General features: G+C 28.5%; 50 protein-coding genes (2 of these 50 cut by a window edge). 29 read left to right on the top strand and 21 right to left on the bottom strand.

Going from position 1 to position 57,671, the window contains the following annotated elements:
* Nucleotides 1-8, bottom strand: partial view of a dephospho-CoA kinase gene (coaE, locus tag ACH5BH_RS06485; protein ID WP_423297810.1) — the 5' portion only. 586 nt of this gene lie to the left of the window's left edge; 8 of the gene's 594 nt are visible here — the first part of the coding sequence; its start codon is at nt 6-8; the stop codon falls past the left edge of the window.
* 50 nt (nt 9-58) lie between these two features.
* Entirely contained in the window at nt 59-604 is a 546-nt protein-coding gene (locus tag ACH5BH_RS06480; RefSeq protein WP_404304876.1) for a spermine/spermidine synthase domain-containing protein, read from the bottom strand.
* A 99-nt stretch (nt 605-703) separates the two neighbouring features.
* Here ACH5BH_RS06480 and purM point away from each other — a divergent pair, with 99 nt between their 5' ends.
* Nucleotides 704-1,699 (top strand): phosphoribosylformylglycinamidine cyclo-ligase, encoded by a 996-nt coding sequence (gene purM / locus ACH5BH_RS06475; RefSeq protein WP_404304874.1) that lies wholly within the window; start codon nt 704-706, stop codon nt 1,697-1,699.
* A gap of 39 nt (nt 1,700-1,738) precedes the next feature.
* Here purM and ACH5BH_RS06470 read toward each other — a convergent pair whose 3' ends face one another.
* Nucleotides 1,739-2,773, bottom strand: coding sequence for a glyceraldehyde 3-phosphate dehydrogenase NAD-binding domain-containing protein (locus tag ACH5BH_RS06470; RefSeq protein ID WP_423297809.1), 1,035 nt, complete (start codon nt 2,771-2,773; stop codon nt 1,739-1,741).
* Between the two features lie 203 nt (nt 2,774-2,976).
* Between ACH5BH_RS06470 and ACH5BH_RS06465 the strand changes: the two genes are divergently transcribed.
* Nucleotides 2,977-3,687, top strand: a complete 711-nt coding sequence (locus tag ACH5BH_RS06465) for a peroxiredoxin (protein WP_423297944.1) — start codon at nt 2,977-2,979, stop codon at nt 3,685-3,687.
* Nucleotides 3,688-3,725: 38 nt separating this feature from the next.
* On the opposite strand, the gene ACH5BH_RS06460 is transcribed toward ACH5BH_RS06465, so the two are convergent.
* From ACH5BH_RS06460 to ACH5BH_RS06445, 4 genes are all read right to left on the bottom strand, one after another.
* Complete coding sequence (locus ACH5BH_RS06460; RefSeq protein WP_423297808.1) at nt 3,726-4,430, bottom strand: pirin family protein; 705 nt, start codon at nt 4,428-4,430, stop codon at nt 3,726-3,728.
* 2 nt (nt 4,431-4,432) lie between these two features.
* A complete protein-coding gene (locus ACH5BH_RS06455) occupies nt 4,433-5,203 on the bottom strand; it encodes a DODA-type extradiol aromatic ring-opening family dioxygenase (RefSeq protein ID WP_423297807.1) in 771 nt (256 codons plus the stop codon).
* 66 nt (nt 5,204-5,269) lie between these two features.
* On the bottom strand, nt 5,270-5,713 hold the full coding sequence (locus ACH5BH_RS06450) for a MarR family winged helix-turn-helix transcriptional regulator (RefSeq protein ID WP_404304866.1): 444 nt from the start codon (nt 5,711-5,713) through the stop codon (nt 5,270-5,272).
* A gap of 200 nt (nt 5,714-5,913) precedes the next feature.
* The gene (locus ACH5BH_RS06445) at nt 5,914-6,102 is read right to left on the bottom strand and encodes a hypothetical protein (RefSeq protein WP_423297806.1); all 189 of its coding nucleotides are present in this window, start codon (nt 6,100-6,102) and stop codon (nt 5,914-5,916) included.
* A 214-nt stretch (nt 6,103-6,316) separates the two neighbouring features.
* Here ACH5BH_RS06445 and ACH5BH_RS06440 point away from each other — a divergent pair, with 214 nt between their 5' ends.
* Genes ACH5BH_RS06440 through carA form a run of 5 tightly spaced genes read left to right on the top strand, consistent with a single transcriptional unit; the run spans nt 6,317 to nt 11,219 of the window.
* Entirely contained in the window at nt 6,317-7,426 is a 1,110-nt protein-coding gene (locus tag ACH5BH_RS06440) for a pyridoxal-phosphate-dependent aminotransferase family protein (protein WP_423297805.1), read from the top strand.
* Nucleotides 7,427-7,431: 5 nt separating this feature from the next.
* Nucleotides 7,432-8,277 (top strand): ATP phosphoribosyltransferase regulatory subunit, encoded by an 846-nt coding sequence (locus tag ACH5BH_RS06435; protein ID WP_404304860.1) that lies wholly within the window; start codon nt 7,432-7,434, stop codon nt 8,275-8,277.
* Between the two features lie 9 nt (nt 8,278-8,286).
* Nucleotides 8,287-9,537, top strand: coding sequence for an adenylosuccinate synthase (locus ACH5BH_RS06430; protein WP_404304858.1), 1,251 nt, complete (start codon nt 8,287-8,289; stop codon nt 9,535-9,537).
* A gap of 4 nt (nt 9,538-9,541) precedes the next feature.
* Nucleotides 9,542-10,093: a DUF507 family protein gene (locus ACH5BH_RS06425; RefSeq protein ID WP_404304856.1), complete on the top strand. Its 552-nt coding sequence runs from the start codon at nt 9,542-9,544 to the stop codon at nt 10,091-10,093.
* A 1-nt stretch (nt 10,094) separates the two neighbouring features.
* Nucleotides 10,095-11,219 carry a glutamine-hydrolyzing carbamoyl-phosphate synthase small subunit gene (gene carA / locus ACH5BH_RS06420; RefSeq protein WP_404304854.1) on the top strand — a complete coding sequence of 375 codons (1,125 nt, stop codon included), beginning with the start codon at nt 10,095-10,097 and terminating at the stop codon, nt 11,217-11,219.
* 113 nt (nt 11,220-11,332) lie between these two features.
* On the opposite strand, the gene ACH5BH_RS06415 is transcribed toward carA, so the two are convergent.
* The 4 genes from ACH5BH_RS06415 to ACH5BH_RS06400 are packed head-to-tail and all read right to left on the bottom strand — an operon-like array spanning nt 11,333 to nt 14,706.
* Nucleotides 11,333-11,806, bottom strand: a complete 474-nt coding sequence (locus tag ACH5BH_RS06415) for a phosphatidylglycerophosphatase A family protein (RefSeq protein WP_423297804.1) — start codon at nt 11,804-11,806, stop codon at nt 11,333-11,335.
* 7 nt (nt 11,807-11,813) lie between these two features.
* Complete coding sequence (locus ACH5BH_RS06410; protein WP_423297803.1) at nt 11,814-12,704, bottom strand: DNA-binding transcriptional response regulator; 891 nt, start codon at nt 12,702-12,704, stop codon at nt 11,814-11,816.
* A gap of 3 nt (nt 12,705-12,707) precedes the next feature.
* Complete coding sequence (locus ACH5BH_RS06405) at nt 12,708-13,826, bottom strand: bifunctional 2-C-methyl-D-erythritol 4-phosphate cytidylyltransferase/2-C-methyl-D-erythritol 2,4-cyclodiphosphate synthase (protein WP_423297802.1); 1,119 nt, start codon at nt 13,824-13,826, stop codon at nt 12,708-12,710.
* Nucleotides 13,827-13,884: 58 nt separating this feature from the next.
* Nucleotides 13,885-14,706 (bottom strand): HDOD domain-containing protein, encoded by an 822-nt coding sequence (locus ACH5BH_RS06400; protein WP_404304846.1) that lies wholly within the window; start codon nt 14,704-14,706, stop codon nt 13,885-13,887.
* A gap of 149 nt (nt 14,707-14,855) precedes the next feature.
* Here ACH5BH_RS06400 and thiC point away from each other — a divergent pair, with 149 nt between their 5' ends.
* Complete coding sequence (gene thiC / locus ACH5BH_RS06395) at nt 14,856-16,205, top strand: phosphomethylpyrimidine synthase ThiC (RefSeq protein WP_404304844.1); 1,350 nt, start codon at nt 14,856-14,858, stop codon at nt 16,203-16,205.
* Nucleotides 16,206-16,346: 141 nt separating this feature from the next.
* Here the strand turns inward: thiC and ACH5BH_RS06390 are convergent, their stop codons facing one another.
* Nucleotides 16,347-18,368 carry a TonB-dependent receptor gene (locus ACH5BH_RS06390; RefSeq protein ID WP_423297801.1) on the bottom strand — a complete coding sequence of 674 codons (2,022 nt, stop codon included), beginning with the start codon at nt 18,366-18,368 and terminating at the stop codon, nt 16,347-16,349.
* Between the two features lie 288 nt (nt 18,369-18,656).
* On the opposite strand from ACH5BH_RS06390, the gene ACH5BH_RS06385 reads away from it, so the two are divergent.
* The 3 genes from ACH5BH_RS06385 to ACH5BH_RS06375 all read left to right on the top strand — a co-directional run bounded on the left by ACH5BH_RS06385 (nt 18,657) and on the right by ACH5BH_RS06375 (nt 21,350).
* Entirely contained in the window at nt 18,657-19,841 is a 1,185-nt protein-coding gene (locus tag ACH5BH_RS06385; RefSeq protein ID WP_423297800.1) for an Mrp/NBP35 family ATP-binding protein, read from the top strand.
* A gap of 114 nt (nt 19,842-19,955) precedes the next feature.
* Entirely contained in the window at nt 19,956-20,495 is a 540-nt protein-coding gene (locus tag ACH5BH_RS06380) for an NAD(P)H-dependent oxidoreductase (RefSeq protein ID WP_423297799.1), read from the top strand.
* Nucleotides 20,496-20,498: 3 nt separating this feature from the next.
* A complete protein-coding gene (locus tag ACH5BH_RS06375) occupies nt 20,499-21,350 on the top strand; it encodes a DUF6597 domain-containing transcriptional factor (RefSeq protein ID WP_423297798.1) in 852 nt (283 codons plus the stop codon).
* A gap of 1 nt (nt 21,351) precedes the next feature.
* Here ACH5BH_RS06375 and hisIE read toward each other — a convergent pair whose 3' ends face one another.
* From hisIE to ACH5BH_RS06355, 4 genes are read right to left on the bottom strand one after another with little or no spacing between them, the layout of a single operon-like run.
* Nucleotides 21,352-22,035: a bifunctional phosphoribosyl-AMP cyclohydrolase/phosphoribosyl-ATP diphosphatase HisIE gene (gene hisIE / locus ACH5BH_RS06370; RefSeq protein ID WP_423297797.1), complete on the bottom strand. Its 684-nt coding sequence runs from the start codon at nt 22,033-22,035 to the stop codon at nt 21,352-21,354.
* Between the two features lie 8 nt (nt 22,036-22,043).
* The gene (locus tag ACH5BH_RS06365; RefSeq protein WP_404304832.1) at nt 22,044-22,325 is read right to left on the bottom strand and encodes a hypothetical protein; all 282 of its coding nucleotides are present in this window, start codon (nt 22,323-22,325) and stop codon (nt 22,044-22,046) included.
* Between the two features lie 36 nt (nt 22,326-22,361).
* A complete protein-coding gene (locus tag ACH5BH_RS06360) occupies nt 22,362-23,444 on the bottom strand; it encodes an SPFH domain-containing protein (protein ID WP_423297796.1) in 1,083 nt (360 codons plus the stop codon).
* A gap of 42 nt (nt 23,445-23,486) precedes the next feature.
* On the bottom strand, nt 23,487-24,407 hold the full coding sequence (locus ACH5BH_RS06355; protein WP_404304828.1) for a branched-chain amino acid transaminase: 921 nt from the start codon (nt 24,405-24,407) through the stop codon (nt 23,487-23,489).
* 153 nt (nt 24,408-24,560) lie between these two features.
* Here ACH5BH_RS06355 and ACH5BH_RS06350 point away from each other — a divergent pair, with 153 nt between their 5' ends.
* The 8 genes from ACH5BH_RS06350 (at nt 24,561) to ACH5BH_RS06315 (ending at nt 40,121) form a co-directional block, all read left to right on the top strand.
* Nucleotides 24,561-25,277: a hypothetical protein gene (locus ACH5BH_RS06350; RefSeq protein WP_404304826.1), complete on the top strand. Its 717-nt coding sequence runs from the start codon at nt 24,561-24,563 to the stop codon at nt 25,275-25,277.
* Nucleotides 25,252-25,848 (top strand): SAM-dependent methyltransferase, encoded by a 597-nt coding sequence (locus ACH5BH_RS06345; RefSeq protein ID WP_404304824.1) that lies wholly within the window; start codon nt 25,252-25,254, stop codon nt 25,846-25,848. The genes ACH5BH_RS06350 and ACH5BH_RS06345 overlap by 26 nt, the downstream gene beginning before the upstream one ends.
* Before the next feature lie 90 nt (nt 25,849-25,938).
* The gene (gene metH / locus ACH5BH_RS06340; protein WP_423297795.1) at nt 25,939-29,418 is read left to right on the top strand and encodes a methionine synthase; all 3,480 of its coding nucleotides are present in this window, start codon (nt 25,939-25,941) and stop codon (nt 29,416-29,418) included.
* Nucleotides 29,419-29,530: 112 nt separating this feature from the next.
* Nucleotides 29,531-31,498: a TolC family protein gene (locus ACH5BH_RS06335; RefSeq protein WP_423297794.1), complete on the top strand. Its 1,968-nt coding sequence runs from the start codon at nt 29,531-29,533 to the stop codon at nt 31,496-31,498.
* Nucleotides 31,499-32,221, top strand: coding sequence for an efflux RND transporter periplasmic adaptor subunit (locus tag ACH5BH_RS06330; protein ID WP_423297793.1), 723 nt, complete (start codon nt 31,499-31,501; stop codon nt 32,219-32,221).
* A 9-nt stretch (nt 32,222-32,230) separates the two neighbouring features.
* Nucleotides 32,231-36,655, top strand: coding sequence for a DUF4347 domain-containing protein (locus tag ACH5BH_RS06325; protein ID WP_423297792.1), 4,425 nt, complete (start codon nt 32,231-32,233; stop codon nt 36,653-36,655).
* A gap of 12 nt (nt 36,656-36,667) precedes the next feature.
* Nucleotides 36,668-38,005: an efflux RND transporter periplasmic adaptor subunit gene (locus tag ACH5BH_RS06320; protein ID WP_423297791.1), complete on the top strand. Its 1,338-nt coding sequence runs from the start codon at nt 36,668-36,670 to the stop codon at nt 38,003-38,005.
* Between the two features lies 1 nt (nt 38,006).
* Nucleotides 38,007-40,121: a site-2 protease family protein gene (locus tag ACH5BH_RS06315; protein WP_423297790.1), complete on the top strand. Its 2,115-nt coding sequence runs from the start codon at nt 38,007-38,009 to the stop codon at nt 40,119-40,121.
* A gap of 129 nt (nt 40,122-40,250) precedes the next feature.
* On the opposite strand, the gene ACH5BH_RS06310 is transcribed toward ACH5BH_RS06315, so the two are convergent.
* Nucleotides 40,251-41,420: an Opr family porin gene (locus ACH5BH_RS06310; RefSeq protein ID WP_404304810.1), complete on the bottom strand. Its 1,170-nt coding sequence runs from the start codon at nt 41,418-41,420 to the stop codon at nt 40,251-40,253.
* A 195-nt stretch (nt 41,421-41,615) separates the two neighbouring features.
* Here ACH5BH_RS06310 and ACH5BH_RS06305 point away from each other — a divergent pair, with 195 nt between their 5' ends.
* The 6 genes from ACH5BH_RS06305 to ACH5BH_RS06280 all read left to right on the top strand — a co-directional run bounded on the left by ACH5BH_RS06305 (nt 41,616) and on the right by ACH5BH_RS06280 (nt 49,847).
* Nucleotides 41,616-44,024, top strand: coding sequence for a molybdopterin-dependent oxidoreductase (locus ACH5BH_RS06305; protein ID WP_404304809.1), 2,409 nt, complete (start codon nt 41,616-41,618; stop codon nt 44,022-44,024).
* A 2-nt stretch (nt 44,025-44,026) separates the two neighbouring features.
* Complete coding sequence (locus ACH5BH_RS06300) at nt 44,027-44,581, top strand: hypothetical protein (protein WP_404304807.1); 555 nt, start codon at nt 44,027-44,029, stop codon at nt 44,579-44,581.
* A 33-nt stretch (nt 44,582-44,614) separates the two neighbouring features.
* A complete protein-coding gene (locus ACH5BH_RS06295; RefSeq protein ID WP_404304805.1) occupies nt 44,615-45,301 on the top strand; it encodes a response regulator transcription factor in 687 nt (228 codons plus the stop codon).
* A gap of 19 nt (nt 45,302-45,320) precedes the next feature.
* The gene (locus ACH5BH_RS06290) at nt 45,321-46,958 is read left to right on the top strand and encodes an ABC transporter substrate-binding protein (protein WP_423297789.1); all 1,638 of its coding nucleotides are present in this window, start codon (nt 45,321-45,323) and stop codon (nt 46,956-46,958) included.
* Nucleotides 46,942-48,615 carry a sensor histidine kinase gene (locus ACH5BH_RS06285; protein WP_423297788.1) on the top strand — a complete coding sequence of 558 codons (1,674 nt, stop codon included), beginning with the start codon at nt 46,942-46,944 and terminating at the stop codon, nt 48,613-48,615. Before ACH5BH_RS06290 ends, ACH5BH_RS06285 begins: the two co-directional genes overlap by 17 nt.
* A 95-nt stretch (nt 48,616-48,710) precedes the next feature.
* Nucleotides 48,711-49,847 carry an iron-containing alcohol dehydrogenase gene (locus ACH5BH_RS06280; protein ID WP_404304799.1) on the top strand — a complete coding sequence of 379 codons (1,137 nt, stop codon included), beginning with the start codon at nt 48,711-48,713 and terminating at the stop codon, nt 49,845-49,847.
* A gap of 9 nt (nt 49,848-49,856) precedes the next feature.
* Here the strand turns inward: ACH5BH_RS06280 and ACH5BH_RS06275 are convergent, their stop codons facing one another.
* The gene (locus ACH5BH_RS06275) at nt 49,857-50,723 is read right to left on the bottom strand and encodes an AraC family transcriptional regulator (RefSeq protein WP_404304797.1); all 867 of its coding nucleotides are present in this window, start codon (nt 50,721-50,723) and stop codon (nt 49,857-49,859) included.
* 167 nt (nt 50,724-50,890) lie between these two features.
* On the opposite strand from ACH5BH_RS06275, the gene ACH5BH_RS06270 reads away from it, so the two are divergent.
* The 3 genes from ACH5BH_RS06270 (at nt 50,891) to ggt (ending at nt 54,086) form a co-directional block, all read left to right on the top strand.
* Nucleotides 50,891-51,385: a hypothetical protein gene (locus tag ACH5BH_RS06270; protein ID WP_404304796.1), complete on the top strand. Its 495-nt coding sequence runs from the start codon at nt 50,891-50,893 to the stop codon at nt 51,383-51,385.
* 107 nt (nt 51,386-51,492) lie between these two features.
* Entirely contained in the window at nt 51,493-52,569 is a 1,077-nt protein-coding gene (locus ACH5BH_RS06265) for a carboxylate-amine ligase (RefSeq protein ID WP_423297787.1), read from the top strand.
* Nucleotides 52,566-54,086: a gamma-glutamyltransferase gene (gene ggt, locus ACH5BH_RS06260; RefSeq protein ID WP_423297786.1), complete on the top strand. Its 1,521-nt coding sequence runs from the start codon at nt 52,566-52,568 to the stop codon at nt 54,084-54,086. Before ACH5BH_RS06265 ends, ggt begins: the two co-directional genes overlap by 4 nt.
* A gap of 15 nt (nt 54,087-54,101) precedes the next feature.
* On the opposite strand, the gene ACH5BH_RS06255 is transcribed toward ggt, so the two are convergent.
* The 3 genes from ACH5BH_RS06255 to luxS are packed head-to-tail and all read right to left on the bottom strand — an operon-like array spanning nt 54,102 to nt 55,804.
* On the bottom strand, nt 54,102-54,839 hold the full coding sequence (locus ACH5BH_RS06255; RefSeq protein ID WP_423297785.1) for a tRNA (5-methylaminomethyl-2-thiouridine)(34)-methyltransferase MnmD: 738 nt from the start codon (nt 54,837-54,839) through the stop codon (nt 54,102-54,104).
* A 2-nt stretch (nt 54,840-54,841) separates the two neighbouring features.
* Nucleotides 54,842-55,285 (bottom strand): hypothetical protein, encoded by a 444-nt coding sequence (locus tag ACH5BH_RS06250; RefSeq protein WP_423297784.1) that lies wholly within the window; start codon nt 55,283-55,285, stop codon nt 54,842-54,844.
* Nucleotides 55,286-55,288: 3 nt separating this feature from the next.
* A complete protein-coding gene (luxS, locus tag ACH5BH_RS06245) occupies nt 55,289-55,804 on the bottom strand; it encodes an S-ribosylhomocysteine lyase (RefSeq protein ID WP_423297783.1) in 516 nt (171 codons plus the stop codon).
* A gap of 192 nt (nt 55,805-55,996) precedes the next feature.
* Between luxS and ACH5BH_RS06240 the strand changes: the two genes are divergently transcribed.
* Nucleotides 55,997-57,671 carry the 5' portion of an HD domain-containing phosphohydrolase gene (locus ACH5BH_RS06240; RefSeq protein ID WP_423297782.1) on the top strand. 323 nt of this gene lie beyond the right edge of the window, so the window shows 1,675 of its 1,998 coding nt (coding positions 1-1,675); the start codon lies at nt 55,997-55,999; its stop codon lies beyond the right edge, outside the window.

The following is a 57,671-nucleotide window of genomic DNA, read 5'->3' as shown; positions in this document are numbered from 1 at the left end:
CTATTCATGTAAATGATTCTACTATAATAATGATTTATTTAAAATTTAATGTGAGATTTTATCTTTTAGCGATACCTGTAAGTGCTACATGTTCAGCTTTTGGGAATACAAAAACAGCATTATGAATTTCACTTGAGTAGTATTGTAAATCATCTAATAAATCAGATCTTTGTAATACAATATCTGCTGTAGGATGGTATCTTTTTGAAGCTAAAATAGATGTTTGATGACCAAATCTAAATGGCATAGCAATCCAGAATTTCTCACCTACAAGTTTTAAATCAGCTTTTAATTTTTCTTCATTTTTAGAGAAAGATTCAGTGGCAAAAGTGATTAATCCATCATCTTTTAAAACTCTTTCAATATTTGCTAATAATAATTCATCTACTTCAACATCTGTTAAAATAACTACATCAATATCTTTTTCATTTTTTGATGTTAAAAGTGATTTATCTCCAAACTCAATGTTTGAAACTTTATTATGTTTAGCAGCCTGTTCTTTTAATTCTTCATCTGCACTACCGATAATTAATACATTTGAAGCTTCTTTATGTGTACATAATGGTAGGTGTACCATCATTTCATTAAATGCGTTATTATTCATTATATATAATCCTTAATATTTATAAACATTTTGTTATAATACCAAAAAAATTTTAAACTAAGTTAGATATTAGAAAACTCGTAAGAAAAAAGGTGAAAAATGGCAACAGTTAGTTACAAAGATGCTGGTGTAGATATTGATGCTGGGAATCAGTTTGTAGAAAACATTAAACCACATGTTAAATCAACTATGATACCAGGTGTATTAGGTGGAATTGGTTCATTTGCAGGTGCATTTGAATTACCAGAAGGTTATAAAAAACCAGTAATCTTATCAGGAACTGATGGAGTTGGTACAAAATTAAAGTTAGCAATAGATGCTAAAAAATTTGATACAGTTGGTATTGACTTAGTAGCAATGTGTACAAATGATTTATTATGTAACTTTGGAGAGCCATTATTCTTCTTAGATTATTATGCAACTGCAAAATTAGAAGTTGAAGAAGCTACTGATGTTGTAAAAGGAATTGCAGAGGGTTGTATTAGATCTGAGTGTGCCTTAGTTGGTGGTGAAACTGCTGAGATGCCAGGAATGTATAAAGAAGGTGATTTCGATTTAGCTGGTTTTTGTGTTGGAATTGCTGAAAAAGAAGAATTAAACAGAATTGAAAGAATTGCTGCTGGTGATACTTTAATCGCATTACCATCTTCAGGAGTTCACTCAAATGGATTCTCACTTGTAAGAAAGCTATTATTAGAAAAACTTGGAATGACATTAGATGATGACTTCCAAGGTCAACCTTTAAAAGATGTATTATTAGAACCAACAAGAATTTATGTAAAAGAGTTCAAAGCAAATAAAGAAAATATCAACGCATTAGCTCACATCACTGGTGGTGGTATTACTGAGAACTTACCAAGAGTTTTACCTGATAACCTAAAAGCTGTTGTAAAAAGAGATTCAATCAAAGTTTTACCAATCTTTGAATTTATGTCACAACACGTTGAACTAGAAGAAATGTACAGAACATTCAATATGGGTGTTGGTATGGTTCTAGTTGTAAACCCTGCAAATGTAGATGCTGTTTTAGCAAACACTGATGGTTATGTAATTGGTGAAATTGCTGAGGGTGAAAAGGGTGTAGAGTTTATTTAGCATAAACACCTTTGTTAAGATACAAAAAAGGGTAAGTTTTTAACTTACCCTTTTTTTATTTATATAATATTTTAAAATCTCTATTGTTTTTGAAGCATATCCCCATTCATTGTCATACCAAACTAAAAGTTTTATCATTTTTTTATTTTTAACATCTGTATATCTGTGATCAATTATAGTTGTAAATTTTTCTTTTTTAAAATCACTTGATACAAGAGGTTCGTAGTTGTTTAAAACTATAGGATGTTTTTGATTTTCTTCAAACTCCTCAAATATGTTGATGATTTCTTCTTTTGATGTGTTTTCTTTTGTAAATAAACATACATTTATAGCACCTACTGTATCTGTTGGAACCCGAAGAGAGCTTGAAGAGATTAAATCATGGTTTATTTCTGTCATCACATAAGAACAGGCTTTTATCGTCGTAGTATTATTTGGAATAATATTTTGAGTAGCTGATCTACCAAACTCAAAATTATAGTCTACATCTCTTGTGGCACTTCCTACAAAATTACCATCTAAAACTCTTTGATGATTTAATAAAGGATGAATCGTAGCAATATCTCCACAAACAATCTCTTTTTTATCATGTATTATTTTAAGTGCAGGAAGTAAAGCTGTGGCATTACAAGAGCTAGTAGAGATTACTTTATGTATTTTTATATCAAGTTCTTGCTCATTTACTCCTAAGATAATATTTTTATGGGCATTTTGATTTGCATGTGTTAAAAAGATAGCTTTTACATCAAGTTTTTCTAGCTTAGCATTATCATGTTTTACTCCACTTGCATCTATTATAAAGTCTATATCTTTTAAATCTATTTCAAATAAGCTTTTATAATTTAAGATTTTAATTTTTGTAGAGCTATTTTTTATAAAGTTATTATCTATAACTTTAAACTTATCATCTAAGTTTCCATAAGTAGAATCATAGTTTATTGAATAAACTATATTTTTTATATATGGATTTATTTCATTAATCGCAACTATCTCAAAGTTAGAATTATCAAGTAATTGTTTTAAAATAGCTTTTCCAATTCTACCTACACCATTTAATAGTATTTTATGTTTCATTTTTTATGACCTGTATTTTATATGCTTTTATTTTATCATATCTTACATTAGTTGATTTTCAAAGAGTTTTATTATAAGTAAAAATTATATATTTAAAATAAATTATAATTATAATTTTAAGCAAGATTTAAAATGTTTTAGTATAGAATTCTTTTATCAAAGGAAAAATATTATCCTTTGTGAATCAAGTTAAAGGAAGTAAAATGGCTTGTGATACAGGTTCAAAACCAATTGAAGAGAATAAAACAGTTATTAACAATGAAAATAAAATACAAGAAAATAATAAAAAGGAAAATCAAATGAGTTCAAGTTTAGTTTTAAGAAAAGCCCCAGAGTTTAAGATGGAAGCGTATGATTCAAAATCAGGACATTATGTAGAAGTAAAAAGTGAAGATTATAAAGGTAAATGGCACGTAGTTTGTTTTTATCCTGCTGATTTTACTTTTGTTTGTCCAACTGAAATTGCAGCAATGAATGCAAAATATGATGAGTTTCAAGAATTAGGTGTTGAAATTTTAGCTGTTTCTACTGATACAAAATTTTCACATAAAAGATTTGTTGAAACAGAACCTTTATTAGAAGGATTAAAATTAACAATAGGAGCTGATAGTACTGGTGCAGTAAGTAGAGCTTTTGGTGTTATGATTGAAGAAGAAGGAGTTGCTTTAAGAGGAAGATTTTTAATCAATCCAGAAGGAACAGTAGTAGCTCAAGAAGTTCAAGCTCCAATGGTTGGAAGAAATGTAAATGAATTTTTAAGACAAGTAAAAGCATGGCAACATGCAGAAAAAACTGGTGAAGTTTGCCCTGCTGGGTGGGTTCCTGGTAAAAAAACACTTCCTGTAAATACAGATGTTGAACAAATGACAGGTAGAGTTGGAGATTATATTACAATAGATGAAATTTTATCTTAATTTTAAATGTTTTGGTAAGTAGAAGTCTTTACTTCTACTTATTGTTCTTCCATTTCAATAAAAAGAAAATGTGCATTTTCTATAGCTTTAATTTCAAGTTTTCTCTCTTTTGTAATTTCCATTGCATCCCCATCGTTTAATTCAATACCATTTATAAAAGCAGTTCCTTCAATCAATGTAAAGTAGACTTGTTTACCTTCTCCTATTTTATAATCAATTATTTTGTCTTTTTCAAGTTCACTTACATAAATTTCGACATCTTGGTAGATTTTTATTGGTGCATTTCCTTTTTGAGATGAAACAATATTTAAAAGCTTATTTTCTCTTTGTTCTTTAGTGAATTTTTGTGAACCATAAAGTCTAGGCAAAGCTTTTTGGGGTGGATAAATCCAAATTTGTAAAAGTCTTAAGTCTTTTGTCTCATGAATATTATGCTCACTATGAAAGATACCATTTCCGGCACTTAGATACTGAACTTCGCCTCTTTTTAAAGTCTCTTGATTTCCCATTGAGTCTTTATGTGTAATCTCTCCATCAACTATATATGAAATAATTTCCATATTTTCATGGGGATGGGTATCAAAGCCACTTTTGGGATGAACAATATCATCATTTAAAACTCTTAAAACTCCAAAATTTACATTTTCAGGATTTCTATACTCTGCAAATGAGAAATGAAATCTACTCTCTAACCAACCTAAATTTGAAGTTCCCATATTTTCTTTTGGTAATTTTTTTAACATTTTTAATCCTTTGTATCAAAAGCAAAACATTCCATTGAGATATTTGAGTAAACCATCTCTTTATTAAATGAAGTTCCTTTTTTATTTAAAGCACTACCAAATGCAATAAATAACGGTAGAAAGTGTTCATCACTTGGATGATTCATATAAAAAGTAGGTTCTTCTCTACTTTTTAATAACTCTTGTTTTTTACCATTAGTTATTACATCATATATATAATCATTAAAATCTTTTGCATACTGTTTTACTGTAGGGTTTGCACTCATATCACTTAGATTATGTGTTACTCCACCACTTGTAATTATCATTGCTTCATCTTTTAGTTCTGTTAGAATTTCTCCTAAGTCTATTAGTTGTTCATCACTAAAACTTCTAGGTAGACTTATTTGAACAACAGGAATATCTAAATTTTCATACATCATAGATAAAGTTGTCCAAACTCCATGATCAAAACTATTTTTGCCTTTGTGTATTGAAGCATTTAAATTATGGGAATTTAGATGCTTCAAAACTTTAAGAGAACAAAGTTTATCACTATTTATTTCGTATTCATATTCATATAGCTCTTTTTCAAAACCATAAAAATCATACATTAGTTCAGGCTTTTCATAATCTAAAATTTTTAAGTCATTAGTTATATAATGAGCAGAAAAGATAATAATATATTTTGGTTTTTCAAGAGTTTTTGCAAACTTTTTTATATTTTTCTTTGAAAAGGAGTTACCTAATATTATATTTGGTGCTCCATGCGAAATAAATAGTGAGGGGTACATGATATATCCTTATTTTTTTAAGATACTTTCTAGTTTCTACTAGTTAGTACTATTTATTTAAAATTTTTAATTGGCTTTATAAACTTTGTCTAATAAGTTGTATAAAGTGTCTAATTCTTCATCACTTAATACCTCAAGTGACTTATGTAAATTTTGCGCGTGGTTTGGAAAAACTGATTTAATTACTTCAACACCTTTAGGAGTAAGTGTCAAAATTGAAGCTCTTTTATCTTCGGGGTCACAAATAGATGTAATCCATTTATCTCTTTTTAGATTTCTTACTACAACAGTTATATTTCCAGGAGTACTCATGGTAAGTTTTGTAATTGAGCTAATATTTAAATTTCCTCTATGATAAAGTACTTCAAGTACTTTAAATTGATTAAATGTAAGGTTGAACTCATTTAAGTAATTAACAGTTTTATTATGTATTTTTAATCTAAGTCTTTCAAGTCTAACGACTGCTTTCATAGATTTGTCAGTTCTTTTTCCATAACTTATTTTATTCATAATTACTCCTTGTTGAAATTATAGTACTAATTAGTATTAAATGTCAAGTTTTAAGAAATTAAAATTTCTATTAATTTTATAGAAAAGTTTATATATTTGTATTTGGACTGTGAGTAAATTTATAATTTAAAGTGAAAGATAAGGGTTTTATGTATTAAAAAAGAGCTAAACTTTAAAATCTAGCTCTTTTTATTTATTAATTATGCAGCTTTTTTAGCAGCTTTTTTAGCAGCAACTTTTGCTTCTTTTACTTTAGTTGGTTTTAATTTTAAAACTTTTTTAGTAACTTTTTTAGCAACTTTTTTTACATCTTTCTTTTTTGATACAACTTTTTTAGTAGCTTTTTTAGCGATTTTTGCAACTTTTTTTTCTTTTAATTCTTTAGCCATTTGTTACTTCCTTTGTTATTTTTATGGTTTTAAACTATTACTTCTAGTTAAAAGTAATAAATTATGGAGATTCTACACTAAAAAAATTATTTTGTCAAGAGGAAATAACAAAAATTCTATAATTTCTGTTATTTTATTTGCTTAACCGTTTAATAATAAACTATTAGCTAAAATATCATGTTTTGCTATAAAGAAAGAAAATTAAGGATATGAAATGCTATTAACTCCAGGTCCTACTCCAGTACCAGAATTTGTAAGAAAGGCAATGGCTGATGTAACTATTCACCATAGAACGCCAGAGTTTGAAGCAATATTTGAACAAACTAGAGAATTACTATTTGAATTATATGGAATGGATGAGGTTGTAATGCTTGCATCAAGTGGTTCAGGAGCTATGGAAGCTTGTGTTACAAACCTAACTCATAAAAAAGCACTTACTATTAACTCAGGAAAGTTTGGTGAGAGATTCGGAAAAATCTGTAAAGCTTTTGATATTGAATATACTGAAATTAAAAATGAATGGAATGTACCTGTAAGTGTTGAAGCAGTAGTAGAAGCCGTTAAAAATGACAGTGATATTGACTCAATATTTATTCAACTTTGTGAGAGTGCAGGGGGATTAAGACATCCTGTTGAAGAAATTGCTCAAGAAGTTAAAAAGATAAATAAAGACATAACTATTGTAGCTGATGGAATTACAGCAATTGGTGTTGAAAAAATTGATACTTCAAATTTAGACGCAGTTATTACAGGAAGTCAAAAAGCATTAATGCTTCCTCCAGGTCTTGCTGTAATTGGCTTATCAAATGAAGCAGTAAGTAAAATTGAAACAAAAGCTAGAGGTTTTTACTTTAACTTAGCAACTGAAATTAAAAAACAAAAAACAAATACTACAGCATGGACAGCAGCTACGACTTTAATTATTGGGTTAAAAGAGATTTTATCACATATTAAAGAAAATGGTGGATATGAAGCACTATATGAAAAAACAGCTTTAAGAGCAAAAGCAACAAGAGAAGCTTTAAAAGCAATAGGTTGTGAAGTATTCCCACAAAGTCCTGCAAATGCTATGACAACAATTTATACAGAGCATGCACCAGCAATTAGAAATGTTTTAAAAACAAAATACAATGTAAATATTGCAGGTGGACAAGATCATATTAAAAAATTAATATTTAGAATTAATCACATGGGATTAGTTGAAGATTTTGAAGCATCTTGGGTTGTAAATGCTATTGAACTTGCTATGGATGAATTAGATTTAAGAACATTTGATGGAACTGCAAATAAAGTGTTCTTAGAACAAATGTTTAAAGGAAACTAATAATTATGGTTTTTGAACACGAAATTCCAAAAGGAAGTAGATTATATTTCGCAAAGGCAGCAAAAGCAAAAAGAACTTTAGAAAACAAAGTTTGTGAAATATTAGATGAGAATGGTTTTGAAGAAATTTTAACACCTAATTTTTCTTATTCTCAACATCAATCAATTGCAGATGAAAAGAAACTTATTAAGTTTTCGGATGAAGATAATGAGCAAGTATCTTTAAGAGCTGATTCTACTTTAGATGTAGTAAGAATTATCTCAAAAAGGTTAGGAAGAACAACTGATCATAAAAAATGGTTTTATGTTCAACCTATTTTTACATACCCTTCAAATGAAGAGTATCAAATTGGTTGTGAGTGGATAGGTCATGATGATATTTCTGATGTGATGAATTTAACAGCAGACATTCTAAAAGCACTTGATTTACAACCAGTTTTTCAAATATCAAATATCAATATTCCAAAACTTGTGGCAAGTGAATTAAATATTGATATTGATTTATTTAAAAATGGTGAAATAGCATCACTATTTAAATTAGATTGTAATTGGTTAAACCAACTAATTAAAGTAAAAAATATACAAGACTTAAAAAATGTAATTTCAATAGTTCCAGTTTCTATTAAAACAGAATTAGAAAAACTACTTGAAAAAGCAAGTGAAGTTAAGTATGAAAACACAGTAATTGCACCACTTTATTATGGTTCATTAAAATATTATAATGGTGTTTATTACAGAGTTATAAGTGACAATTTAACAGTATGTAAGGGTGGTATGTACTCAAGTGAAGGTACGTGTTCGTTAGGGTTTGCCCTTTATACAGATAGTTTATTAAAAATTTTAGAGGATTAGGATTAATATATGAGAGCAGATTTAATAGTTGGTATCCAGTGGGGTGATGAAGGAAAAGGTAAGATAGTAGATATGCTAGCACAAAATTATGATATGGTTTGTAGAAGCCAAGGTGGTCATAATGCAGGTCATACTATTTGGGTTGATGGAGTAAAGTATGCACTTCATTTAATTCCTTCTGGGGTTTTAAACCCAAAAGCTATAAACGTAATTGGAAATGGAGTTGTTTTATCTCCTGAGTCTATTATTAAAGAAATGAGCCAATTTGAAAATTTAGAAGGAAGACTTTATATTTCAGATAAAGCACATTTAAACTTACCATACCATGCACAAATCGATCAAGCAAAAGAAAGATTAAAAGGTGACAAAGCTATTGGTACTACAGGTAAGGGAATAGGTCCTGCATATTCTGATAAAATTAATAGAATAGGACATAGAGTTGGTGAGTTATTAAACCCTGAAAAGTTAGCTGTAAATATAATTGAATATTTCGAAACAAATAGAGCAATTTTTGATGTTTTAGATATTAATACACCAAATAAAGATGAATTATTAGCTTTATTAAATGAATACAAAACTGCATTAGAACCATTTATTACAAATACTACAAATATGGTTTGGAATGCTTTAGATAATGAAAAGAAAGTATTATTAGAAGGCGCACAAGGAACTATGCTTGATATTGATCATGGAACATATCCTTATGTAACATCTTCAAGTACTGTAAGTGCTGGAGCTTGTACTGGTCTTGGTATAAATCCAAAAGATATAGGTATTGTAACAGGTATTACAAAAGCATATTGTACAAGAGTAGGAAACGGTCCATTCCCAACAGAAGATTTTGGAAAAGATGGTGATACTATGGCAGATGTAGGAAAAGAGTTTGGTACTACAACTGGAAGAAAAAGAAGATGTGGTTGGTTTGATGCAGTTGCTGTTAAGCACGCAGGAAGATTAAATGGATGTGACCAACTAGCATTAATGAAACTTGACGTATTAGATGGTTTTGAAAAAATTAAAATTTGTACAGCTTATGAAGTAAATGGTGAAATAATTGATTATGTTCCATCAGATTTAGAAGATGTTAAGCCTGTATATGTTGAAATTGATGGATGGGATAGTGTTGTAGGTTGTAGAGAATATGACAAACTTCCAGAAAATGCAAAAAAATATATTGAAAAAATTGAAGAGGTAACAGCTGTAAAAGTAGGAATTGTTTCGACATCTCCTGAAAGAGCAGACACTATTATAAGAGGGTAAAGCGATGAGAATCAAGTTACATCATACACCATATATTTCAAGAAGAATTACAAGAGATTTAATCTCTTGTGACTTTGTAGAAGTTAGAAAAGATAAGAATTCAATTGAAGCTCAAATTGAAAGAATTATGGATGCAGATATTGAAAAAGAGTTTGCATTAGATGAAAAAGTTGATGATATTCTTGATGGGCAAGATGAAGAAATCGAGATCTTAAATGCAGATAGAAGACAACTTTTTTGGATGACTAAAAAAAGATTGGCTAACGATTTTGGTGTTATTTTAAATAATGAAGATAGATTTTCTGACATTGCCCATCAAATTTTAGATTTTTTATGGGAAGAGGATTATATTCATTATACTTGTTCAGATAATCAAGTAAAAAATATCATTTTCTCATCAATTGATGAATTTATGAAAGGGTTTGAAGAAGCAGACTCAATGGTATTAGCTAAACTTAAAAACTATAAAAGAAAGTTAATACCTGGGACTGAGGATTATGATTTAGTTTATCATAGACTATATGAAGAAGAATTAATTAAAAGAGGGTTAATATAAAATGCAAAAAGTTTGGATTTACTTAGAAAACGGAACATTTTTAGAAGCAAAATCTTTTGGTGCAACTGGTACATCTGTTGGAGAAATTGTATTTAATACGTCATTAACAGGATACCAAGAAATTATTACTGATCCATCTTATGCTGGACAGTTTGTAACTTTTACAATGCCTGAAATTGGTAATGTTGGAGTAAATGAAGATGATATGGAAAGTAAAACTGCATACTGTAAAGGTGTTTTAGTTAGAAATTATCATCATGAGTATTCAAATTATAGAGCACAAGGTGATTTAGATTCTCTTTTAAAAGAACATAATGTATTAGGTATTACATCAATTGATACTAGATATTTAACAAAAATGATTAGAGATGAAGGTGCAATGATGATGATTGCATCAACTGAAATTGCTGATAAAGATGAATTAGCTAAAAAACTAAGTGAAAGTCCAAGAATTGAAGATATTAACTATATAAAAGAAGTTTCTACAAAAGAGACTTATATCCATAAATCAGGTTCTTGGAATCACCAAATTAAAGCTTATAATAAAGCTGTAATGAGTGATAAAAAAGTTGTGGTAGTTGATTTTGGAGTAAAAAGAAATATCCTAAATGAATTAGTTCAATCAGGGCTAGAAGTTGAAGTTGTTCCATCAACATTTAAAGCAGATGACTTAATAGCTAGATTTGAAGCTAAAGAAATTGGTGGAATTTTCTTATCAAATGGACCAGGTGATCCACTTACTTTAACAGAAGAAAAAGAAGAAGTTCAAAAACTAATTAGTGCAAATATTCCAATGTTTGCTATTTGTTTAGGACATCAAATGTTATCAATAGCTCATGGGCATGATACATATAAGTTACCATTTGGACAACATGGTGGTAATCACCCTGTTGCTAATCCTCAAACAAATGTAGTAGAAATAACTGCACAAAATCATAACTATAATGTACCTGATTCAATTGAGCAAATTGCAGAAATTACTCATAAAAATTTATTTGATAATACAATTGAAGGTGTTAAATATAAAAATAAAGATATCTTCTCTGTACAACATCACCCAGAAGCAAGTCCTGGACCACATGAGTCAAAGTATATCTTTGATGAGTTTGCTAAGATAGTTAAATAATTTAATTTATTTAGCCATTAAAAAAGGGAAACTCACATAGAGTTTCCCTTTTTTGTTTAGATATGATTGATTCTTAAGTTAAGTAGTATGCCTCTTTTTACTACTTGACTTTTTTATAAGAAGTTTACAATTAGTTGATAAATACCAGCAGCTGAAATACCAGCAGCTACCCCAGCTAATAAGTCGTCACCCATTACTCCCCAACCACCTTCTATTTCTCTATCAATTTTTCCAATAATTGAAGGCTTCCAAATATCAAAAATTCTAAAAAATACAAAAGCTAATATAGCCATAATTATCATATTTGATTCATTTGGATTACATATAGCAAGAGCTATCCACATACCTGCTAGTTCATCTATCACAATTTCTTTACTATCATGTACTCCAACTTCTTTTTCATAGATGTTGATTTGTTTTACAGCAATAACTGTAACAAGAAGAGCTAATAAAAATAGTGTTGACACAGGAGCAATTTGTAAAATAGCAATTCCTAAAAATAAAGATACAAAAGATCCAACTGTTCCAGGAGCTTTTGGGAAAAGTCCTGAAAATCCTACTGTTAAAAAGAATTTTCTTAAATTCATATTTTACCTACTTCTTTTTTTCTATTCCAAGTTTTTTTCTCTTTTCCCAAAGAGATTTTCTTGAAATACCAAGTTTTTTAGATAGCTCAGTATCTGGATATTTTGTTTGATATGATAAAACCATTAGTTTTACATAATCATTTATTGTCATGATATTTGTTGTACTCATTAATAAATTTTCATTATTGAACTCTATTTTTCTATAAGGGAAATCTTCTTCTGCTTCAAGTGATGAAATTACGCAGTTTTTATGCTCTATAAGTTTTATTAGATTGTCTTTTGCTGTTTTCTTTAAACTGTGATATTCTGTAAGATAGATAATACATTTATTATCTAAAGCATTTAGTTTTTTTTGCCAATTAGAACAGTTTAATGAAATAAAAGAAATAGGCATATCTAGTCTTCTTGATAATTCAAATAGAAGTTTATCTGCAGATTTTTGAGAATTTGATTCAATTAAAGTTGGAAATGATGGAGGTAAAAAAGTATCTGATGTATCAACATCATCCATAATAAAATCAACATATTCTCTTAGTGTTTGAAGTTCTCTTCTTATGCTTCTACACTCTTTGTAGTGATAGATTTTTCTTACTAATTCATCCATTAAAAATGGTTTCATTATATAGTCTTTTGCCCCATCTTTGATAGGATTTGTCACAGTTTCATCTGAAATATAAGAAACTAGAAGAAGAATAATTGCATTTTCTTTATATTTTTTTATTATATTTTTACACAAACTAGACGGCAAAGAAGTTGATAAAAGAACAATATCATAATCTTTTGATAAATTGTCAATATTTGGTGATTCAATATAATCACAACTATGTCCATCATCTAGTAGTCTTGAAACTACTTTTTGTGCTAAATAAATTTCATTTTCTATTATTAAAATATTCATATATTATTTCCATTTATAGTATTTTAAAGTAGCAATACTTTGAACAGCTACTCCTTCTTTTCTACCTACGAATCCCATTTTTTCACCAGTTGTTGCTTTTATATTTATAAATTGTTTTTCTAAAAATAAAAGTTTTGATAACTGTTTTTTTATATCATTTTTGAAAGGATTGATTTTTGGTTGTTGCGCTAGTATTGTAAGATCAATATTTACTATTTCATACCCTACATTATAAATAAATTCAATTATTTCTTTAAGTAAAATTTTTGAATCAGCACCTTTATATTTTGGATCAGTATCTGGGAAAAACTCACCAATATCTCCAGCTCCTGCTGCACCAAGTAAAGCATCTATTACAGAGTGAATTAAAACATCACCGTCACTATGGGCTTTAAATCCATAATCAGAGGGAATTTCTATTCCTCCTAAATACATTTTTTTACCATTTTCAAATTGATGAATATCAATTCCTGTACCTGTAAAGAAATTATTACATGCTGCTTTTAGTTCTGGTAAATCATCTATTTCATCACCATTAGTTAGTTTTTTGCTTTTTGAACTACCTTTTACATATTTGATTTTACCTGCAATAGCTTTTATAGCAGAGCTATCATCTGTAAATTCAGTTGTAGTATTTAGGGCTTTTTTTAAAATGTCAGTTTTAGAAAGTTGTGGAGTTTGAATAAGTTTTACTTGGTCTCTATTTATTGTTTCTTCATGATATATTACAGTATCACTGACATCAAGAACAGGTACTATGCAATCAGCAAAATCTTTTTCGCAGAGTAGATTATCAATTACACTTTTAGGGACACAGGCTCTTGCTACATCCGTCACCATTACATATTTAGAAGTGACTTCATTGAGTGCATTTGCCATTGATTCTTGTCTAGTATTACCACCAATTACATAAGTATATTCATCGTTAAAGTTTTGCATATACCTAATCTCTTTTTCATGCGCAGTTATAATGATTTTATTAAATTGAGCAAAACTAGATAGTCGTTTGGTAACATTTAACCATAGTGGTTCATTATCACATCTAAGCCACTGCTTTTTTGCTTTGTGTTGAAATCTCGTAGAATTACCAGCACATAAGACAATTAAAGTAACGTCAGACACCAATATCCCCTTTGTGTAAAAAAGTTACATATTATACTTAAATGTTACTTATGAAAAGTTAAGAGTTTTCTAGAATTTCAGCTTTTATAGTTTGAATTGAATTATTTAATATTTTTTCATCAAAACCATAAAGGCTTGCATACTCAAGTGCTTTTTCTATTGTATAGTCACTTAAGGGCTCATCAAACTTTGTAAGCTCTTTTATAATCTTTAGGATTTGTGTTTTCTTTTTATATTCTAAAGGTGCTTCTTCTATATTATCAATAAAAGAAATAGGATATATAAGATTATGAGTTAAGCCCCAGTGTTTAAAAAGACTTGCAGTTATTTTTGATGTTGTAAATCCAGTATAAGAATTTTCTATAATTGCTATGTTTTTTTCTTTTTTTAAAGCTTCTTTAAACTCTTGTGTTAAATTTTCTTTTTCTATTATATTTGCGATAATAAACTTACCTGTTTCTTGTAGAAAAGCTGGCATTAGCATTTCATCAGCTAAGGTTTTATCAATTTTTGAACACCATTCATTTACTAGTCTAGTTGATAAAGCACTAAGTTCAATAAATTTATCAGGTACCATACCATAAGCTAATAGGTTACATTTTACTGTATTTTGCACTATTGAACCAATAGCTAAGGATATTGTAAAATTGATACCAAGTAGATTTATTGCTCTACTTAATGTATCAACACTACTTCTAAACCCAAACATAGAAGAATTAGCAACTTTTAATATATTTGCTACTAATAGGGGATCTTTTTCAATAATTTTAATTAATTCTGTAGGTGAAGAATCTTTAACTTCCCTAAACTCTTCTAACTCCATAATACTATTTGGTAGTTGTGGTAATGAATCAATCTTTGCTCTAATTTTACTTTTCATAATTATCCCGTTATTCTTAATTGCAATTATTATATAGAAAAGAAACTTATACAAATAATAAATTAAAATTAATTAGTTTAATTAAGGTTTTATAAACAAATTTAGATATAATCAACCTACAATCAAATAAATATTATAGGATTTTTAAAATGAGAGATTGGCTAGATAATCATAAGAATGATAAAGTTAGAACACAAATGTATTATGCAAAGCAAGGTATTATTACTCCTGATATGGAGTATGTTGCAAAAGTTGAAAATTTAGATCCTGAATTAATTAGATCTGAGATTGAAAGAGGAAGATTAATTATTCCTGCGAATGTAAATCATAGAAACTTAAAACCAATGGCTATTGGTATTGCTTCATCTTGTAAAATTAATGCAAATATTGGTTCATCAGCTTTAGCTTCTGATATTGAAGCAGAAGTTGAGAAAGTTGATGTATGTTTAAAATATGGAGCTGATACTATTATGGATTTAAGTACAGGTGGTGACTTAGATTCAATTAGAGAAGCAGTAATTGGACATTCAAATGTTCCTATTGGTACAGTTCCAATGTATCAAATTTTACATGATGTAAACAATAAAATAGAAGATTTATCTATAGAAGTAATGTTAAAAGTATTAGAAAAACAAGCACAACAAGGTGTTTCATACTTTACTATTCATGCTGGATTCTTACTTCAATTTATGCCTCATGTTGCAAAAAGAAAAATGGGAATTGTTTCAAGAGGTGGTTCTTTAATGGCTGCATGGATGATGCATTACCATAAAGAAAACCCATTCTATGATGCATTTGATGATATTTTAGATATTTGTAGAAAATATGATGTATCATTATCATTAGGGGACTCATTAAGACCTGGATGTTTAGCAGATGCTTCTGATGAGGCTCAGTTATCTGAACTTAAAGTTATGGGTGAATTAACAAAAAGAGCATGGGAAAAAGATGTTCAAGTGATGATTGAAGGGCCAGGTCACGTTCCTTTAAATCAAATTGAAAGAAATATGAAAATTGAGCAAGAGTATTGTCATGAGGCACCTTTCTATATTTTAGGACCTTTAACAACTGATATTGCTGCTGGATATGACCATATTTCATCTGCAATTGGTGCAGCAGTTGGTGGATGGCATGGAGCTAGTATGCTTTGTTATGTAACACCAAAAGAGCACTTAGGTTTACCAAATGCAAAAGATGTTAGAGAGGGGATTATTGCATATAAAATTGCTGCTCACTCTGCTGATATTGCTAGAGGTAGAAAAGGTGCAAGAGATATTGATGATGAAATGTCAGATGCAAGATACGCATTTGACTGGAATAAACAATTTGAATTATGTTTAGATCCAGAAAGAGCAAAAGAGTACCACGATGAAACTCTTCCTCAAGATGTATTTAAAGAAGCAGAGTTTTGTTCTATGTGTGGACCAAAATTTTGTTCATATAAAATCACACAAAAAATTGTAGCTGATCATGGCGATGCGATGGTAAATGCCGGATAAAAAAAGTGAACAGTTTCACTTTTTTTGGCATTTACGAGGATTCGATGCGAAATAGAAATCTTTGATTTCGTAATTGAGCCGAATGCTCTGATGAAACGCTAGATAAAAAGAGTGAAATTTCACTCTTTTTAACATTTTAGATTAAAATGTATATTTATAAGTAAGCATAAAACTTCTAGGCTCTCCATATCCCAATTGGTTTTTACCTGATTTTCCTCCTGTTGCACCTAAGATATATTTTTCATCAAAAATATTATTTGCATTTAATTGGATTTGATGTTTTTTATAGTTATATGCACTCATTAAATTTACAGTTGTATAATCACTTAATTCTACAGCTTCATTATTTCCAGCAAATCTATTTCCTACATACTTAATCATCCCTCCAAGCCTAAAGTTTGGTGTTGCTTGATATGCTGTACTTATAGAAAATAATTGATCAGCTACATCATTTGGACTTTTTTTATTGTTAACATCTTTTGCATCTAAGTACGTATATCCAGAAGAAATACTTAATTTATCTGTAATTTGACCTCTAATTTCAAGTTCAAAACCTGTATGTTCTGCTTCAATTTTTTTAATAATATCTCCACTTGTATTAGTTTGAGGTTGTTCTTGATTAATTCTAAATATTGAAGCATTTATCATAAGAGCATCATCTAATAAATAAGCTTTAGCCCCAGCTTCTTTAAGTTTTGTAGAAAAAAATTGAGAAAGTTTTGGATTGATATAAATTCCACCATAAGGAAGTTGCCAAGATTTTGCATAAGTTACATAAGTAGAAATATCAGGTGTTATTTTATACACAGCACCTAATCTATAACTTGTTTTTTTATCATCTAAATGTTCTTTAGCATTACCTATTTTTTGTTGCATTAATTTTGTTCTATCATGTCTTAATCCACCAATTAAAGATAAACTACCAAAATTGTACACATTTTGAAGATAATATCCTGTACTTTTTGTTTCATTATATCTCCAAGGATTAAATCCTGGGTTTACTACATTGCTTGCATTAGGAGTATAAATATTTTTATCTACTAAATTTCCTTTTGCATATTTCAGCTCAATATCCATTTCATTGTAATCAACTCCAACAAGCAATTGATTATTATTTGTATCCCAAGTTAATTCTGATTGGACAGTTTTTGAAGTTCTTGGGTCATATTCAAAGTTATTAACTGTTTGAGTAACTGTATTTCCTGTTACTGTTCCTTGTCTTGTTCCACTTTGTTCTAATTGAAATCTTGTATATGATGCTCTATTATTCAGTTTTAAATTATCATTAAAAACTGTTTCGTGATTAAGTGTTGTTTTTAAGCTAGTAGATTCTTGATAATCATTTTTACTACCATAAAATGTATCCTCCGAAACATTAACTGCTTTGCCATCTTTTGATGGAACACCTCTATATGGAACTAATTCTTGTTTTGAGTATTCAACATCAAAGTCAAATGTATTTTTATCATTAAATTTATATCTAAAAGTAGGCGCAATAAAGTAATCTTCAAAATCTACATGATTTACATAGGAATCTCCTTGTCTTCTTTCAAGATTTATTCTTGCAAAAAGTTTATCTGATATTGCTGTAGAGAAGTCAATTTGAGAAACAATTTTATTTTCACTTCCAAGACTTAAAGCAAGTTTTGTGAACTCTTCACCTTTGGCTCTTTTTGTTACAAGATTAATAATCCCACCAGCTGAACCTCTACCGTATAATGCACCAGCTGGTCCCTTTATAACTTCTACATGATCAATATTTGCTAAACTTCTATATGATTGTAAATTTGCATCATCTCTTAATCCATCTTTATATGTATCATTTAATGAATCAAAACCTCTAATTACAAATTGATCTCTACTTCCTTCTCCTAATGTATTTGTTATTCCAGCTACACCATCTAATGCTTCAACAAGTTTTGTTGCACCTTTATCTTGAATTTCAGTATTTGTAACCATTGATACAGCTTGTGGAACTTCAAGCCATTCAAGATTTGTTTTCATTGCAGAAGTTGGATTTTTTGAAGCATAATCCTCATACATTTTATCTACAATATTTACATCTTTTAATTTTTTTGTATTATCTTTATTCTCCATCTCATTTGCACTAAGTGAAGATAGTAAAGCTAGTGAAATAGCAGTTACAACAGATATTTTAATCATTATATTTCCTTGAATTATTAATTTTGAGAATCATTCTCTAAATAAGAAGACGAAAAAGTTAAAAAAAATGGATATAAAAAAATAAGAAATTTTGAAAACTATAAATATAAAGCTTTTAAAATTCTATCAATTATAAAAAGTTTTGATAAAATACGAGTGTTTAGAAAAGTAAATATTTCTTTACTTTTCACAAAAAAAAAGAAATATTAATTTAATTAAGACAAAAATTATCCTATTTAAATTATAATACAAAAAAATAAATATAAAACATTATAAAAGGATTTTTCTATGGCAACTATAGAAGAGATTAAAAAAGAACTTGAAAAAGTTAAGTATCCTGGATTTGAAAAATCTATTATGGACTTTGGTTTTGTAAAAGATGTTCAAGTTGAGGGAAATACAGCTTCAATTGTACTAGATATAACTTCAAGTGCACAAGAGGTTGAAGATCAATTAAGAAAAGATATTCATGCCTGTATTAACGCTATTGGACTTGAGGTAAGACTTGGATTCAATAAGCCACAAGCCCCAAAACAAAACTCTAACTCTGTAAGTGGTAAAAACATCGCTCCACAGATTAAAAAGATTGTAATGGTAAGTTCAGGTAAAGGTGGTGTTGGTAAATCAACTACTACTGTAAACTTAGCTGTTGCAGCTTCAATGCAAGGTAAAAAAGTAGGTATCTTAGATGCTGATATTTATGGACCAAATATTCCTCGAATGATGGGATTACAAGGAAGTGAAGTAGAAGTTATTGGAGAAAAAGCTAAACCATTAAATGCTTATGGTGTAGATGTAATGTCTATGGGTGTATTAATGGACGAAGGTCAAGCAGTTATTTGGAGAGGGGCTATGATTATGAAAGCTATCCAACAACTGTTAAGAGATATCTTATGGGAAGAGTTAGATATTTTATTTATTGATATGCCTCCAGGTACTGGTGATGCTCAATTAACTTTAGCACAAAGTGTTCCAGTTGCAGCTGGTATCAATGTAACAACTCCACAACACGTAGCTCTTGATGATTCAAGAAGATCTTTAGATATGTTCCAAAAATTACATATTCCAGTAGCTGGTATTGTTGAAAATATGAGTGGATTTATTTGTCCATCTTGTGAAACAGAATCAGACATCTTTGGAATGGGAACTTGTGAAGATTTAGCTGATCAGTATAATACTCAAGTATTAGGTAACTTACCAATTGAGCCAGCAATTAGAGAAGGTGGAGATGGTGGTAAACCAATTACTTATTTTAACCCTGAGTCAGTTTCTGCAAAAAGATATATGGAAGCAGCAGCAAAAGTAATTGCTTTCTTAGATAATGTTGATGATAATAGAACAAATGAATCTATTCAGCCAACTACACCTCCTGGTGTAAGTGCTTGTTCAACAGCTGCTTCAGGTGCTAGTTCAGCACAACAGACTCAACAATCATCAGGTGGTAGTTGTGGTACAGGATGTGGTTGTCACTAATTCTATTTTATAAAAAGAGCTTAGGCTCTTTTTATATACTTTTTTAATTTCTGTCGTTTTTTTACAATTTTTATTTTTATACTTTTTATATACTTCTTTTATAAAGGAGATTTTATGAACAAAACATTAATAATTTTAGCCCACGATGATATGGATAATTCTGTATTAAATAGTAGATTTAAAAAAGAGTTAGAAAATCAAGAAAATATTATATATAGAGATTTAAATGCTCTTTATCCAAACTATGATATAGATGTTCAAAAAGAACAAGAACTTTTAAAAGATGTTTCAAAAGTTGTATTTCAGTTCCCCATGTATTGGTATAGTCTTCCCTCAGCACTTAAAAACTGGATTGATAAGGTTTTCTCTTATGGATATTCTTATATAATTGATGAAAATGGAGCTTTTACTCCCTTAGCACTAAAAGATAAGAAATTTCAAGTAATAGCAACAATGGGTGCAAAAGAAGAGTCTTTTGTAGGTGAAGATAGATTAAGTGTAAAAGAGTGTTTAAACTCTTGTTTTTATACAGCAAAAATGTTAGGAATGAAAGAGTTAAAACCTTTATTTTTCTATGGTGCAGCTTATGATAAACTTTCAGAAGAGATATTAAACAAGTATTCAAATATAATAAAAAAAGAGTTAGTAGGTTGACAAATGAGTTATTTCAATAAGGATTTAGAAGATATTGGTTTTATGCTTTATGAACCATGTAAAGAATTAGAACCTTATATTTATAATTATTTTACAGTTAAAAATATAATTACTTCTAAAAAAACAAATAAAATCTTAAGTGATGGAAGTTTAGGCTTTACAATTAATTTTGGCAATCCTTATGAAATAACACTAAATTCAAAAAAAATCTATTGTGATGCAAAGGTAATATTAAATGGGCAATCAAAGTATCCAATGTTTATTACTTTTGAAAAATATTTAAATGCCATTGGAATTCGTTTTAAAGTAGGAGGAGCATATAAATTCTTTGATGAAGAAATAAGCTCTTTATGTGATAAAAATATTAACTATGATGAGTCTTTTTGGAACTTTGATATTTTATATAAAAAATTAGTAAATATGAATACTCATAAGCAAAGAATAGAAGAGATTGAAAGATTTTTAATAAAAAGATTAAAAGCTTCTAAAAAAGAGAACTCTAAATATACTTTTTCAATTATATCTTTTATCAATGAGCATAAAGGAAATATTAGTATTGATTGTTTATGTGAAGAGTTTGCTTTAAATAAAAAACAAATAGAAAGAATTTTCAAAAAAGAGGTTGGTTTAAGTGCAAAACTTTTTACAAGAATAATTAGAATGAGAAATGTAAGAGACTCTTTAAGTTCTTTAGATATAGAGAACCTTACAAGTACAGCTTATAATAATGGCTTTTTTGATCAAGCTCATTTCATAAAAGAGTTTAAGTCTTTTATGAATGAAACTCCAAAAAGTTATTATAAAAATAAATTATCTATGGCAAAAGCACTAAATTTTAAGAAATTTGAGCTTTAAGCTATTTTTTTGTTCTCGAATTTTTTTCTTCAATTCCAGACATTCCAAATCTTCTAGCTAATTCTTGTTTAACTCTATCAGGACTTATATTTTTAGAAGCAAGGGCAACTAATACATGATATGTAATATCTGCTGCTTCATATATAATCTCTTTTTCATCATTGTCTTTTATAGCAAAAGTAAACTCACCTGACTCTTCAACTATTTTTTTAAGCATAGAATTCTCTTCGCCATTTAAAAGTTTAGAAGTGTATGATTTATTTGGATCATCATTTTTTCTTTCAAGTATTGTGTGATATAAAGTATCAATAACTCCATAAGCAGCAGTAGTATCAACTTCTATTTTAGAGACTTCTTCATTTGTTTGTAAATCAGTAAAGAAACAAGATTTTCTTCCTGTATGACAAGCAACACCTTCTTGATTTACTTTTAATAAAAGTGTATCATTATCACAATCAAGCATAATATTTACAATCTCTTGAGTATGGTTTGAACTTTCACCTTTTTTCCAGATTCTTTGTTTTGTTCTACTAAAGTAGTGTGCATAATTTGTTTTGATAGTTAATTCTAATGCTTCTTTATTCATATATGCTAACATTAAAACTTCGTTAGTAGTTGCATCTTGTGTTACTACAGGAATTAATCCATTAGTTTTTTCCCAGTCAATTTTTTCTATTGCTTGCATTTTTTCCCCTAAAATTTTTTGCTTACATCAAGTTTTAATTTATCAACTTCTTTTGTAGTTTTATTTACATCAACATCCATATCAAAATCAATATCTTTTTCTTTTAGTTTTTTATTTTTTTCCAGTTTTGGTGGAGGTGCATATTTTTCTTGTGTATATTTAGAATATCTATCTTCTTGTACAGGAAGATTTAATTGTAGTTCTTTTTTATTTTTAAGACTATTTTTTTGTGCGAAACTTGTACTTATTGATAGAAAAAATAGTATTAAAAGTAAAGTTGTTTTTTTCATAATTTTTAGTTTTAATAGAGTAGAAAATCTACTCTATTATTTACTGTGAATTGCAGTATCTCTTGATTTGTCTTTAGTATCAACCCAGATATTTGGAGTTGAACCACCAGGAGTTAAGAAAATTTTAGCATCTTTGTTTTCTCTAAGTGCGTCGTTGAATTTTCCTTGAACTTGAATTTGTTGCATTTGAAGTAATTCACCAGTTAATGATTTAGCAATAACTTTATTTGCTTCTGCTTGTGCTTTTGCTTCAATAGCTACAGCATCAGCTCTACCTTGTGCTTCAATTCTGTTTTTGTCAGCCTCACCTTTTGCAAGTGCAGCTTTTTTCTCAGCTTCTTGTTTTGCTCTTAATACTTCGTATCTTACTCTTTCAGATTCTTGGTTAGCAATTTGAACTCTTTCAATTTGTTCTTTAATTTTTTCAGGTAATACAATCTCTCTTAATTGAACAGATTCTACACTTACAGGTGTTCCCTCTAAGGCTTCAACTTGAGTTCTAATACCATTTTCAATTAAAGTAGCAATTTCATTTCTTCTTGTTGGTAACTCTTCTGCATTAAATCCACCAACAATATTTCTTACAATATTTCTTACAACTGGATCAACAATCTTATCTTCCCATCCAAGACCCCATGTAGCAATAGTAGTTGGAGCTCCATCTGCTGTTAATCTATATTGAACAGTTAATTCAATAGAAACAGGTAAACCTCTGGCATCTAAGATATTAATTGCTGGGTTTGATCTAATACTTTGGTCAAATCCACCCATTTGCTCAACACTTCTATAGTTAATAAGTCTTACTTTTGTATCAACTACAATAACTTTTTGGAATACAGGAATGTATAAATGGAAACCAGGAGTTAATGGTCTATCTTCATATTTACCTGTTGTAACTTTGATACCTACTTGACCTGATTCAATAATTACAAATGGTTTAAAGATAAATAATGCAGCAATAAGTATGATAATTACATAAATAAATCCTGCTTTTTTACCAAAGTTTTTGAAAAATTCTGGCGGCTCAAAAGGTGGTTGATAGTTTCCACCACCACCGTTGTTAGAACCACCACCATTATTTTGTTGTCTGTTTTTAAAATAGTCGTTGTCTATTGGCATTTTTTCCCTTATTTTATTTAAATTTTAAAATATTAACTAAGATTAGTTAATGTATGTTAAATACTTAGTGTATTTTTCATTTTTACCTTGAACAACATCAAAGTATGCTTTTTGTAAAGCTTCTGTGATAGGACCTCTTTGTCCACTACCAATAATTCTTGCATCAATATCTCTAATTGGAGTTACTTCAACAGCTGTTCCTGTAAAGAAAGCTTCATCAGCAATATATACTTCTTCTCTTGTAAGTCTTCTTCTAACTACTTCATAACCTAAATCTTTTGCTAAATCAATAACAGTTGCTTGTGTGATTGATTCTAATGAGTTATCATTTGGAGGAGTAATTACAACACCATCTCTAACTATGAAGAAACAAGCACCAGAAGCTTCTGCTATATAACCTTGATCATCTCTTAGTAACGCTTCATCATATCCACATTCAACAGCTTCACCTTTTGCCATTTGAGAATTTAAATAATTAGCAACAGCTTTTGCTTTACCCATTCCAGAAGTATTTGAGTTTCTAGTCATAGATGCAATTTTTACTCTTACACCTTTTTTCATACCTTCTTCACCTAAATATGCTCCCCATTCCCATGCAGAAATAGAAACATTTACAGGTGCTTCTTTATGATAAAGTCCCATAACTCCGTAACCTAAGTAAACAAGAGGTCTAATATAAGCACCCTGTGTTAATTCATTTTTTTGTAATAATTCAATTTGTGCTTTATTTAATTCCTCAACACTAAATGGAACATCAATAAGTGTCATTTTAGCTGAGTTTATAAGTCTTTTTGTATGTTCTTCAAGTTTGAAAATAGCACATCTACCATCATGAGTTTTATATGCTTTAGTACCTTCAATAGCACCATTTCCATAATGAAGTGTATGTGAAAGAACATGTACTTTAGCATCATGCCAGTCTACAAGTTTCCCATCCATCCATATATATTTTGCTTCAGTCATCTTATAAATTCCTAATGATTAAAATTTTTTGATTATATTCTAGCTAAGATAATATTAAATTTAGGTCATAATTTAAACATAAGGTTTCTTTTAGGGGTTTAAATAGTTACTTATGGTATATTATAAAAAAAATTTTGGGATTAGTTTTTTAGTATGAATAAATTTATAAAAAGTATTTTAGTTAGTGTTTTTCTTGCACTATTTATAGCAGGATGTTCTGTTAAAGATTTTAATAAAGTAGCAGAACCTGAAGAAAAAGTTTTTGTATATGACAGACCTGCTGTTTCACAAGAGTTGTTAAAAACAGTGCATGAGATAATAAATGCAATGTCTCAAAATAATTTACAACTTTTAAGCACAAAGTTTATAAATCAGAAGTTTGGAGTATATAATCTTTATAAGGTAGATGGTTTTGAAGATTTTACATATCAAAAACTATTTTACAATATAGTCCAAGGTGATATTATAAAAGTAGAAGAGTTTTCTGATTTAGTTTCAAGAGTTCCTAAAAAAGCTGTTTTATTACCTATTATACAAACAGATGCCACTTTTAATTGTAGTCCATATAATGATGCTTATTATGGTTGGACAAATCATGGACTTTTTTTAAGTACAAACACTTTTACAAAATTAGAAAAACTAATGGAAGAAAAAAATATGCTTAAAAAAGATGCTTTTAAAAAAGAAGATTTACATAAAGCTAAAATGATTAATCTTATGTCATATAAAGTTATCTTAACACCTGAAATTGTTTTTCATTTGAATAAACTAGATGATGGTAAATGGTATATAACTTTGATTGATAGAATAACAACAAATTGTAGTGTAAAAAAGGATTCTAAGAATGAGTCAACAAGAATTTTGGAATAATAAATTTTCAAGAGAAGGTTACCTTTATGGTACAAAACCAAATAGTTTTATAGCTTCAAAAGTTAAAACTTTTCCAAGAAATGCAAAAGTATTGTGTTTAGGTGAAGGAGAAGGAAGAAATGCTGTTTTTTTAGCAAAAAGAGGTTTTGAAGTAACAGCTATAGATGCATCTGATATTGGATTATCAAAGCTTCACTTTAGAGCTTTAGAAGAGGGTGTAACTGTTGAAACTATTTGTGTTGATTTAAAAGATTGGGAAGTAAAAGAAACTTATGATGTAATAGTAGCTTCATATTTACATTTATATAAAGAAGATAGGGCTAAGTTATTTGAAAAAATTCAAGATTCATTAAGGCCAGATGGCCTTTTTGTAGGAGAGTTTTTCTCAACAAAGCAGTTAAACTATGATAGTGGTGGACCAAAAGATGAAGAACTTCTTTATACAGTTGATGATTTTAAAAAAGGTTTTGCTCTTTATCAAAATGATATAAAAGAAGTGGTTACTATTCTTGATGAAGGAAGAGGACATCAAGGTGAAGCTAGCGTTATAAGAGTAATGGTAGAAAACTAAAAGAGAAATTTTATCCTAAGTTATAAAGTGGTATATTATAACTTTTAAGAATAATAATTATAAGTATTTTAAATAATAAAGTGAAGAAGAATGATAGAAAAAATAAAAAGTATAATAGAAAATAGAGTATTAGTAATTGATGGTGCAATGGGTACGCAACTTCAAATTGCTGATATCAAACAAGAAGATTGGTTGTATGAAGGTGTAGATTTAGAAGGGTGTAATGAGCTTTTAAATTTAACAAGACCAGACGTTTTAACAGGTATTCACGATGCCTACTTAGAAGCGGGAGCTGATTTAATTACTACAAATACTTTTGGTTCAATGCCTTGGGTATTAGATGAGTATGAAATCCCTGAAACTTCTTATGAATTATCAAGACTTGGAGCACAACTTGTAAAAGACTCTTGTGATAAATTTTCAACACCTCAAAAACCTAGATTTGTATTAGGTTCAATAGGCCCTGGAACAAAACTTCCTTCTTTAGGACATATAGGCTATGATGAAATGTATGAGGGTTATAAGATTATGGCTAAAGGTCTTGCTGATGGTGGTACAGATATTTTCTTATTAGAAACGTGTCAAGATCCTCTACAAATTAAAGCAGGGCTTCATGCTTTAAACGACGTAGCTCCTAATATTCCTATTATGGTATCTGTAACTATTGAGCTTAGTGGTACTATGCTTATTGGAACAGATGCAATGACAATTGCAGCTATAATGGAACCTTTCAATATTTTATCACTAGGTTTTAACTGTGGTACAGGGCCTAAACAAGTGTTAAAACATGTAAAAACTTTAAGTGAAGTTTGTAAATTTCCTATGTCTGTTCATTCAAATGCAGGACTTCCTCAAAATAAAGGAGGACAAACTTATTATCCAATGCAACCAAAAGAGTTTACAGAACTTACAAGTGAATTTTTAAATTATAATGGGGTTTCATTTTTAGGTGGTTGTTGTGGTACAACTCCTGAACATATAAAAGCATTAGTTGTAGGAATAAAAGGCATGGTTCCAAGAAAACCAAGTGGCTTTTTAAAAGCTTCTTTAGCTTCACTTTTTAGTACAGTACCTTTAAAACAAGATCCAGCACCTTTACTTATTGGAGAGAGATCAAATGCTACGGGTTCAAAAGCTTTTAGGGAACTTCTTAAAGCTAATAATTATGAAGGAACTCTTACAGTAGGGCAACAGCAAGTAAGAGCAGGAGCACATGTAATTGATGTATCAGTTGGTTTTGCTGGACGGGATGAAAGAGAAGATATGGATAAAGTTGTCTCTTTGTATTCTCAAAAAGTTTCACTTCCTTTAATGCCAGATTCAACGCAAATACCTGCATTAGAAGCTGCTTTAAAACAAATAGGTGGAAGACCAATTATTAACTCTGTTAACCTTGAAGATGGGGAAGATAAATTTGATGAGATTTGTTTATTAGCAAAAAAATTTGGAGCAGCACTAGTATGTCTTGTAATTGATGAAGTTGGAATGGCTAAAACAAAAGAAAGAAAACTTGAGGTTGCTGAAAGAATCTATGATTTATGTGTTAATAGACATGGATTTAAACCTGATGATTTGGTTTTTGATATGCTTACTTTTACTATTGGTTCAGGAGATGAAGAGTATAGAACAGCAGGTATTGAAACACTTGAAGCTATTAAAGAATTTCAAATAAGACATCCAGAAGTTGGGACTACTTTAGGACTTTCAAATATTTCTTTTGGACTTGATCAAAAAGCTAGGATTTACTTAAATTCTATATATTTAGACCATTGTGTAAAAGCAGGATTAACAACAGCTATTGTAAATGTAAAACATATTTTGCCACTAAATAAAATAAGTGATGAAGATAGAAAAGCTTGTGATGATTTAATTTTTAATAATCAAGAAAATGGGGATCCATTATTTGCCTTTATTGACCACTTTGCTAATGTTGGGGATATGGAAGAGCAAAGTGATGAAGAGTATCAAAAACTAGAACCAATAGATAAGGTTAAAAAACTTTTATTAGATGGTGATAAAGATAGAATGTTACCACTTGTAGAAGAGCTAAGACATGATGTTAATCCAGAAATTATTGTAAATGAATGGTTAATTGATGGTATGAAGGTTATTGGTGAATTATTTGGATCAGGTCAAATGCAATTACCTTTCGTATTACAAAGTGCAGAAACTATGAAAGCAACAGTTGATGCTTTAAATCCATATTTACCAAAAGAAGAGAAAGCTAGTGAAACAGTATTAGTTCTAGGAACTGTTAAGGGTGATGTACATGATGTTGGTAAAAACTTAGTTGATATTATTCTTTCAAATAATGGTTTTAAAGTTATTAATATTGGAATTAAAGCTGATTTAAATGATTTTATTATTGCAGTTAAAGAACATAAAGCACAAGCTATTGGTATGAGTGGATTACTTGTTAAATCAACAGCAGTTATGAAAGAAAACTTAGAAGAACTTCAAAAGCAAGGTATTGATATTCCTGTTCTTTTAGGTGGTGCAGCACTTACAAAAGGTTTTGTAAATGATTATTGTAGATCAATCTATGATGGCCCAATTTTCTATTGTAGGGATGCCTTTGATGGAGTTGTTTCTATGCAAAGAATAGAAGAGGGAGATTTAGAAAACACTGCTTTAGCAGCTGATTTAATAGAAGAGGTTGATACTTCTGATAGAGTTGCTAAAAAAGAAGTAGAAATACCTCCTTATGAAGAAATTGAACTTCCAAAACCAACACAGTTTACATTTCCTCCACTTTGGGACAGAGTGGCGAAAACAGGTGATGAGGTAGATAAAGAATTAGTATTTAAATGGATAAACCATAGGGTTTTATTTAGACAAAGATGGGGATATAAAAGAGGGAAACAAAGTAGTACTGATTTTTTAAAACACGAAGAAGATGTTGTTAAACCTTTATATGAAGAGTTAAAAGAAGAGCTAATTAGTAAGAATATTTTTGATCCAATTGCTATTTATGAATACTACCCTTGTATGTCTTATGATAATAAACTTTATATTTTTGATAAAAAGTATTTATTTAATTCAGAAGAAGAAGCAAGAAATAATAAACCTTCACTAGATGAAGCAATAAAAATCTTAGAGTTTCCAAGACAGCAAAGAAAACCTTTTAGATGTATTGCAGATTATTTTGCAAACGATAGATTAGATGTTGTTGGTTTTACTCTTGCTAGTGCAGGGCTTAAAGTAGCTGATTATGAAAGAGAGTACTACAATAAAGGTGAGTTTAATAAATATTATCAAATTCATGGGCTTGGGGTAGAACTTGCGGAGGCTTTAGCTGAGGTTTTACATAAACAAATTAGACTAGATTTAGATATCGTTCCAAAAGAAGGGCCAACATTAAATGATGTTCAAATGAAACAATATGTAGGTTGTAGATATTCTCCTGGATATGCAGCTTGTCCGGATTTAGCTATGAATAGAGATATCTTTGATTTACTAGATCCTGAAAAGTTTGGTATTGAATTAAGTGAAACTTTCCAAATGCATCCAGAACAAACTACTTGTGCAATAGTAGTACCACATCATGAAGCAAAATATTATAATATTTAAAAAGTAGTTTTACTACTTTTTAATATTAAAATAATTTATAAAAGCCCATTAGATAGGGATTTAAGTTTATATAAGGCAAAATATATAAAATAATTACACTATGGGGATTTTAATGGGTTTTTTTAAGAAAAAAACAACTACAATTTTTTTACTAATATCAATATTTTTTATTAGTGGATGTACCGTAACTCCTCAACCTTTAACAAAAGAAGAAATAGCATTAAAAGCTAGTAAAGATTTAAAACTAATAAATAGAATTTCTCCTATAATTACTAAACCTATTACAATTGATGAAGCAATAAACAAAGCTTTGAAAAATAATGTTAGAAATAAAATAAAATTAATGCAAACAGCTTTAGCTAAGCAGCAAATTGATTTAGTTTATTATGATATGTTACCAAATTTAACTACAAGTGCAGGATATTCCAAAAGAGATGAGTTTGCAGCGTCTGCAAGTACCTCTTTTGATAATGGAACTCCTGACCCAATAAGTGGAGATCCTTCATATTCTGTATCTCAAGATAAAGAAAAAATTGATGCTGATATTTCTTTTAGTTGGAATATCTTAGATTTTGGATTATCTTATGTAAAAGCTCAACAAGAAGCTGATAAATATTTAATGGCAAAACAAAATGAAAGAAAAGTAATTCATAATATTGTTCAAGAAGTAAGACGTACTTACTATAAAGCCGCTTCTGCACAAGCTTTACTTAAAAAAATAGTTCCTATGATGAAAGATGTGCAAGTAGCTTTAAATGATTCTAATAAAATTAAAAAACTAAGAATAAACTCACCTATGGAGTCTTTATCCTATCAAAGAGATTTACTTGAAGTATTAAGATCACTTCAAGCCTTAGAGAGAAGCTTAATGAATGCAAAAGTAGAGCTTGCAGAACTTATGGGTTTAAAAGCTGGAACTCAATTCTCTATTGCACAAGAAATAAAAGCTAATTATGAACTTCCTAAAATAAACTTAGGTTTAAAACAAATGGAAATAATGGCTTTGGAAAATAGACCAGAAGTTTTAGAAAGTAGATATAAACAAAGAATTTCTCATAAAGAAACAACTAGAGCAATTTTACAAATGCTTCCAGGAATAAAGTTAAATACAAGTATCTCTTATGATAATAATGACTATTTATTAAATAACAATTGGACTTCTTATGGAGCGACAATTTCATGGAACTTATTAAATATCTTTAAAGCAAATACAAGTCACAAAATAGCAAAAACAAAAATAGCTTTAGCAAAAGAACAAAAGTTAGCTATTTCTATGGCTGTACTGTCACAAGTTCATTTGGCTTTAGCTGACTTTGAACAATCAAAAAAAGAGTATAAACTTTCAAAAAAATATTTAGATGTTGCTCAAGAAATTTATAAATTAACAGAAGTTACAAATAAACTAAATATGAATAGTAGATTGATTTATATAAAAGAGAAACTAAACTATATTTTAGCTTTACTTAGACATTCATCTTCTTATGCAAATGTTCAAAATAGTTATGGAAGAGTATTTGCTTCTATTGGAACTTATGAAGATATAGGAAAAGAAACTTTAGAAAAAAATAGTGTAATTAAAGAGAAAAAGCCTAAAAAAACTCAAAAGAAAAAAGAAGAAGTTAAAAAAGCAAAAGTTGAAAAATTAGTAAAAACAGCTTTAACAACAAAAAATGTTTATTTAAGAAAAGAACCACACAAAAATAGTGCTTTTTCAGTTGTTTTACTAAAAAATAAAAAAATAAAAGTTTTAAGAGAGTTTGAAAATAAATTTGGGAAATGGATTGAAACACCTCTTGGCTTTATTTATAAAAGTGCAGTTGATATTAAACTTGAAAAACAAAGTTCAAAGATAGATTTTGCTTCTATAAATAAAATAGAAAAATCTATTTTTATAGGAAAGGCATTTAAAAATGCAAGTATTAGAACAAAACCAACATGGCAAAGTTCTATCGTATATTTACTTCCAAAAGATAAAACAATTAAAATTGAAGAAATAGTTTCAAGTAACAAAGATGTTTGGTATAAAACATCATTTGGTTATATAAGTAACTTAGTTATGGATATAGAAGAAGAGTATTAAATGAAAAAGATTTTTATAATAGTTTTTTTAATCACATATATTTTTGCACAAGATGAAATAAGTTCACGAGCAGTTATTACATCTTATGATAAAACAATTATTTCAAGTGAACTTGCTGGAAATATAACTTATTTAAAAAAAATAGAGGGTGATTATTTTAAGAAAGGTGAACTTTTAGTAAAACTTAATTGTGATATTTATAAAGCAAAAAAATCAAAAGCAGCAATTGAAAAAAATATTGCTTATTTAAAATATAAAAAAAATAAAAAACTAGAGAGTTTTAAATCTATTGGTAAATTTGAAGTTGATATTGCAAGAGAAGAGTTTAGAAAGCAAGAAGCTGAATATAAAATAGCTTCAATAAATGTAAAAAGATGTAATATTTATGCTCCTTACAATGGAAGAGTTGTAAGTAGAGAGGTTTCTCAACATCAAAGTATAAAACCAAATGAACAGATTTTAGAAATAGTTTCAACAGATAACTTAGAAGCAAAGACTTTTGTTCCTTCAACATGGTTATCTGTATTAAAAAAAGATATGAAAGTTGTTTTAAATATAGATGAAACACAAACTTCTATAAATGCAGTTGTGAAAGAAATAGGTTCAGTTGTTGATCCTATAAGTCAAACTGTTTTAGTTAGAGTATCTTTAACTAAGCCTTATGAAAAAATAATACCAGGGATGAGTGCAACAGCAATATTTCAAGTAGAAATACAAAAATAAAGAGTTATTATGAAACGAAATCCATTAATTAGTGTCTTAGAACCAAGAGTTTTATTTGATGGTGCAGCAGTAGCAACTGCTGTAGATGTGTTAGATAATAATAGTTTTGAAAACAATGAAACACAAGATTCAACAACAACTACTTTTGAATCAAAACAAATAGCTTTTATTGATAATGATGTAAAAAATAAAGAAAAAATAGTTGAACAACTAGATGATAATATTGAAGTTTACTATTTAGATGATAAAAGTGATGCATTAAAACAAATACAAAATATTTTAGAAGATAAAAAAGATATAGATACTTTACATATTATTTCCCATGGAAAACAAGGAGAAATTCTTTTTTCAAATGGAAGTTTAAATACTCAAAACCTAGATACTTACAAACAAGATTTAGAAAATATATCAAAAAGTTTATCCAAAGAAGCAGATATCTTACTTTATGGATGTTCAATTGGCCAAAATAATCAAGGAAAAGAGTTTGTTGATAAACTAGCTTCTTTAACAAGTGCAGATATTGCCGCTTCAAATGACTTAACAGGAAATAAGATTTTACAAGGAGATTGGAGTTTAGAGTACGAAAGTGGTGAAATACAAAGTGAAAGTATTAGTGTAGATAATTATGAGACTCTTTTAGCAAATAATGCACCTTTTCTTTCAACTTCAAGTAATATTGATTTTATTCCAGCAAGTGATTTTTCAAAAGGTATTGCACAAAATGCCTTTGATGGAGATTTAAATACTTCATACTTCTTTCAACCAGGAGCAGGTAGTAATTTTAGTTTTGATGCAGGTGGTTTTTTTATAGTTGATTCAATCTCTATTATAACTTCAAATGGCCCTATAGATCATGATCCTACTAGATTTGCTATTTACGGTTCAAATGATAACACAAATTTTAGTTTAATTGCATCAGGAGATTTAAACCCTCCCTTAGATAGACAAGAAGCTTCTGTAAAAACACAATTTACAAATAGTGAAGTTTATAGATATTATAGAGTAGAGTTTAATTCTCTTAGAGGTTCTGGCTTATCTTTACCTGTTGAAGTTGCAGAGATTAAAATAGGTGGTTCTGATATTACGACTTTTTCTTATACAGAAGGAGGAACTCCTTCTCAATTAACAAATCTTGTTATTTTAAATGATGATGGAACTACTTTAGAAAGTGCAGAAATAGCTATTTCCTCAGGATTAACTACGGGGGATATTTTATCTTTTACTAATGATGATAATACTCTTTATGGAAATATATCTTCATCTTATAATAGTAATACTGGAATATTAAGCTTAAATGGAACAGCAACAATAGAGCAGTATAAAAATGCTTTAAAAGCAATAAGGTTTTACTCTACAAATGATTCTCCTGAAACATTATTTAATCAAAGAACTCTTTCTTGGAAAGTAAATGATGGTGTAAATGATAGTAATATTTCAAAAACAGTTTTAGAAGTAGTTGGAGTAAATGATGCTCCTGTTATTGATAGTGCAGATGCTTTGGAAAACTTAAAAGAAGATGGTGTAACTTCTGTTTCAGGAGATATAAATGCAAGTGATAAAGATTTAAATGATACTTTATCAGCAAGTTACACAAGCAACACAATACAAGCATATCAAAGTGATGGTTCAACACCTTTAGTTTTAAGTGCAAGTCAGAGAAATGAAATTATTAATGCTTTTAATTTTACAAATAGTACAGGAACTGCCAATAGTGAAACTTTTAATTGGAGTTATTCTATTTCAAATAATAATTTGAATTTTTTAGCAAAAGGTGAGAGTATAATTGCCCAGTTTACAATACAAGTTACAGATAACAATGGTGCAAGTGTAAATCAAGTAATTACAATAAATATTGAAGGTACAAATGATGAACCTTCTGTAAATGCTTCAAGTGTTACAGGAGAAGTTGTTGATAAAGGTGTTTTAACTCAAAATGGTGTAATAAATTTTGTAGATCCAGATACAACAGATACACCTACGGCTTCTTTAGCAGGTACAAGTATAAATGGATATAGTTTAAATTCACAAGAAGAACAAGCTATTATAAATGCCTTTTCAATTACTTCTGCTTCTTCTAATACAAACCTTGGTTCAGTTAATTGGGATTTTACAATAAATCAAAATGACATAGCTTTTCTAGCTCAAGGGGAAGTTATAACAGCTGTTTTTACCATTGAAATAAATGATGGTAATGGAAGCGTTAAACAACAAAATATAACTATAAGTATAAAAGGAACAAATGATCAACCTCAAATTCAAGTAGTTGATGATAATGGTCGTATATCAGAGGGATCAAGCTTAAGTGATAGTGGTTCAATAAAATTTACTGATATTGATAAAACAAATAGACCAGTAGCAAGTGAGACTTTATCAAGCATAAGTTCAGTTGATGTGAATGGTAATCCAATTAGTATAAGTGCCTCAAATCAAACAATTCTTGAAAATGCCTTTTCCATCACAAACTTAAACCCCAACTCTAATAATGCAGATGTTCAATGGAACTATTCATTAAGTGAAAATCAATTAGATTTTTTAAGTCAAGGAGATGAAATAACTTTAACTTTTACTATTAAAGTTACAGATGAAACAGGAGCTTCTTCTAGTCATGATATAACTATTTTAATTGTTGGTGAAAATGATGTTCCTTTAATTTCAGTAGTTGATGTAGATGGTCAAATACAAGAAGGTACAACTTTAAATGATAGTGGCTCTATAAATTTCACTGATATTGATGAGGATGATAAACCAATAGGAACTTTTAGTGTGAAAGATATAAATGCCACTAAAAGTGATAATTCAGCTCTTACTTTAAGTGCCACACAAAGGCAAGCTATTGAAAATGCTTTTTCTATTTCAAATCTTTCTTCAAATACTAATAATGGAACAATTACTTGGGATTATACAATTAGTGAAAATGATATAAACTTTTTAGCCAAGTCAGAAACTATAAAAGCAGTTTTTACTATTACTATTACAGATAACCAAGGACAAACTTCAACTCAAGATGTAGAAATAACAATAACTGGAAGCAATGATAATCCTGAAATAACTGGAAGTCAAACAACAGGAAATATACAAGAAAGCTCAATTTATACAGATACAGGGACATTGAATTTTAATGATTTAGATTTAACAAATAATATAAGTATTAGTGATTATTTTGATTCTGTTACTGCCTATAGAGCTGATGGAGTTACAACATTTAGTTTAACAACACAACAGCAAATAGATTTATTAAATGCTTTTAGTGTTACAAATACTGGTGAGGGAACAAATAGTGGAACAATAACTTGGCAATATACAATAAGTGAGGATAAGCTAGATTTCTTAGGAGAAAATGAGTCTGTAAGGATTGTATATAATATTGAAGTTTCAGATAATGAAAACCAAAAAGATATCCAAGATATTACTATAAATATTGGAGGGCAAAATGATGCTCCTATAGTTTCAAATGAGAATATAGATTCTATTATTACTTATGGACAACCTTATACACAAGAAATAGCATTTTTATTTACAGATGTTGATAATAGTGATAACTTAGTTTATGAAGCAACAGGCCTTCCTACTGGAATAACTTTTGATAGAATATCTGGTTTAATTAGTGGAAACCCTTTAGAAATAGGTGTTTTTGAGGTTACAATAATTACTTATGATTCTTCTTCTTTAAAAGCTTTAGCTTCAAGAACTTATCAAATTGATGTATTGGGGCCACCAAAAGTAATAGAACCTACTTTTGAAAAACCAAGAGAAATAGAAAACCCAACAGTTGTAGAAAATATAGAAGTAGCAGATAATTCTCAAAGAGTTGAAGAAGTTGGAGTTATAAAAGATAATCCTTTTACAGATAATCAAAGCAAAGATAGATTTAATCAAGACTTTCAAAAATTAGATTCTACAGGAAAAGGATATACAGATTTTCAGACAATAGATGAAACACAAGCCTTTACAAGTGAAAATAATTTTAATATTTTAAGATCAATTGAAATAACACTTGATACAAGAGGGGAAACAAACTTTGCTTCACAACAAAAAGAAGCTTATGATACTTTGGGTTTAAGCATAGAAGATTTTACTTATGTAAATAACTATTTAGAGCTAAAAATTGTAGATATAAAACAAGCACGAGTTTATGAAGTTCTTTTAGGAAATGGAGAAAAACTACCAAGTACTATAGTTTTTGATGAAAAAAGTGGAGTTTTAAAAGGTACCCTAACTGATAATATGGAGTTTATTATAAAAGCTTATGACTTTGATAATAAAATTAGAATACTAAATATAAAAATTGATGTATCAGCCTTAAAAGATAAGCCTATAGAAATTACTTTAAATGAGCAAGATACAGGGTTTTCTTCACAGTTAGCAAAACAAAGCAATGAGATAGAATCTTATGGTAAAAAAATTTCTCAGTTATTTAATAGTGAAGATGTATAAAGGTAAAAGAGTTTGAAATTAAATGTTGCTAACTTACTTCAAATTGAGCATAATTGTAGAAATGCACAAAACTATGAAGAACTAAGATATTTAGTAGTAAATGAAATAAAAAAATTAGTACCAAATAAAGTTGCAGTATTTTTTGCTCCTGATTTAAAAAATAGTTTGAAAGTTGAAGCAATATCTGATGTTTCAACAGTTAATCCTAATTCAATATTTGTTCAAGTATTAGAAAGTATTGTAAATAAAACAAAAGATATAAATGATACTTTACATGAAATAGATAAGCAAAAACAACTTGATTCTTATGAAAGAGAAGTTTTAACTGAGTATGATTATAAAAATATAGTTTTTGTACCGATTAAAATAGAAAAAGATGATGCTTCAATACAGGTTTATATGATTTTATTAAATAATGAAAGTTATGAAAAAAAACATCTTGAAGTACTTGCTCATCTATCTTCTTCTTATGCATACTTTTTTTATGCAGTAAGAAAAAATAGCTTTAAATCAAAACTAAAAAAAGTTGGATTTTCAAAAGGATATTTTAAATACATATTTTTGATATTTGTTTTATGTATGTTTATCCCTATAAAACTATCTGTTTTAGCCCCTTTGGAAGTTGTTGCTAAAGATCCTTTTATTGTGACATCTTCTTTAGATACAGCAGTGAAAGAAATAAAAGTAAAACCCAATGAAGAGGTAAAAAAAGGTGATTTATTAGTTTTATTAGATGATATAAAATATTTAAATGAATATGAATTAGCTAAAAAAGCACTAGATATTGCCCAAGCACAGCTTTATACTTCCTCTCAAGCAAGCTTTTACGATATAAATCAAAAGAAGAAAATATCCGAACTCAAAGCACAAGTAGAATTAAAAAAAGTTGAAGTTGAATATACAAAAAAGCAATTAGAAAAAACAAAAATTTATTCAAAAAAAGATGGTATTGCTATTGTAAATAATCCTAGTCAATGGAGTGGAAAACCAGTTGTAGTAGGTGAAAAAATTATAATGATAGCCAATAGAAATATGATAGAATTAAAAATCATGATACCTACAAGTGAGGCTATATTTATAGAAAAAAATGCTTTAGTTAAAGCTTTTTTTGATAATGACCCTTTAAATTCAGTAAAAGCAAAAGTAGATTATATCTCTTATGAACCTGAATTTACCCAAGAAGATGTTTTAGCATATAAGGTTATTGCATCTTTTGATAATTTAAATATGGAAAAAATGCCAATGATTGGTATAAGGGGAACAGCAAAAATATATTCAGATGAGGTAACACTATTTTTCTATTTATTTAAAAAGCCAATAACAGCCCTAAGACAATATGTAGGTTGGTAAGTTGTTAGAACAAAAAAACACAAAGCTACCTTTTATAAGAGAAGAATTACAATTATTAGAAGCTGGTATTAGTGAAAATGGAGAGAAAAACTGGCTTATTTTTGATCCAATACAAGAGAGATATTTTAATATTTCTTATGATACTTTTAAGCTTATTAGTTTATGGCAAAGTAATGAAGAGATAAAAATATTTTTAGAAATACTAAAAAAAAATGATTATGATATAGATGAAGAAAATTTATTTATATTTATTGATTATTTAAAAAAGAATAATCTCTTAAAAACTAATACAAAAGATGATATTTCTTTTCTTTATTCTTCTTATAATCAAGGAAAAACAAGTACTTTAAAATGGCTTTTAAAAAATTACTTATTTATTAGAATACCTTTATTTAAATGTGATAAGTTTTTAGAAAAAAATCTTAAGAAAGTGGAATTTTTTTATACAAATTTTTATAGTAGCATTATTCTTTTTTTAGGTTTTATAGGAGTTTTATTAGCTTTAAGAGATTATGAAGAGTTTATTAATACTTTTTCTTATTTATTTTCTTATGAGGGAATGTTTTACTATTTATTGTCAGTTATTTTTGTAAAAAGCTTACATGAATTAGGTCATGCTTTTACGGCTAAAAGAAATAAAGTTAGAGTTCCTACTATGGGAGTTGCATTTTTAGTACTTTTCCCTGTTTTATATACAGATACTACAAATTCATGGAGACTTAAATCTAAGAAAAAAAGACTACAAATTGTTTTAGCAGGTGTAAAAGTTGAGTTGTATTTAGCATTAATTTGTATATTTTTATGGTCATTTCTTCCTGATGGAATATTTAAAACTATTGCTTTTGTTGTTGCTACAACAAGTTTAGTAACATCTTTGCTTATCAATATAAGTCCTTTTTTGAGGTTTGATGGCTATTATGTATTATCAGATATTACAAATACAAAAAATCTTCAACCAAGAGCTTTTGCTATGTCAAGATGGTTTTTAAGAAGATATATCTTAGGTTCAAATGAAAAAGTACCTGAATATCTACCCTTGTCTAAACAAAGGTTTTTTATTATTTATGGTATTGCCACATGGATTTATAGATTCTTTTTATTTTTAGGTATTGCTATTTTGGTGTACTATTTTACTTTTAAAGTTTTAGGTATTATTCTTTTTATTGTAGAAATTATATGGTTTATAATCTTACCAATCTATAATGAACTAAAAATTTGGTTTAAAAAAATTAATGAAGTGAGTTTTAATATGCGAAATATAGTAAGTCTTATTATCTTTATAGGGTTTGTTTTTTTACTAATATACCCTTGGAATACTAAAATTAATATGCCTTCTGTACTTGAAGCAAAAGATTATAGTCAAATTTACTCACCAATAAAAGCAAAAGTTGAAAAAATTTATATAAAAAATAAAGAAAAAGTAAATAAAGGAGACTTACTTATTAAGCTTCATTCTTTTGAAAATGAGTATAAATTAAAACAAATTTTATTAAAAAAGCAGTTAGTAAAAGTAAAACTAAATAAAATGGCAGGGAATAAAGAGTTTTTAGAGAATAGATTTATTTTAGAAGAAGAACTTTTAAGACTTACTAAACAAGAAAAAGCCTTAAATAAAATCTCTAAATCCCTTGAAATAAGAGCGCCTTTTAGTGGTATTGTATCAAAAAATTTTCAATTACATGAAGGTCTTTGGATAAACCCTAAAAACGCTTTATTAAATATATATAATCCAAACTCTTTTGAGATTATTGCATATTGTAAAGAAGAAGATTATTCATATATTAAAAATAAAGCAAAAGGAAAATTTATATTTGATAACTATGCAAAAAACATAGATGTAAAATTTGTAAAAGTCTCTAATATCTCATCATCTTTTATATACCACAAAGCTTTAAGTTCTTTATATGGTGGAGATATTGCTGTATCAAAAACAAAAGAAAATACATTAAGAGCTGAAAAATCTTATTATAAAGTATATGCAAAAGCCTTAAATTTAGAAAAAGATTATGATTTTATGCAAAAAGGGGTTTTAGTTGTTGAGGCAAAACCTCAAAGTATTATAAAAAAAGCATATATAAAAGTGCTTTCTATTTTGATCAGAGAAAGTGGTTTTTAGTAGGTTATAGAACTACCCCTGATGAAAGAGAAATCAACAAAAAACTCTTGTCATAATAAGGGTAAGGAGAAGTGACACAGGGGCAGTTCTATAACCTAACTGATATATTCCTCCAAGGAGGAATATATACTAGAAACTATAAGTTAAAGTAGCATTTAACTGATTATAGTCACCATGAGGTGCTGTACTAGTTTCATTTACTATTGTATAACCTAAATTAGCTTTTAAATCTTTTGTTAATGGATATCCTAACCATAATGTAGTTTCATCCATATCTAATTTTTTTGTACCACTAATATATTCAGTCATTCCATAAAGTAAAGTTGCACTTAAATCACCAAACGATTTACTAACACCTACATATAGTGTTTCAGCACCTTTACTATAGAAGTAATCACCTTCTTCAAATGGTACATTAGTTTCACCAGAGTTTTCACCTGCATAACCTGGGAATGCTGCATCGTCATCAACTTTTGCATAACCAGCATAAGGTTTAAATCCTGCAATTGATGTACTAGCTGTTATATGTAAAAAGTTTGAGTCTTTTACAGTGTTTTTATCTTCTTTACTTGTAGCATAGTGTGCATTTAATGAAACATTATCAAGTTTTAAATTAACTTTTCCACCAATAATATCCCTTACATCTGGATACATTGCATCATAAGCACTTACAGAAATCATATCATTGATTTTATGAGATAAAGTAAATTGGTAAACACCTTTATCATCATTAAATTTACTCATTGGTCTATAATCTCTTGAATAAACTCTACCATGTCTTAATGACCAGATAGCTTCAAGTGAAGTATCTCCAAATGCCGCATCAATTTTTACTGCATCTTGAGTTTTATTAACCCAGTTAGAAGAAATAAATTGTCTACCAGCTTTTACAGTTATATTATTTGTAGGAGTATATGTTAAGAAAAATTCTTCTGCTTCTACAGTTCTATTTTTACCATCTTCATAAAATCTTTCAGACGCGTCACCTGCGTTTGTTCCATGTGATGTAGTTGAATTATCATCATCTTCAAAAAGTGTTTTATATGCTCTAAACTTAGATGTTAAACTTAAGTTATTCCAAGTGTCTGTTTCATATTTTAAAGCAAATGAACCAACAGCATAGCCAGTATTTTGATAATACGTACTCTCTGTTTTATCCATATCTCTTTGCTCATAAGTTGTAGTAATTTCCCCACTTACTTTACCATTTGTTAATGCATCTTGTAAAGAATCTGCATAAGAAACAGAACACGCCCCTACTGCTAACGCAGCAATCATACTTATTTTTAAGTTTTTCATTGTTAATCCTTTTTAAAACTTTCATATACAAGTAGAACCATATATATATATAACTGAATACTGGTTCGTTTTTGTGTGATTGAAAGTTTAATAAAAAAAAAGAGCAAAAAAATCGAAAATTTTTTACATTAAATTCGATTTTTTTGCTCTTTTTTGTTGCTACAATTTCAGTATAAATCAAATAAAGGATTGAAGATGAACAATTCAAGAAGAAGCTTTTTAAAAGTTGGTGCAGCTGCCTCAGCAGCAATTGCTGCTAGTAGTACTGCAACTGGTGCATTCGCAAAAGAGTTTGCAAGTAGAACAAAAAAGATTCCAAGTGCGTCTCACTTTGGTGCATTCCATGCACATGTAAGAGATGGGAAAATTGTAGATATAACATCTCAACTTGATTCAGATGCTAATCCAACTGTAATGGTTAAAAGTTTAGCTGATAGAAATAGTACAGATTCAAGAGTAAAATATCCAGTAGTAAGAAAAAGTTTCCTTGAAGGTAAAGGAAGAGGTGACTTAAGAGGAAAAGAAGAGTTTGTAAGAGTTTCATGGGATGAAGCTATTAAATTAGTAGCTAAATCTATTAAAAAAGCTCAAGCTAAAGGTGGAAATGAAGCACTATATAACGCATCTTATGGTGGTTGGGCTCATCCAGGTGCATTTAAACCAAATGCTTTAGCAGGTAGATTCTTCAACCAAATTGGTGGAGCTGTAAGAACATCTGGTGAGTATTCAAATGGTGCAGCAGGACAAGTAAACCCATCAATTGTTGGTGATATGGAAGTTTATTCTATCCAAACAGCACATGAACAAATTATTAAAAACACTAAAGTTATGATTCTTTGGGGTTGTGATATGTATAAAACAAATAGAGCGGGTTATACAGTTCCAAATCATAGATGTTATGATGCTTATGAAGAGTATAAAAAAGCAGGAATTAAATTTATTTCAATTGACCCAATTTATACTATGTCAGCACAAGAGTTTAAAGCTGATTGGATTAAAATCAGACCAGGTTCAGATGTTGCTATGATGATGGGTATGATGAATTACTTATATAAATCAAAAAAATATGATAGTAAATTCATTAAAAAATATACTCATGGTTTTGATAAATTCTTACCATATTTACTTGGTAAAACAGATGGTATTGATAAAACTACTAAATGGGCAGAGAAACTTACAGAAGTACCAGCAAAAACTATTGAACAACTTGCTGATATTATGGTTTCTAATAGAACATTTATTGCAGGTAACTGGTCATTACAAAGAGCACATCATGGTGAACAAGTAGACTGGTCTATTATTACTTTAGCTTCAATGATTGGTCAAATTGGTCTTCCAGGTGGTGGATTTGGATTCTCTATGCACTATGAAGGTGGTGGAGATGCAAACTCTGGTAAAAACACTGTTGGTGGTATGAGTCAAGGTGGAGGAGATAAAGTAAAAATTGCTATTCCTGCTTCAAGAATGAGTGACTTAATCACTAAACCAGGACAAACAGTAACTTACAAAGGTAAAGTTATTAAATATCCTAAAGTTGAATTTATGTTAAGTGCAGGTGGTTCTCCAATTGGTCACCAACCTCATGTAAATGAATTAATTGAAGCTATGAGAACATTAGATACTGTTGTAGTAGTTGAACCATGGTGGACACCAACAGCAAAAATGGCTGATATTGTTTTACCTGCAACAACAACAATGGAAAGAGATGATATCGCAGGAGCTATGTCTTACTCAGCAGATAGAATCTATGCAATGAAAAAAATTGTAGATGCTAGATATGAATCAAAAGATGACTATGAAATCTTTACTTTATTAGCAGAACAATTTGGTAAAGGAAAAAGGTTCTCAAGAGGAAGAACTCCTATGGAATGGCTAAAAAGATTATTTAAAAGATCATCAGCAAAAAGAGAAATGGGAATTACTTTTGAACAATTCTGGAAAGATGGAGTTATCAAATATGATATTCCTGATAGTGCTAGAAAATTTGTTAGACATGAGGCATTTAGAAAAGATCCTGTTAACAATGCACTTAAAACTGAAACTGGAAAAATTCAAATTTATTCTGAGAAATTCGCTTCTTATGGATATGATGACTTTAAAGGTCACCCAATGTGGTTTGAACCAGCAGAATGGTTAGGAAATAAAAAATTAGTGAAAAAATATCCACTACATTTAGTTTCTCCTCACCCAACATATAGAATTCACTCACAGTTAGATAATACTTGGGTGCAAAATGTACATAAAGTACAAGGTAGAGAACCAGTTAGAATTTCACCAAATGATGCTAAAAAATTCGGTGTTAGAGATGGTGAAGTAGTAGAAGTTTATAACGATAGAGGAAGTGTTCTTGCTGGTGTTATTGTAACAAATACTATTAGAGATGGAGTTGTAGCTATTGAAGAGGGTGCTTGGTATTCTCCTGAAGATGCAACAAAAAATAAAACAAGATGTAATTCTGGTCAAGTAAATGTATTAACATCATCAAGACCAACATCACAAATGGCGCAAGCAACTACAGCAAATACAGTACTTGTAAGTATTAGAAAAGCTGGAACAATTACACCAAATGTTGCTTATAACCCACCAAAAATTATAGGAGCATAATTATGAAAGCATTATTTAGAAATATCACAGTATTATTAATCTTACTTGGGGCAATTTCCCAAGTAAGTGCAAAAAATATGTTTATTTATCAAGATACACAAATCAAAGCAAATGGAAAAACAGCAAATGTTTATGTAGGTGTTCCTGTAAAAGTTTTAAAAGATATGGGAAAAGAAGTAAAAGTTTCTATTGAAGGATTTAGAAAAGGTGATAAAGTTTATTCATCATCTTCAAAAGAGCTTTTAGTAGCTAAAATAAATAAAGGTTTTAAAGTATTAAACAAAGGTTCTAATAAAGTTCAATTAGTTGGTACTTTAAGTAAAGAGTTAGTATCAAATGATTTACTTGATGTATGGGGTGAGCACGAAGAATTCTATTTTGAAATGTGTACACAATGTCATGCTGGACCTGAGGTATCTCATCACTCAATGATGGAATGGGGAGCTATTTTTGGAACAATGAAAGGTTTTGCTAAATTAGATGAAGAAGAAGCAACATACCTTTTAAGATACTTAAAAGCTAATGCTTCTGATGGATTTGTAAAAGCAAAACATTAATTTTTTGTTATAATAAACAAAAAAGGAATTTGCATGCAAAAAGAGTTATTAGAGAAATTACAAGGTTTAAAAATTCTTTATGCAGAAGATGAAGAGGGTATTAGAAGAAATATCGCTGATAGTTTACAATATTATGTAAAAGAAGTAATTGAAGCATCAGATGGAAAAGAAGCTTTAGAATTATATGAGCAAAAAAGTCCAGATATTATTTTAAGCGATATTCACATGCCCAATTTAAATGGAATAGATTTTGTCAAAAAAGTAAGACAAACTAATAGATCTATTCCTATAGTTATGATTACAGCTCACACTGACAAAAAGTACTTGCTTGATGCAGTTGAGCTTCACATGGAAAAATACTTAGTTAAACCAATAGAATTAGAACCTTTATTCGAAGCATTAGAACAATGTACTAAACTTTTAGACTTAAATAAAACAATAACATTAAAAACAGATGAAGATTATACTTATGATTATGATAGAAAAGAACTTAAGTATAAAGGTGAAAATATCTTATTAAATAAAAAAGAAATGCTTTTTTTTGAAGTATTAATATCTAATCAAAATAGAATTACAAGTTATGAGGAACTACAAGAAAAAGTTTGGGGTGATGATATCATGACTGATAGTGCCCTAAGATCTTTAGTAAGAAACTTAAGAAAAAAACTTCCAACAGATATTATTTTTAATTTATCAGGAACAGGATATAGATTTGTTTAAATATCTAATATTTTTTTTTATGAGCATAAATATTGTTTTTGCTTCTTCTCATCTTGTCGATAAGTTAGAGTTTAGAGAAGATAATTCTTCTTTAAATAAAGCAGTAAGATTACATCCTAAATCACATATAAATATATTCCTTCCTTCTATTCCATACTCATATATCGCAAAAGCTACAAACTCAGGATTAATTAGATCTTATGATAATGAAAAAGGGTGGGTTTATGATTTAGCTAAATCTCATAAACGAATAGATGATTTTACGTATATTTTTGAGTTAAGAAAAAATCTAAAGTTTCAAAATGGAGAAAGTTTTACAATAGATGATGTAATTTATAATTTAGAGTTTTTTAGAAAAAATCCTTTTTTATATACAAATATTGATAAGATTGATTTTAATGTTTTTAAAATAAGTGAAAGTAAAATAAAAATTGTTTTAAAACAAAAATATGAAATGTTTTTAACAGATTTAGCAAGAGTATATTTTTATACAAAAGAGTATATTAAAAAAGTAAACCCTGTAGGGGAAGAAACAGGTACAGCAAATAGAGTTCCTGGTGACTTTGGTATGGGCCCTTATATTTTAAAAAGTGGTTATGCAAGAGGTGATACTCAAACAAATAAATTAGAACTTGAAGCAAACCCTTATTATTGGAATAAAAACTATCCAAAAATCAAGAAAATAACAGTTTATACTCAATTAGATGTAAACCAAGCTATACATGATATTACAAAACATGAGGGCAGACTTGATTTAATGCCTATACCTTTTAACAAAAAATTAGAAGTTATTTTATCTGAGTATTCGAAACTTATAGTTTCAAAGTCAACAGATAATTTTGTTATATTTTTCAATCTTATAAATGGGAATAAAAAGTTATTAAATCAAGATGTAAGAATAGCTTTAAATCAGGCTTTAAATCAAGAAAACCTTTTAAACTTTGTATATAAAAATGAAGGTAAAATCTCTCCTTTTACTGCTTCTATAAATTATCAGGTTGTAAAAGAAGTAGCAAAAGATTTTAAAGAAGAAAATAAAAAGTTTTCACAAGAAGAGTTGAAAACTTTGCTAAATAATCTAAAGTTAAATATTTTTACACAAGATAGATTTATGTTTTTATTTAAAGGAATAGAATTTCAACTTAAAAAGTATGGAGTAGAGTTTAACTATACAATAACTTCTAGTGAAAAAGATATTTATAAGCAATTATTATCTACAAGTAAAAATAAAAATACTAACAATTGGGATTTACTTATTTGGGGTGATGATGACTGGTACTATCAAAATCCTTGGACAGTTTTTTTTATATATGAAAATGGGAGTGTTTGGTCTACTATCCCAGAAGATAAAAAAATGCAAGAGTATATTCAAAAGTTATTCATAACTAAAATTGGAACAAAAGAGTATAAAGAAGTTGTTAAAAATATATTATATAGAGCAAGAAATAAAGCTTATACTCTTAGAGTACCCTCTTTAAATAAAGTATTAGCTGTAAATAAAGAAGTGATTTATAAACCTTATGAAGGTGGTATTATCCCTTTATGGGAAATAGAATTAAGTAATAATCATTGGTCTATTAGAGATGAGAAAGAGTATAGTAAAGAACTAAGAAAACCTATAAAACCAAAAAGAATAAAATATGATAAAGCTAATTAAAACAATAAATATTAAAACAAAATTGGGAATACTATTTGTAATCTTATGTATTTCAATAGCTATTTTAGGTTATAAATCAATTAGTGTTAGTGAAGAAAATAAAGATACTTTAAAATTAGTTCATAGTAAATCACAAGCAGTTTTAGCACTTCAAAATAAGATTATTACACCTCTTTATAGTTTACGTCAGTTAAACCAATCTTTAGTAATGGCTCCAAATAAAGAGATTAGAAAAATAATACAAAGAGATTTAAATACAATATTTTTGAATCTTGATAGAAACTTTGTAAATGTTAAAGAATATAGTCTTGAATTGCATGAAATGTGGGAAAGTTATAAAGAACATATCTTTATAACAAAACAATATTTAGAAGAGGGTTTTGAAGAGGGAGCTTATATAAATGTAACTACTGTAAGCAAAGAACAATTTGATATTTTAGTTGATAAATTATTAAGTTTACAAAAAAACTCTTTGAGTAATGCAACTATTGCATATAGTGAGGCTGTAAAACAGTCTAAGGCTATAAAGCTAGAAGTTTTAGGTAGTATGAGTTTAATTTTGATTTTTGCGATTATTATAGGTTGGCTTGTAACAAGTAATATTTTGAAGTCAATATATAGTGTGCAAAATGGTTTAAATGATTTCTTTAAATATCTAAATGATAAAACAACAAAAGTTAATAAAATAGAAATTGATACTAAAGATGAATTTAGACAAATGGCTACAATTATTAACAAAAATGTTTCATATATTAGAAATAATATTGAACAAAATGAAGCTTTAATCAAAAATGCGACAAAAGTATTAGAAGATATAAAAAGTGGAAATTTAGGTACAAGATTATCTAAAGATACAAACAATAAAGCTTTAAATGAAATGAAAAATATGATTAATGATATGATTGATAATTTAGAAGAAAAAATTCAAAAAGAAATTAATCAAAGACTTAAACAAGAAGAAATATTAATTCAACAAAGTAAATTAGCTGCAATGGGTGAGATGATAGGAAATATTGCTCATCAATGGAGACAACCTTTAGCAGAAGTATCTGCAATACATCTAAATATGAAAGTAACTTATGATTTTGATAAGTTCACAAAAGAGTATTTAGATAAAAAGATAAAAGAAGCTAATAAATTAACAGCATATATGTCTCAAACAATCAATGATTTTCAGAATTTCTTTAAACCACAAGGTGAAAAAGAGTTATTTTCAATACAAAAAGCGTGTGAGGAGGCTTATTTTATAGTTGAATCATCTTTAAAATATCACAATATACAGTTAGATTTTAATGTGATAGAAGACTCAAAAGTTTTAGGCTATAAAAATGAATACTCACAAGTAGTTTTAAATGTAATAAGTAATGCAAAAGATATTATTTTAGAGAGAAAAGTTGAAAATCCTCATATTAATATAGAGATTAAAAATGGTGAAAACTATGCTATTGTGAAAATTAAAGACAATGCAGGTGGAGTAGATGAAAAGATATTAGATAAAATTTTTGACCCATATTTTACAACAAGACATAAAACACAAGGTACAGGAATAGGGCTTTATATGGCAAAAAATATTATTGAGCGAAATATGAATGGTTTTATAAATATAAGAAACTGTGAAAAAGGAGCTTTATTTACTATAAAAGTTGCTAAAAGTTAATTTGTAGAAATTAGCATGAAATTTGCAGAATTTACTATTCAAATTAGTATAAATTTCTTTTATAATGCAAGTAATAAAAAATAAAAGGAATTAAAATGCAATATACGTATCATAATCCAACAGCAATTGAATTTGGAAAAGGTCAAATTAAAAAAATAACAGATCATATTTCAAAAGACCAAAAAATATTAGTAGTTTATGGTGGTGGTTCTATTAAAAAAAATGGAGTTTATGATGAGGTATCAAAGGCTTTAGAATCTTATACTTGGTTTGAATTTAGTGGTGTTGAACCAAACCCTACTTATGAAACAATGAATAAAGCAGTACAATTAGTAAAAGAAAAAAATATTGATTTTGTTTTAGCTGTGGGTGGTGGTTCTGTTATTGATGGCTGTAAATATTTAATTGCAGCTTCTTTATATGATGGTGATGCTTGGGACTTTTTAGATGGAAGTGCTCAAGTATCAAAAGCTTTACCTTTAGGAGTTGTATTGACTTTACCTGCAACAGGAAGTGAATCAAATGCAGCAGCAGTTCTTTCTAAAAAAGCTACAAATGAAAAAAGATTTTTCTATTCACCATATTCTTATCCTAAATTTGCAGTGTTAGATCCAAGTGTTATGAGTACACTAGATGATAGACAACTAGCAAATGGGTTAGTTGATGCTTTTGTACATACTTGTGAACAATATGTAACTTATCCAAATAACTCTTTACTTCATGATGGATATTCTCAAACTATCTTAAAAGGACTAGTTAAATTAGCTTCAACTTGGTCAGATAGACATGAATATATTTGGCAAGAAAACTTAATGCTTTTAGCAAATCAAGCTTTAAATGGTTTTATTGGTTCAGGTGTACCACAAGATTGGGCAACGCACATGATAGGACATGAACTTACTGCTTTTTATGGCTTAGATCATGCAAGAAGTTTAGCGGTTGTTCAACCTCAATTATTTAGAGTTATGATAGAAGACAAAAAAGAAAAACTTCTTCAAATGGGAGAAGAAGTATTTGGCATTAAAAATGATGTAGAAAAAACTATAGTAACAATTGAAAATATGTATGAAAGTTTAGGTATTTCAACAAATTTAAATGATTATAATATAGATGATAAAGTACTTTCAAATATTATTACAGCACTTGAAAATCATGGTATGACAGCAATTGGAGAAAATGGAAATATTACACTTGAAAAAAGTGAAGAAATACTAAAAATGGCAATGAAATAAATATCTATCCTAAAGAGCTTTAGCCTCTTTAGGAGAATATCCATAATAACTTTTGAAATCTCTTGAAAATTGAGAAATACTTTCATATCCTACGGCATAAGCAGTATTATTAACTTGTAAATTTTCTTTTTGTATTAAATCTTTTGCTTTATTTAATCTAATTTTTTTTATATATTGTAAAGGAGAATAAGTAGTTATTTGTTTAAAATGATTATGAAAAGAAGAAACACTCATATCTTCATATTTTGCTAATGTTGGGATATCTAAATGTTTGTTGAAATTATCATGGATAGTCTTTAAAGATTTAGCAATTTTTGCTTCATTTTTTGAAGATAAAAACATCTTATGTAAAAAATAAGCATTTTGACCTGTAGCAATTCTATAAAATAGCTCTTTAAGTAAAGATTCTCCTAAAATCTTAGACTCTTCTTTACTTTGTAAGGCTTGTAAAAGTCTAAGAATAACTGATTCTATAGGTTTTGTAACCTTGTCACTAAATACAGCTTGTTTTATCTCTTTACAATTCTGGGCTTCTTTATTTGATATATTTGTGATTATATCATTCATAATAGTTTTATTTATATTAACTAAAATACAAGTAAAAGGTTCTTCTTCACTTGCATAAGTTTCACACTCAAAAGGTAAAGTTGTAGGTATTACAAGATAGTTTTTAGAATCATAAATAAAAGTTTTATTAGGTAAGTATCCTATTTTTTTTCCTTGAAGAACTATAACTAAACAAAAATCATAAGTTAAAGGACCTCTTTTTGTAAAATTAGAAGTTTTAAATAGTTTTACATCATCTAAAAAAGTTTGAGTCACTGTTGATTCAAGTTTTATAAGTTTATTAGCTTTTTCTATAATTTCACTATTCATTTTAAAATCACTTTTTATGTATTATACTATAAAAAAATATCAAAAAATCAAATATATAGCTTGTTTTTATGTTTATTTCTACAAAAAACAATAATATGAAAAATTAAATTAACGCATTATTATCTTTTATTAGATAGAATATATATAAAATTTTATAGGGAAAATTAATGCCTAAAAAAAGAACATTTAAAGAAAAGATTTTAGACTATATTTATATCACGTCAAAACAACCAATACTTTTAAGAGATTTACTTATTTCAAATAGACAGTTTAATGAAGGTATGCATGTTGATCCAGCAAAATTAGGATTTAGACTTAGATTATCAAGAGCATATATGGTTTATTTATCTATTGTTTTATCTATAATTGTCCCTATTTCTTTATTAACTCATAAATCATTAGCAAAAATTGATTCTCATGTATCAATTATTGGAGCTATGGTTATTACAGCTTTAATTTTTATTGGTTTTAATTTTTTTAGAGCAAAAATGAGAGATTCAATTACAATCTTATTAATTAAGAGATCATGGAAGTTGCACTTCCCTTTTTTCCCTTATGAAGAGTACTCAAAAAAAATCGAAGAAATTTTTGAAAGGTCTTTAAAAGAAGAAATTTCAAAAAGAGATTTAGAAAAATATATTTTAGATAATCTTACTGATTAATAAAAAATCTTTCTAAAAACAAAGATTTTAATTAATTTTTGTTTTCTTTGCATAATTTTTATGTTAGTATTAAAAGTAAACAATACTAGTATAAAAGTTGGTGCAACTTGATATTTGATAAATTTACAAACGGCTACATATTTTCTTTAGGTGCAGAATTAGAGATTAGAATTTTAAATAAAAATGATTTAAGTTGTGCAAATGAATATGATTATTTCAAAGAAAATATATCTGAAAAGTTTAAAAATAATATAACTTCAGAATTTTTACAGTGCATGATTGAAATAAATACACCTATATTTAATAAGCTTTCAGATTTAATGACTTATTTTAAAGAAATTATTGCAGAGCTTAATTATCTTGCCCAAAAAAAAGACTTAATACTTCAATCTAGTGGTTCAAGTGCATTAAAACAAGAACATTTAGAGTTGTCTTCCAATAAAAGATATCAAGAATTATCCCAAGAACATCAAATACTTTTAGATGATTTTTCAATTTGTGGTCTACACGTTCATGTTGGATTCAAAAACTTTGATAAGGCATTAAAAGCTTACAACTTTTCATTGGTTTATATGCCTTTATTTGTAGCTTTATCTGCATCTTCTGTTTATTCAAATGGAATTGATACAGGTATTCACTCTTATAGAACAAAAATTTTTGATAGATTACCAAAGGCTTCTATCCCAGAATATTTTGAGTCTTATGAACAAATGAAAAGTGTATATAATATTCTTTATGATTCAGAAGTGATACAAAGTGAAAAAGACGTATGGTGGGATGTAAGAATTCAACCAACTTTTAAAACTATAGAGTTTAGAGTTTGTGATGCAATACATGATTTTGATAGATTAGAAGTAATGATTGGTTTATTTAGAGGTATTTGTAAGCTATCACAAAAAAAAGATATATCTTATGAACCAATGCAAGTTTTAAAACAGAATATGTGGAAAGCTTCAAGATATTCAATGAATGCAAATTTTATATATAAAAAACACAAAAAAAATATAAGAGAAGTTCTAAATGAACTAATAGAAGAACTTTATAGCAAACAAATCATAAGTGATGAGTTTATGGATAAAGCAAAAAAAATAGTAAGTCAAAATTCAATAGCCCAAGATATGATAGAAGCTTATGAAAATACAAATGATTTAAAAGAAGTTGAAAAAATAGGAGTGATTAAATGAAAGGTGTAGTCTCAGCAGGAGATACAAATTCAGCCCAAGCAGGAGCTGATATTTTAAAACAAGGGGGAAATGCCTATGATGCTGCACTTGCTGTAATGCTTGCAGCACCATTAACAGAACCTTTATTTACTAGTCTTGGAGGAGGGGGATTTCTTCTTGGACTTGAAAAAGGCAAAAAGCCTGAACTTTATGATTTTTTTGTACAAGTTCCAAAAAAAAGAGTAGAAGAACCAGAGTTTTACCCAATATATGTGGATTTTGGAGCAGCTGTTCAAGAGTTTCATATAGGTGCAGGAAGTGTAGCTATTCCTGGACTTGTGGAAGGAATATACCAAGTTCATAAAGATAAAGGAACACTTCCTTTATCTGAGATAATCAAACCAGCAGTAAAGTACGCAAGAGAAGGTGTATATCTATCTTCTATGCAAGCAAGTTTTGTGAAGCTTTTAGAACCAATTTTCACATCTACTAAATCCTCTATGGATGTGTACGGAATAGATGATAAAAATCTTATTGATGAAACACATTTGTTTAAGAATCCAGCTTATGCAGACTTCTTAGAAGCTTTCGCAAAAGAGGGAAGTAAAGTTTTCTATGAGGGTGTTGTAGCTGATGAGATAGAGAAAATCATGAAAGAAAATGACGGGCTTATTTTAAAAGAAGATTTAAAAAACTATCAATGTATCAAAAGAGAACCTATTGATTTTAACTATAAAGGTTATGAAATAGTTACAAACCCACCACCAAGTGGCGGAGGAATACTTATAGCTTTTACTATGAAAATCTTAGAGAAGTATGACCTAAAAGATTTTAGAAGTTTTGAGTATGTAAAAGGAATGATTGAAGCTTTTAATACTACAAGTGATTTTAGACGTGAGCATGTAGATGAGTTTTTACATGATGAAAAATTAAAAGATCTTTTACAAAACGATAGACTTATCAAGAACTACTGTACAACTATGCATAGTAGACTTAATCTATGGGGAAATACAACGCACTTATCAGTAATAGATGAGCTAGGAAATGCCGTATCTGTTACTACTACAAATGGCGAGGGCTCAGGTCATGTAATACCAAGTTCTGGAATCATGCTAAATAACATGATGGGAGAAGAAGACTTAAATCCACATGGTTGGTTTGCATGGGAAGAAGGTCTTCGACTTCCATCTATGATGGCACCAACAGCAGTACTAAAAGATGGAAAGCCAGAACTTATACTTGGAAGTGCAGGAAGTAATAGAATAAGATCAGCCATTACTCAAACTATGATAAATAATCTTGATTATGGTAAAAGCTTGCATGAGAGTATAAACAGTCCTAGAATTCACTTTGAAAAAGGAAGTGTTTGTATGGAGCCTGATTGTTCACAAGCTATAAGAGATGAGTTAGAAAAACACTATAAACTTCAATACTTCGATGATTTAAATGTATTCTTTGGTGGAGTTCAAGCTGTAGATGGAAACCTAAATGGTGGATGTGATAGCAGACGTGGTGCTGCTGTAATAAAAGTCGATTAAGACTAAAAACAAAAGCTATTTATCGTAAATAGCTTTTGCTTCTTTATTTCTTTGCTTTTTTAGTTCCATATCTATGTATTTTCCAATATCACCTTGGCTTTGTTTAAAAGCTAAAGTAATCTTTCTTTTTACTGGAATATGTTGATAGATAAGGTAACCAGCTTCATAAAGTGATAGCCTTATTGGAGTTGCTATAGCATAAGTAGATAAAATAGAGTCTTGTTTTGAGATTCTAAAAATATCATCAAAATACTCTTTTGTCCAAAGCTCCATATTTACTTCACTTGAAAAAGCGTCTTGGTAAACTATATCAAAAAAACCATCTTCAAAACTTTGGATATACTCTCTTGCATCACCTATAAAAACCTCTATTTTTATATCTTCATCTTCATAAAAGTTGTTAAGGCTTACTTCTTTGATGATGTGTTTTATTTCCTCAAACTCTTGTGGAAACTCAAAGTTTTCCAAAGATTTTACTAAATCTCCATCAAGTTCTGGTGAGTAAATATTTACTTTATGTGAAAGCTTATTCTTTTTTATATAGTACAAAGTAGTAAAAGTGTTGTAGCCTAAACCAAAACAAATATCTAAGATATTTAACTCTTTTTTGTTTTTTTGAAACTGCAAAGTTGGAATTACGTGTTTTGATAAAGCTTCATTTACAGCACCATCATCTATATTGTGATAGTGCTGATTGTATTTTTTTGAGAATAGGGTGTTTGACCCATCTATTGTGCTTACTATTTCTTGCAAATTTATAGTCCGTTGTCCCAATGGTGCATTTTTTTTGCTGTGATTGTGTTGTATTCATCAAATAAATCGATGTTATTTACAGCTTGAAAACCAGTATTTTCTATAAGCTCTAAAAGCTCATGAAGATTATCATTTGTCTTTTTCTCTAAGATGATGATATTTCCTGAGTTTTCAATAGCCTTATACATAAGCTTTAAGATTTTATCTTTGTTTGGACAGTAAGATAAAATATCCCCTAAGATTACATACTCATACTCTCTAGCTGTTGCTCTAAGTCTTGCTGAGGTTTCATCTTCAAACTTGATATATTTGATGTTTCCGTCGTTTTTTTCTCTTACTTGCTCTAGGGTATTTGTTACTAAATCCAAAGAGTTATCCACATGTAAAATAGCGATATTTGGATAATCAGCAAATAACTCTTTGAAAAGCTCTAGCTTTTTACTCAAAACTTAGTTTCCTAGTGAGTTTAGTTTCTCTTCTGATAAAAATAACTCTTTGTTTGACATAACACCAATTTCGCTATCTAAAATATCTTGTGCGATTTGTTTAGCTTCTTCAAGTGAGTGCATTTTGTATGTACCACATTGGTATTCGTTTAGTTCAGGGATGTCATTTTGAGTTTCAACTTTTAATACATCTTCCATAGCTTCTCTCCAAGCTTTAGCAACTTGCTCTTCTGATGGAGAACCTAATAAACTCATATAAAAACCAGTTCTACAACCCATAGGTGATACATCAATAATCTCAACTGTATCAGAGTTTAAATGCTCTCTAATAAATCCAGCAAAAAGGTGCTCTAAAGTGTGAATACCTTTTTCTCCTAACATCTTTTCATTTGGAACACAGAATCTTAAATCAAATACAGTGATAATATCACCTGATGGTGATTTCATTGTCTTTGCAACTCTAACAGCAGGTGCTGGCATAATAGTATGGTCAACTCTAAAACTATCTAATAATGGCATGTTTTTTCCTTTTTATTTATTATAAATTATTCAATTTTCTAAAGAGTGATTGTATCAAAAGTTTTGTAAGTAGTAGTTGATTTAAAAAATTATAATATAGTGTTTATTATATAATCTTATAATAAAAGAAGAAAGTAATGCTCTTTATTGTATAATTTAGCAATTTAGGCCTGAAATTAGGGATTTGGTAAAATGAGCATTAAAAAAATGAAGTACATACTATTATTATCTTTTATAGGATTAAACTTAGTTGTATTTTATATAACACAAAAAAACACACAAAGTAAAATTGATTATTCTTTATATCATAATATGCACAAACTTGAAGTAAACTATAAAGTTTTTCTTACAACACAATCACAAAAAGCAGATGTAATTTATGAAACTACTATGCAAACAAAAAATTTAAAAAAGATTTTAAGTGAAGCATGGCAAAGTAAAGACACAAAAAGAGTTGATGAATTAAGAACGCAATTACACAAGATATTAGAAAATAGGTATGAAAAGTTTAGAAAACAAGGTCTTTTACAGTATCACTTTGTTTTTCCTAATAATAAAGTATTTTTAAGAATGCATAAACCCTTCAAATATGGTGATGATTTAACAAATATAAGACATGATTTTGTAAAAGTAAATAAAACAAAAGAGATTATAAGAGGTTTTTCCCAAGGAAGAACAGCTCATGCTTTTAGAAATGTTTATCCTATTTTTGATGATAACAACAAACATATAGGTGCAATAGAAATATCATACCCAAGTGAAATACTTCAAGAAAATTTGAATAAATTGAGTGAAATACATTCACATTTTTTAGTAAATAAAAAAATATTTAGTTCTAAAATGTGGTCAAGAAATGATATTGTATTAAACTATGAACCAAGTGCTGAGCATAGAAATTATTTATTAACACTTTCAAAAACACATAGTCAAATGGATAAAATTAGTTATTTTGATGAAAGAATTTCAGAATTAAGAGAGCAAATACGTGAAAAAATAGCACTAGGAAAAGCATTTTCTCTTATTTCAAAAGATAAAAAACATGATTTTAAAGTGATATCTTTTTATCCTATTCTTCAAAATGTTACAAATGAGCTATCAGCATGGATAGTAACTTATAATAATACCCCTTTTATTTATCCTGCTATAAAAGATAGTTACTTTATAAGAGTTTCGGCATTTTTGATTTTAGGAATACTTTTTTATTTTATCTTAAGAGCATATACTCAAAAAGGAAAACTAAGTGAACTACTTAAAGCTTATGATGATAATGTAATCTTTTCAACAACAGATTTAAGTGGTAGAATCACTAAAGTAAGTAAAGCCTTTTGTAAAATAAGTGGCTACTCAAAAGAAGAACTTTTAGGCAAACCTCACAATATAGTAAGACATCCAGATATGCCTAAAGAAGCCTTTGTTCAAATGTGGAGACAACTAAAAAGAAAAGAGTCTTGGAAGGGTGAAGTAAAAAACTTAAAAAAAGATGGTTCATACTATTGGGTAAAAGCAAAAATCTATCCTTTATATAATGAAAATAACAAACATATAGGTTACCATGCTATAAGACATGATATAACTCATATAAAAGAAATAGCACAAATTCAAAAAGATGTAATTTTCACTATGGGGTCAATAGGTGAAAGCCGATCAAAAGAGACTGGAAACCATGTAAGAAGAGTTGCTTTATATTCAGAACTATTAGCTTTAAAATACGGCTTCGATGCAAATGAAGCAGAAATGCTAAAACAAGCAAGTCCAATGCATGACATCGGAAAAGTAGCAATTCCTGATAATATTTTAAAAAAGCCAGGAAAATTGACTCCTCAAGAGTGGGAAGTGATGGAAAATCATGCCCAAATAGGTTTTGATA

This window comes from Arcobacter rhizosphaerae, from assembly GCF_049472155.1.
GTDB lineage: Bacteria > Campylobacterota > Campylobacteria > Campylobacterales > Arcobacteraceae > Arcobacter_B.
This window is presented reverse-complemented; position numbering and strand designations above follow the sequence as displayed.

Excerpts from the sequence above, each read along its gene's own strand:
- ACH5BH_RS06480 (WP_404304876.1), bottom strand. The coding sequence starts at position 604 with ATGAATAATAACGCATTTAATGAAATGATGGTACACCTACCATTATGT.
- purM (WP_404304874.1), top strand. The coding sequence starts at position 704 with ATGGCAACAGTTAGTTACAAAGATGCTGGTGTAGATATTGATGCTGGG.
- ACH5BH_RS06470 (WP_423297809.1), bottom strand. The coding sequence starts at position 2,773 with ATGAAACATAAAATACTATTAAATGGTGTAGGTAGAATTGGAAAAGCT.
- ACH5BH_RS06465 (WP_423297944.1), top strand. The coding sequence starts at position 2,977 with ATGGCTTGTGATACAGGTTCAAAACCAATTGAAGAGAATAAAACAGTT.
- ACH5BH_RS06460 (WP_423297808.1), bottom strand. The coding sequence starts at position 4,430 with ATGTTAAAAAAATTACCAAAAGAAAATATGGGAACTTCAAATTTAGGT.
- ACH5BH_RS06455 (WP_423297807.1), bottom strand. The coding sequence starts at position 5,203 with ATGTACCCCTCACTATTTATTTCGCATGGAGCACCAAATATAATATTA.
- ACH5BH_RS06450 (WP_404304866.1), bottom strand. The coding sequence starts at position 5,713 with ATGAATAAAATAAGTTATGGAAAAAGAACTGACAAATCTATGAAAGCA.
- ACH5BH_RS06445 (WP_423297806.1), bottom strand. The coding sequence starts at position 6,102 with ATGGCTAAAGAATTAAAAGAAAAAAAAGTTGCAAAAATCGCTAAAAAA.
- ACH5BH_RS06440 (WP_423297805.1), top strand. The coding sequence starts at position 6,317 with ATGCTATTAACTCCAGGTCCTACTCCAGTACCAGAATTTGTAAGAAAG.
- ACH5BH_RS06435 (WP_404304860.1), top strand. The coding sequence starts at position 7,432 with ATGGTTTTTGAACACGAAATTCCAAAAGGAAGTAGATTATATTTCGCA.
- ACH5BH_RS06430 (WP_404304858.1), top strand. The coding sequence starts at position 8,287 with ATGAGAGCAGATTTAATAGTTGGTATCCAGTGGGGTGATGAAGGAAAA.
- ACH5BH_RS06425 (WP_404304856.1), top strand. The coding sequence starts at position 9,542 with ATGAGAATCAAGTTACATCATACACCATATATTTCAAGAAGAATTACA.
- carA (WP_404304854.1), top strand. The coding sequence starts at position 10,095 with ATGCAAAAAGTTTGGATTTACTTAGAAAACGGAACATTTTTAGAAGCA.
- ACH5BH_RS06415 (WP_423297804.1), bottom strand. The coding sequence starts at position 11,806 with ATGAATTTAAGAAAATTCTTTTTAACAGTAGGATTTTCAGGACTTTTC.
- ACH5BH_RS06410 (WP_423297803.1), bottom strand. The coding sequence starts at position 12,704 with ATGAATATTTTAATAATAGAAAATGAAATTTATTTAGCACAAAAAGTA.
- ACH5BH_RS06400 (WP_404304846.1), bottom strand. The coding sequence starts at position 14,706 with ATGAAAAGTAAAATTAGAGCAAAGATTGATTCATTACCACAACTACCA.
- thiC (WP_404304844.1), top strand. The coding sequence starts at position 14,856 with ATGAGAGATTGGCTAGATAATCATAAGAATGATAAAGTTAGAACACAA.
- ACH5BH_RS06390 (WP_423297801.1), bottom strand. The coding sequence starts at position 18,368 with ATGATTAAAATATCTGTTGTAACTGCTATTTCACTAGCTTTACTATCT.
- ACH5BH_RS06385 (WP_423297800.1), top strand. The coding sequence starts at position 18,657 with ATGGCAACTATAGAAGAGATTAAAAAAGAACTTGAAAAAGTTAAGTAT.
- ACH5BH_RS06380 (WP_423297799.1), top strand. The coding sequence starts at position 19,956 with ATGAACAAAACATTAATAATTTTAGCCCACGATGATATGGATAATTCT.
- ACH5BH_RS06375 (WP_423297798.1), top strand. The coding sequence starts at position 20,499 with ATGAGTTATTTCAATAAGGATTTAGAAGATATTGGTTTTATGCTTTAT.
- hisIE (WP_423297797.1), bottom strand. The coding sequence starts at position 22,035 with ATGCAAGCAATAGAAAAAATTGACTGGGAAAAAACTAATGGATTAATT.
- ACH5BH_RS06365 (WP_404304832.1), bottom strand. The coding sequence starts at position 22,325 with ATGAAAAAAACAACTTTACTTTTAATACTATTTTTTCTATCAATAAGT.
- ACH5BH_RS06360 (WP_423297796.1), bottom strand. The coding sequence starts at position 23,444 with ATGCCAATAGACAACGACTATTTTAAAAACAGACAACAAAATAATGGT.
- ACH5BH_RS06355 (WP_404304828.1), bottom strand. The coding sequence starts at position 24,407 with ATGACTGAAGCAAAATATATATGGATGGATGGGAAACTTGTAGACTGG.
- ACH5BH_RS06350 (WP_404304826.1), top strand. The coding sequence starts at position 24,561 with ATGAATAAATTTATAAAAAGTATTTTAGTTAGTGTTTTTCTTGCACTA.
- ACH5BH_RS06345 (WP_404304824.1), top strand. The coding sequence starts at position 25,252 with ATGAGTCAACAAGAATTTTGGAATAATAAATTTTCAAGAGAAGGTTAC.
- metH (WP_423297795.1), top strand. The coding sequence starts at position 25,939 with ATGATAGAAAAAATAAAAAGTATAATAGAAAATAGAGTATTAGTAATT.
- ACH5BH_RS06335 (WP_423297794.1), top strand. The coding sequence starts at position 29,531 with ATGGGTTTTTTTAAGAAAAAAACAACTACAATTTTTTTACTAATATCA.
- ACH5BH_RS06330 (WP_423297793.1), top strand. The coding sequence starts at position 31,499 with ATGAAAAAGATTTTTATAATAGTTTTTTTAATCACATATATTTTTGCA.
- ACH5BH_RS06325 (WP_423297792.1), top strand. The coding sequence starts at position 32,231 with ATGAAACGAAATCCATTAATTAGTGTCTTAGAACCAAGAGTTTTATTT.
- ACH5BH_RS06310 (WP_404304810.1), bottom strand. The coding sequence starts at position 41,420 with ATGAAAAACTTAAAAATAAGTATGATTGCTGCGTTAGCAGTAGGGGCG.
- ACH5BH_RS06305 (WP_404304809.1), top strand. The coding sequence starts at position 41,616 with ATGAACAATTCAAGAAGAAGCTTTTTAAAAGTTGGTGCAGCTGCCTCA.
- ACH5BH_RS06300 (WP_404304807.1), top strand. The coding sequence starts at position 44,027 with ATGAAAGCATTATTTAGAAATATCACAGTATTATTAATCTTACTTGGG.
- ACH5BH_RS06295 (WP_404304805.1), top strand. The coding sequence starts at position 44,615 with ATGCAAAAAGAGTTATTAGAGAAATTACAAGGTTTAAAAATTCTTTAT.
- ACH5BH_RS06290 (WP_423297789.1), top strand. The coding sequence starts at position 45,321 with ATGAGCATAAATATTGTTTTTGCTTCTTCTCATCTTGTCGATAAGTTA.
- ACH5BH_RS06285 (WP_423297788.1), top strand. The coding sequence starts at position 46,942 with ATGATAAAGCTAATTAAAACAATAAATATTAAAACAAAATTGGGAATA.
- ACH5BH_RS06280 (WP_404304799.1), top strand. The coding sequence starts at position 48,711 with ATGCAATATACGTATCATAATCCAACAGCAATTGAATTTGGAAAAGGT.
- ACH5BH_RS06275 (WP_404304797.1), bottom strand. The coding sequence starts at position 50,723 with ATGAATAGTGAAATTATAGAAAAAGCTAATAAACTTATAAAACTTGAA.
- ACH5BH_RS06270 (WP_404304796.1), top strand. The coding sequence starts at position 50,891 with ATGCCTAAAAAAAGAACATTTAAAGAAAAGATTTTAGACTATATTTAT.
- ggt (WP_423297786.1), top strand. The coding sequence starts at position 52,566 with ATGAAAGGTGTAGTCTCAGCAGGAGATACAAATTCAGCCCAAGCAGGA.
- luxS (WP_423297783.1), bottom strand. The coding sequence starts at position 55,804 with ATGCCATTATTAGATAGTTTTAGAGTTGACCATACTATTATGCCAGCA.